The 57,021-nt window shown below is 70.0% G+C and carries 51 protein-coding genes and 1 pseudogene (1 of these 52 only partly in view); 32 read left to right on the top strand and 20 right to left on the bottom strand.

Annotated features, from left to right (window positions below; all coding sequences use genetic code 11):
- Positions 1–96: 96 nt before the first annotated feature.
- Positions 97–1,230, top strand: a complete 1,134-nt coding sequence (locus tag ACFYPS_RS30840; protein WP_387329003.1) for a low temperature requirement protein A — start codon at positions 97–99, stop codon at positions 1,228–1,230.
- Positions 1,231–1,259: 29 nt separating this feature from the next.
- Here ACFYPS_RS30840 and ACFYPS_RS30845 read toward each other — a convergent pair whose 3' ends face one another.
- A complete protein-coding gene (locus ACFYPS_RS30845) occupies positions 1,260–1,919 on the bottom strand; it encodes a TetR family transcriptional regulator (protein WP_354965853.1) in 660 nt (219 codons plus the stop codon).
- Positions 1,920–2,018: 99 nt separating this feature from the next.
- On the opposite strand from ACFYPS_RS30845, the gene ACFYPS_RS30850 reads away from it, so the two are divergent.
- Positions 2,019–3,182: an FAD-dependent monooxygenase gene (locus ACFYPS_RS30850; protein WP_354965852.1), complete on the top strand. Its 1,164-nt coding sequence runs from the start codon at positions 2,019–2,021 to the stop codon at positions 3,180–3,182.
- Positions 3,183–3,349: 167 nt separating this feature from the next.
- Here the strand turns inward: ACFYPS_RS30850 and ACFYPS_RS30855 are convergent, their stop codons facing one another.
- On the bottom strand, positions 3,350–5,587 hold the full coding sequence (locus ACFYPS_RS30855; protein WP_354965851.1) for a hypothetical protein: 2,238 nt from the start codon (positions 5,585–5,587) through the stop codon (positions 3,350–3,352).
- A gap of 168 nt (positions 5,588–5,755) precedes the next feature.
- On the opposite strand from ACFYPS_RS30855, the gene ACFYPS_RS30860 reads away from it, so the two are divergent.
- Positions 5,756–6,244 (top strand): hypothetical protein, encoded by a 489-nt coding sequence (locus ACFYPS_RS30860; RefSeq protein WP_387329008.1) that lies wholly within the window; start codon positions 5,756–5,758, stop codon positions 6,242–6,244.
- Between the two features lie 39 nt (positions 6,245–6,283).
- A complete protein-coding gene (locus ACFYPS_RS30865) occupies positions 6,284–6,475 on the top strand; it encodes a GNAT family N-acetyltransferase (protein WP_354965910.1) in 192 nt (63 codons plus the stop codon).
- Here ACFYPS_RS30865 and ACFYPS_RS30870 read toward each other — a convergent pair.
- Entirely contained in the window at positions 6,472–7,740 is a 1,269-nt protein-coding gene (locus tag ACFYPS_RS30870) for an MFS transporter (protein WP_354965849.1), read from the bottom strand. The genes ACFYPS_RS30865 and ACFYPS_RS30870 overlap by 4 nt on opposite strands.
- 167 nt (positions 7,741–7,907) lie before the next feature.
- Here ACFYPS_RS30870 and ACFYPS_RS30875 point away from each other — a divergent pair, with 167 nt between their 5' ends.
- Both ACFYPS_RS30875 and ACFYPS_RS30880 read left to right on the top strand, forming a co-directional pair.
- Positions 7,908–9,143: a low temperature requirement protein A gene (locus ACFYPS_RS30875; protein WP_354965848.1), complete on the top strand. Its 1,236-nt coding sequence runs from the start codon at positions 7,908–7,910 to the stop codon at positions 9,141–9,143.
- A gap of 103 nt (positions 9,144–9,246) precedes the next feature.
- A complete protein-coding gene (locus ACFYPS_RS30880) occupies positions 9,247–10,425 on the top strand; it encodes an aminotransferase class I/II-fold pyridoxal phosphate-dependent enzyme (RefSeq protein WP_354965847.1) in 1,179 nt (392 codons plus the stop codon).
- A 65-nt stretch (positions 10,426–10,490) separates the two neighbouring features.
- Here the strand turns inward: ACFYPS_RS30880 and ACFYPS_RS30885 are convergent, their stop codons facing one another.
- The gene (locus tag ACFYPS_RS30885; RefSeq protein WP_354965846.1) at positions 10,491–11,153 is read right to left on the bottom strand and encodes a response regulator transcription factor; all 663 of its coding nucleotides are present in this window, start codon (positions 11,151–11,153) and stop codon (positions 10,491–10,493) included.
- Entirely contained in the window at positions 11,141–12,301 is a 1,161-nt protein-coding gene (locus tag ACFYPS_RS30890) for a histidine kinase (protein WP_354965845.1), read from the bottom strand. The genes ACFYPS_RS30885 and ACFYPS_RS30890 overlap by 13 nt, the downstream gene beginning before the upstream one ends.
- A gap of 130 nt (positions 12,302–12,431) precedes the next feature.
- Here ACFYPS_RS30890 and ACFYPS_RS30895 point away from each other — a divergent pair, with 130 nt between their 5' ends.
- Together ACFYPS_RS30895 and ACFYPS_RS30900 are read left to right on the top strand one after the other, a co-directional pair.
- Positions 12,432–12,833, top strand: coding sequence for a DUF6069 family protein (locus ACFYPS_RS30895; RefSeq protein ID WP_387329013.1), 402 nt, complete (start codon positions 12,432–12,434; stop codon positions 12,831–12,833).
- Complete coding sequence (locus ACFYPS_RS30900; RefSeq protein ID WP_354965843.1) at positions 12,830–13,303, top strand: hypothetical protein; 474 nt, start codon at positions 12,830–12,832, stop codon at positions 13,301–13,303. The genes ACFYPS_RS30895 and ACFYPS_RS30900 overlap by 4 nt, the downstream gene beginning before the upstream one ends.
- Before the next feature lie 6 nt (positions 13,304–13,309).
- Here ACFYPS_RS30900 and ACFYPS_RS30905 read toward each other — a convergent pair whose 3' ends face one another.
- Positions 13,310–15,157 (bottom strand): glycoside hydrolase family 15 protein, encoded by a 1,848-nt coding sequence (locus tag ACFYPS_RS30905; RefSeq protein WP_387329016.1) that lies wholly within the window; start codon positions 15,155–15,157, stop codon positions 13,310–13,312.
- Between the two features lie 131 nt (positions 15,158–15,288).
- Here ACFYPS_RS30905 and ACFYPS_RS30910 point away from each other — a divergent pair, with 131 nt between their 5' ends.
- From ACFYPS_RS30910 to ACFYPS_RS30925, 4 genes are all read left to right on the top strand, one after another.
- Entirely contained in the window at positions 15,289–15,723 is a 435-nt protein-coding gene (locus ACFYPS_RS30910) for a glutaredoxin domain-containing protein (RefSeq protein ID WP_387329018.1), read from the top strand.
- Positions 15,724–15,867: 144 nt separating this feature from the next.
- A complete protein-coding gene (locus ACFYPS_RS30915) occupies positions 15,868–17,307 on the top strand; it encodes an APC family permease (protein ID WP_354965840.1) in 1,440 nt (479 codons plus the stop codon).
- Positions 17,304–18,320, top strand: a complete 1,017-nt coding sequence (locus ACFYPS_RS30920) for an acetamidase/formamidase family protein (protein WP_387329021.1) — start codon at positions 17,304–17,306, stop codon at positions 18,318–18,320. Before ACFYPS_RS30915 ends, ACFYPS_RS30920 begins: the two co-directional genes overlap by 4 nt.
- Positions 18,321–18,392: 72 nt before the next feature.
- The gene (locus tag ACFYPS_RS30925) at positions 18,393–19,565 is read left to right on the top strand and encodes a hypothetical protein (protein ID WP_387329024.1); all 1,173 of its coding nucleotides are present in this window, start codon (positions 18,393–18,395) and stop codon (positions 19,563–19,565) included.
- Between the two features lie 28 nt (positions 19,566–19,593).
- On the opposite strand, the gene ACFYPS_RS30930 is transcribed toward ACFYPS_RS30925, so the two are convergent.
- Complete coding sequence (locus tag ACFYPS_RS30930) at positions 19,594–20,259, bottom strand: class I SAM-dependent methyltransferase (protein WP_387329026.1); 666 nt, start codon at positions 20,257–20,259, stop codon at positions 19,594–19,596.
- Between the two features lie 300 nt (positions 20,260–20,559).
- Between ACFYPS_RS30930 and ACFYPS_RS30935 the strand changes: the two genes are divergently transcribed.
- Positions 20,560–21,582, top strand: coding sequence for an LD-carboxypeptidase (locus ACFYPS_RS30935; RefSeq protein ID WP_387329028.1), 1,023 nt, complete (start codon positions 20,560–20,562; stop codon positions 21,580–21,582).
- Positions 21,583–21,670: 88 nt separating this feature from the next.
- Here the strand turns inward: ACFYPS_RS30935 and ACFYPS_RS30940 are convergent, their stop codons facing one another.
- A complete protein-coding gene (locus ACFYPS_RS30940; protein ID WP_387329031.1) occupies positions 21,671–23,509 on the bottom strand; it encodes a hypothetical protein in 1,839 nt (612 codons plus the stop codon).
- A 154-nt stretch (positions 23,510–23,663) separates the two neighbouring features.
- Here ACFYPS_RS30940 and ACFYPS_RS30945 point away from each other — a divergent pair, with 154 nt between their 5' ends.
- Complete coding sequence (locus ACFYPS_RS30945) at positions 23,664–24,092, top strand: hypothetical protein (protein WP_387329034.1); 429 nt, start codon at positions 23,664–23,666, stop codon at positions 24,090–24,092.
- A 2-nt stretch (positions 24,093–24,094) separates the two neighbouring features.
- Entirely contained in the window at positions 24,095–26,599 is a 2,505-nt protein-coding gene (locus tag ACFYPS_RS30950; RefSeq protein ID WP_387329136.1) for a DUF4132 domain-containing protein, read from the top strand.
- Positions 26,600–26,671: 72 nt separating this feature from the next.
- Here ACFYPS_RS30950 and ACFYPS_RS30955 read toward each other — a convergent pair whose 3' ends face one another.
- From ACFYPS_RS30955 to ACFYPS_RS30970, 4 genes are all read right to left on the bottom strand, one after another.
- Complete coding sequence (locus ACFYPS_RS30955; protein WP_387329037.1) at positions 26,672–27,598, bottom strand: peptidase inhibitor family I36 protein; 927 nt, start codon at positions 27,596–27,598, stop codon at positions 26,672–26,674.
- 36 nt (positions 27,599–27,634) lie between these two features.
- Complete coding sequence (locus ACFYPS_RS30960) at positions 27,635–28,414, bottom strand: peptidase inhibitor family I36 protein (RefSeq protein ID WP_387329039.1); 780 nt, start codon at positions 28,412–28,414, stop codon at positions 27,635–27,637.
- A 53-nt stretch (positions 28,415–28,467) separates the two neighbouring features.
- Positions 28,468–29,226, bottom strand: a complete 759-nt coding sequence (locus tag ACFYPS_RS30965) for a peptidoglycan-binding protein (protein WP_387329042.1) — start codon at positions 29,224–29,226, stop codon at positions 28,468–28,470.
- A gap of 325 nt (positions 29,227–29,551) precedes the next feature.
- Positions 29,552–30,595 carry an NBR1-Ig-like domain-containing protein gene (locus tag ACFYPS_RS30970; protein WP_387329045.1) on the bottom strand — a complete coding sequence of 348 codons (1,044 nt, stop codon included), beginning with the start codon at positions 30,593–30,595 and terminating at the stop codon, positions 29,552–29,554.
- Positions 30,596–30,731: 136 nt separating this feature from the next.
- Here ACFYPS_RS30970 and ACFYPS_RS30975 point away from each other — a divergent pair, with 136 nt between their 5' ends.
- Entirely contained in the window at positions 30,732–31,148 is a 417-nt protein-coding gene (locus ACFYPS_RS30975; RefSeq protein WP_387329048.1) for a hypothetical protein, read from the top strand.
- Positions 31,149–31,260: 112 nt separating this feature from the next.
- Here ACFYPS_RS30975 and ACFYPS_RS30980 read toward each other — a convergent pair whose 3' ends face one another.
- Complete coding sequence (locus ACFYPS_RS30980) at positions 31,261–32,562, bottom strand: vanadium-dependent haloperoxidase (protein WP_387329051.1); 1,302 nt, start codon at positions 32,560–32,562, stop codon at positions 31,261–31,263.
- A gap of 161 nt (positions 32,563–32,723) precedes the next feature.
- Between ACFYPS_RS30980 and ACFYPS_RS30985 the strand changes: the two genes are divergently transcribed.
- The 4 genes and pseudogenes from ACFYPS_RS30985 (at position 32,724) to ACFYPS_RS31000 (ending at position 33,624) form a co-directional block, all read left to right on the top strand.
- Complete coding sequence (locus tag ACFYPS_RS30985) at positions 32,724–32,897, top strand: hypothetical protein (RefSeq protein ID WP_387329054.1); 174 nt, start codon at positions 32,724–32,726, stop codon at positions 32,895–32,897.
- Between the two features lie 42 nt (positions 32,898–32,939).
- Positions 32,940–33,167 (top strand): annotated as a pseudogene (locus tag ACFYPS_RS30990) (TetR-like C-terminal domain-containing protein); the annotation flags it as partial.
- A gap of 26 nt (positions 33,168–33,193) precedes the next feature.
- Positions 33,194–33,394, top strand: coding sequence for a hypothetical protein (locus tag ACFYPS_RS30995; RefSeq protein ID WP_387329056.1), 201 nt, complete (start codon positions 33,194–33,196; stop codon positions 33,392–33,394).
- Positions 33,358–33,624 carry a hypothetical protein gene (locus ACFYPS_RS31000; RefSeq protein ID WP_387329059.1) on the top strand — a complete coding sequence of 89 codons (267 nt, stop codon included), beginning with the start codon at positions 33,358–33,360 and terminating at the stop codon, positions 33,622–33,624. Before ACFYPS_RS30995 ends, ACFYPS_RS31000 begins: the two co-directional genes overlap by 37 nt.
- Positions 33,625–33,668: 44 nt before the next feature.
- Here the strand turns inward: ACFYPS_RS31000 and ACFYPS_RS31005 are convergent, their stop codons facing one another.
- The 4 genes from ACFYPS_RS31005 to ACFYPS_RS31020 all read right to left on the bottom strand — a co-directional run bounded on the left by ACFYPS_RS31005 (position 33,669) and on the right by ACFYPS_RS31020 (position 37,383).
- On the bottom strand, positions 33,669–34,448 hold the full coding sequence (locus ACFYPS_RS31005) for an SDR family oxidoreductase (protein ID WP_387329062.1): 780 nt from the start codon (positions 34,446–34,448) through the stop codon (positions 33,669–33,671).
- Positions 34,449–34,536: 88 nt separating this feature from the next.
- Positions 34,537–36,330: a glycoside hydrolase family 15 protein gene (locus ACFYPS_RS31010; protein WP_387329065.1), complete on the bottom strand. Its 1,794-nt coding sequence runs from the start codon at positions 36,328–36,330 to the stop codon at positions 34,537–34,539.
- A 28-nt stretch (positions 36,331–36,358) separates the two neighbouring features.
- Positions 36,359–36,877, bottom strand: a complete 519-nt coding sequence (locus ACFYPS_RS31015) for a hypothetical protein (RefSeq protein WP_387329138.1) — start codon at positions 36,875–36,877, stop codon at positions 36,359–36,361.
- Positions 36,781–37,383: a TetR/AcrR family transcriptional regulator gene (locus ACFYPS_RS31020; protein WP_354965825.1), complete on the bottom strand. Its 603-nt coding sequence runs from the start codon at positions 37,381–37,383 to the stop codon at positions 36,781–36,783. The genes ACFYPS_RS31015 and ACFYPS_RS31020 overlap by 97 nt, the downstream gene beginning before the upstream one ends.
- Positions 37,384–37,727: 344 nt before the next feature.
- Between ACFYPS_RS31020 and ACFYPS_RS31025 the strand changes: the two genes are divergently transcribed.
- The 4 genes from ACFYPS_RS31025 to ACFYPS_RS31040 all read left to right on the top strand — a co-directional run bounded on the left by ACFYPS_RS31025 (position 37,728) and on the right by ACFYPS_RS31040 (position 41,048).
- The gene (locus ACFYPS_RS31025; RefSeq protein ID WP_354965824.1) at positions 37,728–38,288 is read left to right on the top strand and encodes a hypothetical protein; all 561 of its coding nucleotides are present in this window, start codon (positions 37,728–37,730) and stop codon (positions 38,286–38,288) included.
- A 1-nt stretch (position 38,289) separates the two neighbouring features.
- On the top strand, positions 38,290–39,711 hold the full coding sequence (locus ACFYPS_RS31030; RefSeq protein ID WP_354965823.1) for an NAD(P)/FAD-dependent oxidoreductase: 1,422 nt from the start codon (positions 38,290–38,292) through the stop codon (positions 39,709–39,711).
- A gap of 171 nt (positions 39,712–39,882) precedes the next feature.
- Positions 39,883–40,239 (top strand): DNA polymerase ligase N-terminal domain-containing protein, encoded by a 357-nt coding sequence (locus ACFYPS_RS31035; RefSeq protein ID WP_354965822.1) that lies wholly within the window; start codon positions 39,883–39,885, stop codon positions 40,237–40,239.
- A 92-nt stretch (positions 40,240–40,331) separates the two neighbouring features.
- Positions 40,332–41,048 carry an alpha/beta hydrolase gene (locus tag ACFYPS_RS31040; RefSeq protein WP_354965821.1) on the top strand — a complete coding sequence of 239 codons (717 nt, stop codon included), beginning with the start codon at positions 40,332–40,334 and terminating at the stop codon, positions 41,046–41,048.
- Between the two features lie 33 nt (positions 41,049–41,081).
- Here ACFYPS_RS31040 and ACFYPS_RS31045 read toward each other — a convergent pair whose 3' ends face one another.
- Positions 41,082–41,258 (bottom strand): hypothetical protein, encoded by a 177-nt coding sequence (locus ACFYPS_RS31045; protein ID WP_354965820.1) that lies wholly within the window; start codon positions 41,256–41,258, stop codon positions 41,082–41,084.
- 723 nt (positions 41,259–41,981) lie between these two features.
- On the opposite strand from ACFYPS_RS31045, the gene ACFYPS_RS31050 reads away from it, so the two are divergent.
- From ACFYPS_RS31050 to ACFYPS_RS31060, 3 genes are all read left to right on the top strand, one after another.
- Positions 41,982–43,220 (top strand): MFS transporter, encoded by a 1,239-nt coding sequence (locus ACFYPS_RS31050; protein WP_354965819.1) that lies wholly within the window; start codon positions 41,982–41,984, stop codon positions 43,218–43,220.
- Between the two features lie 172 nt (positions 43,221–43,392).
- Positions 43,393–44,931 (top strand): FGGY-family carbohydrate kinase, encoded by a 1,539-nt coding sequence (locus ACFYPS_RS31055; protein ID WP_387329072.1) that lies wholly within the window; start codon positions 43,393–43,395, stop codon positions 44,929–44,931.
- On the top strand, positions 44,928–46,562 hold the full coding sequence (locus ACFYPS_RS31060; RefSeq protein WP_354965817.1) for a fucose isomerase: 1,635 nt from the start codon (positions 44,928–44,930) through the stop codon (positions 46,560–46,562). Before ACFYPS_RS31055 ends, ACFYPS_RS31060 begins: the two co-directional genes overlap by 4 nt.
- A gap of 124 nt (positions 46,563–46,686) precedes the next feature.
- Here ACFYPS_RS31060 and ACFYPS_RS31065 read toward each other — a convergent pair whose 3' ends face one another.
- Entirely contained in the window at positions 46,687–47,685 is a 999-nt protein-coding gene (locus ACFYPS_RS31065; RefSeq protein ID WP_387329075.1) for a LacI family DNA-binding transcriptional regulator, read from the bottom strand.
- 418 nt (positions 47,686–48,103) lie between these two features.
- On the opposite strand from ACFYPS_RS31065, the gene ACFYPS_RS31070 reads away from it, so the two are divergent.
- The 5 genes from ACFYPS_RS31070 to ACFYPS_RS31090 all read left to right on the top strand — a co-directional run bounded on the left by ACFYPS_RS31070 (position 48,104) and on the right by ACFYPS_RS31090 (position 56,876).
- A complete protein-coding gene (locus tag ACFYPS_RS31070) occupies positions 48,104–51,358 on the top strand; it encodes a DUF2961 domain-containing protein (protein WP_387329078.1) in 3,255 nt (1,084 codons plus the stop codon).
- An 80-nt stretch (positions 51,359–51,438) separates the two neighbouring features.
- Positions 51,439–52,977 (top strand): sugar ABC transporter ATP-binding protein, encoded by a 1,539-nt coding sequence (locus tag ACFYPS_RS31075; protein WP_354965814.1) that lies wholly within the window; start codon positions 51,439–51,441, stop codon positions 52,975–52,977.
- A complete protein-coding gene (locus ACFYPS_RS31080; protein WP_387329081.1) occupies positions 52,974–54,038 on the top strand; it encodes an ABC transporter permease in 1,065 nt (354 codons plus the stop codon). The genes ACFYPS_RS31075 and ACFYPS_RS31080 overlap by 4 nt, the downstream gene beginning before the upstream one ends.
- Positions 54,039–54,061: 23 nt before the next feature.
- Entirely contained in the window at positions 54,062–55,066 is a 1,005-nt protein-coding gene (locus ACFYPS_RS31085; RefSeq protein WP_354965812.1) for a substrate-binding domain-containing protein, read from the top strand.
- A gap of 118 nt (positions 55,067–55,184) precedes the next feature.
- Positions 55,185–56,876, top strand: a complete 1,692-nt coding sequence (locus ACFYPS_RS31090; RefSeq protein ID WP_387329086.1) for a glycoside hydrolase — start codon at positions 55,185–55,187, stop codon at positions 56,874–56,876.
- A gap of 52 nt (positions 56,877–56,928) precedes the next feature.
- On the opposite strand, the gene ACFYPS_RS31095 is transcribed toward ACFYPS_RS31090, so the two are convergent.
- Positions 56,929–57,021 carry the end of an OmpA family protein gene (locus ACFYPS_RS31095; RefSeq protein WP_387329089.1) on the bottom strand. It continues 531 nt past the right edge of the window, so only the last 93 of its 624 coding nucleotides appear in the window; its start codon lies off the right edge, out of view; its stop codon occupies positions 56,929–56,931.

Genomic DNA, 57,021 nt, shown 5'->3' on the forward strand with positions numbered 1-57,021 from the left:
CCAGCCCACGGCAGATCGGCGACATCGTCCGCGCTGCTCTCCACCTCATCCACTTCGAATACCGATACCTACCGGATTCTTGTTGAGATCACGTCGGTGTACGTATTCGCGCTCACCCGGATCGTGCACGAGTTGGTGCTGGACTACACCAGGGATCACGTCGCAGAGACGTTGACCACTTCCCTCGCGGAAAACGGCGAGACTCTGCTGCTGCTGTTGGCCGTCTGGTGGATCTGGACCCAGACGTCGTGGACGACCAGCAGATTCGACCCGTTCCAGCCGGCGATCCAGTTCGTTGTCCTCGCGACGATGCTCGGGAGTCTGTTTCTGGCGGTCGCGATATCCGGGGCTCTCGCCGAGACCGGCCTGCTCTTCGCGAGCACGTACGTCGCGATCCAGGTGGGCCGTACCCTCTTCTTCGTCGTCACCCTGCGGGGTGACGCCCTGCGCCGCGTCAACATGCTGGCGCTCGTCTGGTTCGGCGCGTCGGCGGTGCCGTGGATCGCCGGAGCCCTCGCACCGGGGGAGGTGACGCGCAATTCGCTGTGGACGCTGGCCCTGGCGATCGACTACCTGGGGGGCAGACTCGGCTGGCCGGTACCGGGGATGGGTCGCTCGCGGGTGTCCCCGTGGGCCGTCGCGGGCGAGCACCTGGCCGAACGCTACTGGCAGCTCGTCATCGTCGCACTTGGTGAGACGATCCTGACCTCCGGCTCGAGTCTTCTACGCGGTCCGATCGTGGCGGAACGAACATTGGCCCTTACGTTGTCGTTCCTCACGACGGTGTTGCTGTGGCGGATCTACTTCTACCGAGCCGGCCAGATCCTGGGCGAGGCCATCGAAGCGTCCGCCGACCCCGGCCGGCTCGGTCGGTCGGCCGAGTTGTCCCACCTGCTCATGGTGGCCGGCATCCTCGCCACCTCGGCCGGTTCCGAGCTCGTCCTGATGGATCCATTCGACCACACCAGACCCGCCTGGGTCGGCGCCATCCTCGGCGGGCCCGCGCTCTTCCTAGCCGGGCGCTCACTATTCGAGTACGTGGCCTTCGCCCGCGTGTCCCGGCCACGGCCGATCGGGATCCTCGCCCTCGCGGCCATGGCGCCGGTGATGGTCGGCCTGCCGCCACTCTGGGTCGCTGCAGCAGCTGCCTCGGTCCTGCTCGGCATCGCCGTCTCGGACGCGATCCGAGCCCACGGACGCCCACTGGAGCAGGCCTCGCCGCCACGCTGACACCAGAGCGACGTGGTCAACGGCAACGCTTATGCGGAGGCTGTGTTGTTGTGACGTGGCCCGGTCAGCCCGTAGAGCAGCAGATCGGTGAGGGCGTCGATGACCTGTTCGTCATGGGCGTCCTTGCCCGTGGCTGGCATTGCGTAGCCGAGGGTGGCGAGCATCGCGCCGATGGCAGCCCCGATCAGCTGCGGATCACCGGGCAGGGAGTGGCCCCGCTCGCGCAGGTATTCCAGGTGATCGCGCAGGGGGGTGGTCTGGCCGGTCAGGTCGTGCCAGGCCCGGCCCGATGCGGGGTCGGCGGCGACCATGGACTGGAACAGGGCGATGCTGATCGGCCGGTGCTCGCGCATGACGGTCCAGGCGATTTCGAGGTGGTCGCGCAGTTGGGCGCGGTCGGTCAGGTCGTGGTCCTTGGGGTGGTCGTGGTCGGCGAGGTGTGCGTCGGCCGCGGCTTCCAGGTCGGCGAGGAGCGCCTGCAGCAGCTCGTCCTTGTCGGCAAAGTGCTCGTAGAACGAGCCGGTGGCCCGGCCTGCCGCCGCCGTGATGTCCGTGATCTTGGTGTTGAGGTAGCCGCGCTCCGCGAACACCTGCCGGGCCGCGTCCAGTAGCGCCTCACGGGTCTGCGCGGCCTTGATCTTGCGTACGCCGGTGCGGCGCTCGGTGGCGGTCGGCTTGCCTTGGCGCATCGGTGCCCCTTCCGCATGACCGGTTGACCACGTGAAGCATACCGAACATACTTTCACCGAATCTCGGTTCACTGAACGACCATTCAAGGAGTGATGGGTATGCGTGCGATCGTGATCGGCGGTGGCGTTGCCGGGGCTGGGGCCGCTCTCGCCCTGCGCGGCATCGGTGCCGAGGTGACCGTCTATGAGGCGTGGGAGGATCCGGCCGGAGACGTCGGCTCGTTCGTCAGTGTGGCCACCAACGGGCTTCGGGGCCTGGACGCGCTCGGCTGTCTGCCGCCGGTGCAGGCGGCGGGCGTGGACGTACCGCGGCAGCGGATGTGGTCAGCGGGCGGCTGGCTGCTGGGCGACGTGCCGCGGGGCAGGCGCAGCAGCGACACCCTGCACAGCGTCACCCTGCTTCGTGGACGGCTCGTCGGTGCGCTGCGCGACGCGGCCATCACCGCCGGCGCGCAGATCGTGACCGGCGAACGGCTCGTCGGCGTCACCGAAGCCCCTGACTGCGTCGCCGCCGAGTTCGCCAGCGGCAAACGGGACTCTGCCGACCTGCTGGTGGCCGCCGACGGCATCTGGTCGACGGTTCGCGGCCTGCTCGACCCGGAAGCACCGCATCCCGAGTACGCCGGGCTCTACGCCGTGTCTGGAATTTCTACGATGGACAACGTCGATCCCGGGGTGTTCAACATGACCGTCGCTCGCAACGGCGCCTTCATCCACATTGCCGCTGGCGACGGAGAGGTGTGGTGGTCGGCCCAAATCGCCGACGCCGTCGAGCCCGACCGCACCGGCGTGAGCGACGCCGAATGGGTGCACCGAACCGCGCAGCTCTACGAGGCCGAGACGGCGCCGTCGGCGGTCATAGCCGCCACCACCAGGCTGCACCCGACCGTCATCATGCACGCGGTCGACCCGGTCCCGACCTGGCACAGCGACCGCATCGTCCTGGTCGGGGACGCGGCCCACCCAGTCGGCGCCGGGCAGGGCGCGTCGATGGCGATCGAAGACGCCGTCGTCCTCGCCGCGGCATTGCAGGCCGAGCCGACGACCGCAGCCGCGTTGAAGGCGTACGACGCGGAACGCCGCCCCCGCATCGTCAAGCTCCTCGGCGCGGCCGAGGACAACCGCGGTGCCAAGAAGGCCGGACCGGTCAAGCGGCACCTGCAGGCGCTGATCATGCGCGTGTTCGTGCCATTGGTTTATGAGAAGGCCACCGCATGGCTGTACGACTACACACCCGGCACGCCCAAGCCCCAGAGGGCATAGCCGCCTTGACCGAGATTCGGCCAGCATGTGCCGGCCAGTAATCGACGCGGCGCTCAACGACCCGGCAGCCACCGTGCCCTACGACCGAATTCCTGTGCGCCTTCGCGTCCTCGGCGGACACAGCGGCGGCACCGGGAACGATGCCGCCGCTGTGCGAAACACGATCGCTAGCTGACGAAGATGCGCCGCCGCCGACGGGCCCGCCAGGTCAGAGCCGCGCCCGCGATGATCAGGGCGAGCGCGACGGAGACCAGCACGGGCACCGGAACGTTGTCGCCGGTGACCGGCAGGCCGCCGTCGTTGTCGCCGCCACCCGCACCGTCGGACGGCGGCTCGTCGGAGTCGTCGTCCGCCGGAGGCGTGGCAGTGTCGCCGGTCGTCGGCCTGGCCCTGGTGTTGCCGCCGAGCAGCAGCAGGTCGTCGCTCTCGGCGTCGTCGGTCATCGTCTGCACCGACGTCCTCGTGCTCCGCGGCAGGTACTGGTGCTGCGCCGTGAACTGCTGCTTCGACACGTTCTCCTTGGGCGACTTGGAGAAGTCGACGCCGCCCATCGTGTAGACGTAGACCTGCCCGCCGGCCTCCCACTCGAACGTGTAGTCGCCGTCGCGGAACGACTTGAGGTACCGCTGCCAGGTCTCGTTGAAGTCCCACTTCTCGCCGCGGATCGGCCACTTCGACGCGTCGTCGCTGTTGATGATCTTGTGGTAGTCGGTGGCCTTCTTCGCGTCCTGCAGCCGGATCCACTCGGCCGCTACCCGGGACGTGTAGACACGGCGCAGGTCGGCGTACGCGGCATCTTGATTGATCTTCTTCTCGACCGCCGGAACGATCAGCTTTTCGACGACCTTCTGGTTGTGCTCGATCTGCGCCTTGGTGGGCTCGCACGGGTCGCCGGGCAGGTCGAAGTCGACCTCCTGCGGCACCGAGTTGACCTTGAGCGGGGCGTCCAGAATGTAGATGCCGCCGTCCTGCTCACGCACCTGCGCGGGCTCCGGTTCGATCCAGTTGCGGATGCCGTGCAGGCAGGGCAGCCCGTCGGTCAACTGGTTCTCGTTCCAGAACTTCCTGCCCAGGTCGGTCTTCGGGTTCATGGCCGCGGCGAAGTCGTGCTTCATCTGCAGGTCGGCCTCGAGCAGCACCCGCCCGGCGTCGGTCTTGCCGAACTTGGCGTCCATCACGCGCTGCGGCTCGTCCGGGTTGAGGTTCACCCAGAACTTCTCCGGGGTGAGCGCCAGCCAGGTGAAGAACGAGTCGGAGATCAGCTGGGCCTTCTCCTGGCCGCCGAAGCCGGGGTTGGTGTCCGGGTCGGGCATCTTGTCGGCGGTGAACGAGTAGTCCAGGCCCTCGCCCTTGACCGGGGCGCCGACAAAACGCAGCTCGAGGGTGGAGAAGTCGACGCCGCCGGGGCCGCGCAGGCGCTGACCGGTGGTGTCGCCCTGTCGGATGCGCTCCATCTGCTGGCGCATGGTCTCCGGGGTCGGCTTCGACTGGTTGAGCATGTCGTTGAGGCCGCCGCGCGAGCCGGAGTTCGCCTGCGGGTTCGGGTTCAGCGTCGGGTCGAACTTGGTGTGCGGGCCGGGGGTGAACCGCACGACCGGGGTGGAGCGGTGCTGGTAGGTGGTGACCCGGGACTTGCCGTCCGGGTGCTGTCCGGCGTCGGCGCCGAGCTCGCGCAGCTTGGTGGTGCTGCGGGGCTCCGGCTCCTGGCCGTAGACGTAGCGCAGCGAATACTCCTTGAACCGCGGGTCCTTGAGCACCTGGCGGTCGTTGGGCAGCTGCTTGTCGACGATCCCGCCACCCGACTTGATCTCGACGAACTCCTTGGTCCTCTGGTTGACCGCGTCGTACCGGCGGATGACCTTGCCGTCCGCGTCCTTGACCTCGACCTCGCAGAGCCAGTCCGGGCCGACCAGGTTCAGGTCTTGCACAATTTTCTTGTGGAAGGCATCGCCACGCGTGCGGCGGGCGGCGTTGTCGATGTACGCGTCGTTGAGCCAGTCCTGGAACGTGCCCTTGTACGGGTTCGAGCTGAGCTGCCGGTAGTTGTAGCTGGCGTAGACCTTGCGCGGGTCGCCCTCTTTCCACTTCGTCGAGTCGACGCCGGCCTCCGCGAGGTCAACCGCTGTGGGCGCCGCCAGCCCGTCCATCGACTGCCGCTGATTCACGTAGTCGTACGTGTCCCACGCCGACTTGATCCGGCTGGCGTCACCGACCGGCAGCGTCCCCGGTTTCGACGGGTTGCCGGTCAGCTTGAACTTCACGTCGCAGCGCTTGCCGGTCAGCATGGGCGGCGCCGCCGCCGAGGCGACGGGCATGGTGCCGGCGGACAACAGCACGGCGCAGACGGCCGCTACCAGGCCGCGGAACAGCAGGTGCGCACGGAGCCGGACTCTGGGGTAGCTCATGTAGATCCCATCCAGGGAGGGAGACGCCGGTGCCTCCCCGTTCGTAGTCGTCTGGTCCCCGGCGCCGTGTGGCACCATATGGAACGGCGTCGTATTGGCGTGCCCCGATGCAACCAATCGACAACTATGGGTATCTTTTCGTTATCAAATGCTGAGTGGAGACCGCGCATGAGCGACTGGGCCGACAACCCGCGGCTGAACACCTGGTTGGCGGCCCAGCAAACGGCCTTTCCGGTCTGGTCCCGTGAGACTGGGCAGGCGTGGGACTTCACCGTGGACTCCCTGGACCGCCTGGACCAGCTGCTGCGTGAGCGGTTCGCCGGCTGGGACGACCTGCTCGCGGCCGAGGAGGCCGAGCAGCCCGCGGTCATGGTGCCGGGGTGGTACCTGGGCGAGGTGCTCAACCGCAATTACGGCACCGTGTGGCACCGCAACCCGGTCGAGCCCACCCACCCCGACCAGCCGAAAACCCCGTTCGTCCAGTTCTTGAAGGACCCCGGAGCGGAGGAGGAGTACGAGGACGAGGACGACTACGTGGACGAGGACAATCTCCCGCCGATCTGCAACCCGTTCATCGAGATCCGCGGCCTGTTCGTCCGCAGACCCAACGACCACCTGCGGGACGTTGTCATCCGATTCGAGCGGTACGAGCGCTAGGTCAGCTCTTCCAGAACTCGAGCAGGTCCCCGTCGAGCCCTGCCGTTCGTCGCCGAGATGGACGGGCACGTGGTCGGCGCAGCCTGGCTCCTCGTCGCGCAACGGGTGCCCACTAACGAGTCGCTGGACCGGTGGTACGGCGACATCCAGTCAGTCAAGGTCCGCGAGGAGTACCGCAACCGCGGTATCCCGCTCGACATCACCTGCGGCGATGCGACCGAGACAGCCTAGGGCGCACTCTGCCGATCGTGCAGTGGCCTTCCCGTCCGGGTAGGTGTGACCTGCCGCGTAGCTGCGGGGCTGGTGGCGGAACGGGCGGCGGTCGGCGCCGGCCCGGCGGCGCGACACCGCCGCGCGTCCAGGGCGAGCAGTGTGAGGGCGGCCAGCGTCAGCAACCCGCCGACGAGTGCCAGCGGGCGTGCTCCCGAGGTGGGCAGGAGGGCGCCGCCGAGCAGTGATCCGCCGGCGATGCCGGCGTTGAAGGCGGTGCTGACGCCGGCCGACGCGATGTCGGTGCTGCCCGGAGCCAGTTGCAGCATCCGGCTCTGCACGGCGGAGCCGAACGCCGCGTAACCGAGGCCTATCCCGGCGAGGAGTGCGACCGCGCCGGGCCGGAGCGCGCCGAGCGCGTACAGGCCGAACAGCGAGGCGGTGCCGATGCTCAGCGGCGCCAGCAGGGAAGCGATCGGCCGGGTGTCCAGGGTCCGGGCCGCGGCCAGGGTGCCGACGACGCCGGCCGCGCCGGAGACGAACAGCAGCGGCGCCAGCACCGCGTCGGCGAAGCCGCTGACGTCGAGCAGGAACGGTGTGACGTAGGTCTGCAGGGTCATGAAGCCGCCGATGCCGAGGGCGGTCGCGATCAACAGCAGGGCGAAGCGCCGCCCGTCCGGTGCGGTGCCCCGGGCGGCGCCGCCAGCGGCCGGCGGGTAGGAGGGAAGGAGGACGAGCACCGCGGCGGCGATCGCCAGACCGACCCCGGCCAGCACCGCGAACGCCGCGCGCCAACCGGCCTGCTGCCCGAGCCAGGTGCCCAGGGGTACGCCGAGCACCGGGGCGAGCGTCGCCCCGGTGGCGAACAGCGCTACCACCCGGCCGCGCACCGCGACCGGGAAGGGCCCGGTCACGGTCGCCGTGGCGATGGACCAGAACAGCGCCTGGGCCAGGGCGGTCACGAGGCGGGAGCCGGCCAGCACGGCGTACGTCGGCGCGAGCGCGGAGGTGGCGTTCGCGGCGGCGAACAGGAGCATCGTGCCGCCGAGCAGTTGACGCCTGGGTACCCGCTGGGTCAGCCGGGCCAGCGGCACGGACGCCAGCACGACCACGACGGCGTACCCGCTGACCAGCAGACCCACCTGCGTGCGCGACCGGTCGAGGTCGGGTGCGATGTGGGTCAGCAGGCCGACGGGCAGCAGTTCGGTCGTGATGAACGCGAACGCGGCGAGGGAGAGCGCGACGAGCACGGCCCTGGCCCTTCGCGGCGATACCTCCGGCGCCATGGCCCACCCCCTTCATGGTCACCGTAATCGAGGCCCGACCCCCGCTCAGCTCGCGGGCCTCAGCGGACCACACCGTGGATCCACCACAGCGAGGGGGACGCCCAAGGGGTTGACGCAACCCCTCGGGCGGCCGACTCGTTGGTGCGACGAGGGGGCGGAGGCGGACGATGGCGGCGGGACGCGGAGCCGATCTGCTGCGCCCTCCGGCGAGTTCGGGCCGCGCCACGTTTCTGGAGCTCTTCTTCGATCTGGCTTTCGTCGTGGCCCTCGCCCGGGTCTCGCAACGATTCGCCGACCTGAACGATGACACTGGTTGGGCGCTGCTCGAAGGTTTCGGTCGTACCCTGTTGCTCTTCCTGGCGCTCTGGCTGATCTGGTCGCACACCACCTGGATCACCAGTCGCTACGAACCAGAGCGGTCGATCATCCAGGCCGTCGTGGTCGGCACCATGTTCGCCAGCCTGGTGATGGCGGTGGCGCTGCCACGCGCGATGGAGGGGCGAGCGCTGCCGTTCGCGGTCGCGTACCTGATGGTGATGGTGGTGCGGCCGCTGGTGGTCGCCGCCGCGCTGCGTGGCCATCCGCGACGGCTGGTGCCGTTCCGGCTTGCCGGATGGGCGGCGATTTCCGCGCCGCTCTGGCTGGCCGGCGCGTTGGGCCCGGACCGGTTTCGCCTGCCGCTGTGGGCTGCCGCCCTCGCTGTCGACTACCTCGCCTGGGCTCTGGGCTGGCCGCTGCCGCGGCTCGGGGCTGCGGCGGTGAGCCGCTGGCGGATCACCGGGAAGCATCTGGCCGAACGTCACCAACAGATGTTCCTCATCGCACTCGGTGAGTCGATCCTCGTCATCGGCACGGTTTTCAGCGGCAGGGACTACTCCGCGGAGCGGGCCGTCGCGTTCGGGGTCGCGTTCGCCACCAGCGCGCTGCTGTGGCGGATCTACTTCCACCGCGCCGGGCTGCTGTTGACCGAGGCGTTGGATCGGGCGGGTATGCCCGGCCGGCTGGGTACGGCGTCGGAACGGACGCATGCGTTGATCGTGCTCAGCGTGCTGGTCACCTCGGTCGGCTACGAGCTGGTGATCGACCATCCGTTCGGGTCGCCGCGGCTCAGTTGGCTTCTGTTCGTGGTGGGCGGTCCGGTGCTCTTCCTCGTCGCCCGTCTGCGGCTGGAGTACGAGATCTTCGGCCGGGTTTCCGGACCCCGGATGATCGGCTTGGTGGCCCTGCTGCTGTGCACACCGGCGTTGGCCCGCTGGTCGCCGATGGTCGGGCTGAGCGTGGTGGCCGTAGTGCTGGCCCTGGTCGCGCTGCTCGACGCGCTGCGGAGCCGGGGACGGCCGCTGGAGGTTCCCGCGTCGCCGATCGGGCGGGAGACGCCCGGCGATCGCGACTTCGAGGCGTGACCGCGCGGCCGTGCACAGCGACCAGCCCCGACAGCCCGCACCGGGTGCCATCTCCACCCTCGGCCGTGATCGCGACGTGGCCGGAGCGGAATAGGCTTCAGCCATGAGTGCTGTGCTTCGTGGTGCCCGCAACGCGGTGAATCCGCTTCGCCAACTCACCATCGACCAGCTCCGGCAACGGACGAGCCTCAAGTGGCGGGAATACCCGGACGACGTGCTGCCGCTCTGGGTGGCGGAGATGGACGTGCCGCTGGCCGAGCCGGTCGCGAGGGCGATCACCGAGGCCGTCGCGCGCGGCGACACCGGCTACACCGCTGGCACGGCGTACCCGCAGGCGCTGGCGGAGTTCGCCCGGCGTCGGTGGGGTTGGGACGGGCTGGCCGTGGAGCGCACCGCGCTGGTGCCCGACGTGATGCACGGCATCGTCGAGGCGCTGCGGCTGGTCACCGAGCCGGGGGACGCGGTGGTCGTCAACTGCCCGGTCTACCCGCCGTTCTACGAGTTCGTGGCGCACGCCGGCCGCCGGATCGTGGAGGCGCCGCTCGGCGAGGACCTGCGGATCGACCTCGGCGCACTGGAGGACGCGTTCCGGCAGGCTCGGGCTGGTGGGCGGCCAGTTGCGTACCTGCTGTGCAGCCCGCACAACCCGACCGGCGTTCTGCACACCGCGGACGAGTTGGCCGCCGTCGCCAGTCTGGCTGAGCGGCACGGGGTGCGGGTGGTCGCCGACGAGATCCACGCTCCGGTGGTGGCTGGGGGAGAGCGGTTCGTGCCGTACCTCTCGGTGCCCGGCGCGGAGAACGGCCTGTCGCTGATGTCCGCCTCCAAGGGGTGGAACCTGGCCGGCCTGCGCGGTGCGCTCCTCATCGCCGGCCCGGCCGCGGTCGGAGACCTCGCCCGCGTTCCGTTCGAGGCCAGCGTCAGCACCAGCCACCTCGCCGTGATCGCCCACACCGCCGCCTTCCGCGACGGCGGCGAGTGGCTCGACGCCCTGTTGACCGGCCTGGACGACAATCGCCGGCTCCTTGCCGCGCTGCTCGCCGAGCACCTGCCGGCCATCCGTTGCCAGCCCGGTCAGGCCACCTATCTCGCCTGGCTCGACTGCCGTGCCCTGGGCCTCGGTGACGACCCCGCCACCGTGTTCCTCGACCGTGGCCGGGTGGCGCTCAACTCCGGTTCGGCCTTCGGCACCGGCGGCGGCGGCCATGTCCGGCTGAATCTGGCCACCGCACCGGAGTTGATCAGCGAGGCGGTACGCCGGATGGCCACCGCCGTCGCCTGAGAAGCCACTTCGGAGGGCCGCCGAGTCGCTGTCCTGTTCGTCGACAGGGTGGCCGCGCGTCCGGCTCAGGCCAGCCGGCCGTCGTGGGCGAGCAGGGCGATCTGGGTGCGGTTGTCGAGGTCCAGCTTGGTCAGGATGTGCGAGACGTGGGCCTTCACGGTGGTCACGCTCATCAGCAGCTCGGTGGCGATCTCGGCGTTGGAGCGTCCCTGCGCGATGGCCAGCACGACGTCGCGTTCACGGGGCGTGAGCAGGGCCAGCCGGGCACGCGCGTGCTCGTAGGACTCGGCGCCGGAGGCCACCCGCTGCATGAGGCGGCGCGTGACGCCCGGCGACAGCATCGGGTTGCCGGCGGCGACGGCGCGGACGGCCTGGCTGATCCGCTCCGGCGGGGTGTCCTTGAGCAGGAACCCGCTGGCGCCGGCCCGCAGGGCCCGCACCACGTGCTCGTCGGTGTCGAACGTGGTGAGCACGATGATCTCCGGTGGCCGGGGGCGGCGGCGCAGGCGCTCGGTGGCGGTGATGCCGTTGACGCCGGGCATCCGGATGTCCATCAGCACCACGTCGGGCATGTGCCGGTCCACCGCGGTGATCGCCGCACCGCCGTCGGCGGCCTCGCCCACGACGACGATCCCGTCGGCGCCGTCGAGCATCATCGTCAGCATTCCCCGTACCAGAGGGTCGTCGTCGACGATGACGACCCGGACCGGGCCCGTCACCTCGGCCACGGCAGCCACGCGGTGAGGTGGAACCGACCCGAGGCGTCGATGTGGTGGGCGACGCGGCCGCCGGTGAGGGTGGCCCGTTCGGCGAGACCGATCAGGCCCGCGCCGTCGTGCCCGGCGGCACCGCCGTCGGGCGTGGTCGGGTTGCTCACCGCGATGCTCAGGCCGGAGCCGGGAGCCCCGCCGACGGCGAGTCGGACCGGCTGCCCGGCGGCGTGCTTGCGGGCGTTGGTCAATGCCTCCTGCGCGATCCGGTAGGCGGTGCGGCCGACCGCCGGCGGGACCTCGGCCGGCGGGCCGAGCGGGTCGTCGACCTCGATGTGCTGCCCGGCCGCCCGGGCCTCCTCGACCAGGCGCGGCAGGTCGGCGAGGGTCTGCCCGGGTGGCGCGTCCGCCGGAGCCTCGGCGTCGTCGCTGCGCAGCAGCGTGATGACCTCGCGCAGCTCGTCGAGGGCGTGGTGCGCGCTGGCCCGGATCACCCCGGCGGCGGCGCTGAGCCGCTCGGGTGGCGCGTCCGGCCGGTACTCCATCGCGCCGGCGGCCGCCGCCAACAGCGACAGCCGGTGGGCCAGCACGTCGTGCATCTCCCGCGCGATCCGGCTGCGCTCGGCCGCCCGGGCCTCGACGACCCGGCGTTCCTGCTCCTGCTCCGCCCGCCAGGCCCGGTCCCGCAGCGCCGCCAGCAGGGCGTGCCGGGCCTGCGCCCAGGTGCCCCAGCCCAGCAGGGCTGCGTACGCGGCCGTCATCAGCACCAGCCGCCACCCGTACGGCAGGCTGGGCATCGGCCGCCACACCGCCTGCACCGCCTCGCCCGCCACGCCGACCGCCGCCACCACCGCGGCCTGCCGGAACGGCCGGTTGCGGGCGGTGAACAGCACCGCGAAGCTCGCCACCGGAGTGGCCACCGGCGAGAGCGCCACCAGCAGGCCCGCCAGCACGCCCGCGACCTCCGGGCGGCGGACGACCACCGGAACGAGGGCCAGGGCGGCCACCGCCAGCGCGACATCGGCGCGGACCAGGGCGGTCGACCCGGAGCGGGTGGCGGACCACAGCACGGTCGCGATGAGCACGCCCATCGCCACGGTCGTCACGCCCACCGGGGCGGAACGCCACGTCCGCGGCGGGTTTACGTCGCACGTCGCCGCATCCACCAGCGCAGGCTACTGGGCTCGCGGAGGGCCGGACCACCTCCTTTGGTAGTAGGCGGCGCCGCCGACGGATGTACGCGCCGCGGCGTCCGGACCGACGTGTCCGACCCGGGCCGGTCCACAGACTCAGGGCATGACGAACAACCTTCTCCTGCACCGAGCCGCGGTGGCGGCCGGCGCGATCCTGGTGGCGACGGCGGAGTTCGCGATCCTGCACTCGGCGGCCGGCGTCGACCTGGCGGCGGGCACCGGAAACGCGACCCGGCAGATCACGGTGGCCGCGGTCGTGGTGGCCGCCGCGGTCGCGGCACTGGCCGGCTGGGCGCTGCTCGCGCTGCTGGAACGCCTCACCAACCGGGCGCGCGTCTGGTGGACCTCGATCGCGGTCGCAGCCCTGCTGCTGTCACTGCTGGCCGGGCCGCCGAGCGGCGTCGGCGGGGAAGTGAAGGCGGCGCTTGCGCTGCTGCACCTGAGCGTCGGCGTCGTCCTCATCCTCGGCCTGTCCCGGCCGCGCCCGGAAGGGCTGAACCGATGACCGCGCTGACCGTACGCAAGCAGGACGGCGCCTTCGTCCTCGACTCCGGTGCCGGGCCGCGCGCCTCGCTGCGTACCGGCTGGACCTGGCGGTGCGGCGAGATCCGGACCGACGCGGGCCTCTGGACGGTCGAGCCGACCGACCGCCGGCGCATCGGGGTCACCGCCAAGGCCGAGCACGGCGCCGCGGTGCGGCTCGACCCGGGCCGGTCGCACGTGCCGGGGTCGGGTGGGGCGGCGCGCTGGGCGTCCGGTCGCTGCGGCGGTGAGCTGGTACGCGACGGGCACCGGCTCGCGGTGCGCCTTTCCGGCCGGCCGGGTGGGCCGATTCGCGTCGACGTCACCGGTGAGTGGGCCGAGGTGGAGCTGGTGGCGCTCACCGCCTGTTTCGCGCTGATGAGCCGACGGCGGCAGCGCACCCTGATCATGATGGCGGTCATCGGCGCCGCCGGTCGCGGCCCGATGGGTTGACCCGAGCTACCGGCGACGCCGGGCGTCGGCCTCGGCGTCGAGCAGGTCGTTCAGCGCCAGTGCCGAGTTGATCAGGGAGAGGTGACTGAACGCCTGCGGGTAGTTGCCGATCTGCTCACCGGTCGCGGCGATCTCCTCGGCGTACAGGCCGAGGTGGTTGCTGAAGGTGAACATCTTCTCGAAGGTGAGCCGGGCGTCGTCCAGGCGACCGGAGCGGGCCAGCGCCTCGACGTACCAGAACGTGCACATGTTGAAGGTGCCCTCGTGCCCGGGAAGGCCGTCGGGGGAGTGGACCGGGTCGTACCGGTGGACCAGGCTGTCGGAGACCAACTCGCGCTCGATCGCATTCAGGGTGGACTGCCAGAGGGGGTCGCTCGGCGTCATGAAGCCGACCGCCGGCATGGCGAGTAACGCCGCGTCCAGCACGTTCTCGTCGTACGCCTGCACGAAGCTGCCGCGTCCGCGGTGGTATCCGCGGGCCATGACCTGGTTGTAGATCTGGTTGCGCTGCTCCGCCCACCGGGTGGTGTCGCCGGGGCGCCCGGTGCGGGTGGCGAGGCGGATGGCCCGGTCCAGCGCGACCCAGGACATCACCCGGCCGAAGGTGTAGTTGCGGGGGTGGTGGCGGCTCTCCCAGATGCCGGCGTCGGCCTGGTCCCAGTGCTGGCAGAGCCAGTCGACGAGCCGTATGGTGCTCTTCCACACCTGGTGCGAGACACGGATGCCCTGCTCGTCGGCGAGGTGCATGGCGTAGAGGGCCTCGCCGTGGATGTCGAGTTGGATCTGGTCGGCGGCGCCGTTGCCGATCCGCACCGGTCGGGAGCCGCGGTAGCCCTCCAGGTGGTCGAGAATCTCCTCGTGCAGGTCGGAGGAGCCATCCACCCGATACATGATCTTCAGCGGGTCCTGGTGGTCACCGGCCTCGCGAATCCGCTCGTCCAGCCAGTTCATGTACTGGCTGACCTCCTCGGTGAAGCCGAGGCCGAGTAGCGCGTGCACCGAGAACGACGTGTCGCGTACCCAGGTGTAGCGGTAGTCCCAGTTGCGCGTGCCGCCGACCAGTTCGGGCAGCGCGGCGGTGGGCGCGGCGATCATCGCGCCGGTCGGCGCGTACGTCATGAGCTTCAGCGTGATGGCCGAGCGCTCGACCATTTCCCGCCACCGCCCGGTGTAGCGGGAGCGCTCGACCCAGCGCCGCCAGTAGTCCCGGGTCCACTCCAACATCCCCTGGACCTCCACCGGTGGGATGATCCGTGGCTCCGTGCCGGCCGTGTCCAGGACCACCCCGCCGGTGTCACCCTCGTTCAGGGTGCCGTACGCGACCAGGTCGCCGTCTTCCAGGCTGATGTCGCCTCCCTGCGAGATCAGCTGCCGTACGGGGTCGACCGGGTTGAAGGTGAGCGCCGCTGACTGGCTGCGGAAGACGTACCCGTGGCGGTGGCGCTCCAGCTGGTGCGTCTCCCGGGCGTAGTCGAACCGGGGTCGGCACTCCACCCGGAACCGCATGCTGCCCCGGACCATGTTGACCATGCGGACCAGGCGGTGCGTGTCAGTGGCCCGATCGCCGGTGACTGGCATGAAGTCCATCACCTCGGCGACGCCGTCCGCGCTGATGAACCGGGTGATCAGGATCGGAGTGCCAGGCAGGTAGAGCTGCTTGGTGACGTACCGGACGTCGTGCGGGGCGATGCGGAAGTAGCCACCCCGCTCGCGGTCCAGCAGCGCGGCGAAGATGCTCGGCGAGTCGAAGCGCGGTGCGCAGAACCAGTCGATCGTTCCGTCGCACGTCACCAGCGCGGCGGTCTGCAGGTCGCCGATGAGCCCGTGATCTTCGATCGCCGGATAGCTCTCCACGTCGCCTCCCGGTCTCGACAGCCTCCTCCGCAGTAACCTAAGGTACGAATTGTCGAGTTCGTCTCGTATTCGTGGTCAGCCACCCTCTCGCGCGCCCTGACGCGCGCGGGCTCCTTGGTAAGGTCCTCGGCGTGCTGCGGCGGTGGACCCTGACGATCGTGATGGCGGCGTGCGGCGTGCTGGTCCTGGTGGCGCAACTGGCCGCCGGTATGTCCGCCGTCGGCGGCGTCGAGTTCCTGATCTTCTTGGCGCTGGCGCTGCTGCTGTCGCCGTGGGCCTTCCCCCGCTCGGTGGACGCCGCCGAAGCGCAGCGGGCCAGCGCGGCGGACGGCCGGCCGATCGTGTACTGGCGCCCCGGCTGTCGCTACTGCCTCCAGCTCCGGTTCTCCCTTGGCCGGCTCGCCCGGCGGTCGCACTGGGTGGACATCTGGCGCGATCCGGCGGGTGCTGCCGCCGTCCGGGCGGTGGCCGGCGGCAACGAGACCGTGCCCACCGTCGTGCTCGGCGGCCAGGCTGTCGTGAACCCCGACCGGGCCTGGTTCCGCGAGCAGCTCCGCTCGTCCTGAGCACGCACGTCACCCGCCGAGGGTCGATGGACCTGACTTTTTCTGAGTCGCGAATTCGCGATGCTCTCAATCCAGCCACACAGATCTAGCTGTTCGTCGATGGCTGGACTAACGTGCGGCCTGAGCAGATCAAGGAGGTGTGCCATGACTCAACCTCCCGACCCACCCCACACAGTCACCAAGGTCGAACAGTTCGGCTACCGGCAGGAGCTGAGTCGGACCCTCAGCTTCACCGACCTGCTGATCTACGGACTGATCTTCATGGTGCCGATCGCGCCCTTCGGTATCTTCGGCAGCGTGTACGCCGGCTCCGGCGGCATGGTCGCGCTGGCCTACATCATCGGCATGGTGGCGATGATGTTCACCGCCATGTCGTACGCGCAGATGGTCCGCGCGTTCCCCATGGCCGGCTCCGTCTACAGCTACGCCGGTCGCGGCATCGCACCGCCCGTCGGCTTCCTCGCCGGCTGGGTGATCCTGCTCGACTACGTCCTCGTGCCGGGTCTGCTCTACCTGGTGGCCAGCGTGGCCATGCACTCCCTCGTGCCCGGCGTGCCGGTGTGGGCGTGGCTGGTGGCCTTCGTCGTGCTCAACACCGTCGTCAACTATTTCGGCATCCGGATGACCGCCCGGGTCAACCGGGTGATGCTCGCCGCCGAGCTGGTCATCCTCGTGATCTTCCTGGTCGTCGGCGTGGTCGCGCTGGCGCAGGGCAAGGGTGCGGGCTTCTCGCTCCGGCCGCTGTTCGACGCGGACACCTTCTCCTGGCCGCTGGTCTTCGGCGCGGTGTCGATCGCCGTCCTCTCGTTCCTCGGCTTCGACGGGATCTCCATGCTGGCCGAGGAGAGCCGCGAGGAGGCCCGGCAGATCGGCCGGGCGATGGTCGCGGCGCTGCTGCTGGCCGGTGCCCTGTTCGTCGTGCAGACGTGGGTCGCGGCCCTGCTGGTGCCGGACGCGCCCGGCCTGCTCGACAACGGCGACCCCGAGGGAACGGCGTTCTACGACGCGGCCCGGGCGGCCGGCGGGGGCTGGCTGGCCGGGCTGACCGCCCTGGCCACCGCGATCGCCTGGGGCTTCGCCAACTCCCTGGTCGCGCAGGCCGCGACCTCCCGCCTGCTGTACGCGATGGCCCGCGACCGGCAGATGCCGCGCTTCCTCGCCCGGATCAACCCGAAACACAAGGTGCCGGCCAACGCGACCATGCTGGTCGCCGCCATCTCCCTGGCGCTCGGCCTCTACATGGCCAGCCGCGACGACGGCATCTCGCTGCTGTCCACACTGGTCAACTTCGGCGCGATGACCGCCTTCCTGGCACTGCACGTCTCCGTCGTAACCCACTACGTGGTGCGCAACGGCAGCCGGGACTGGTTGCGGCATCTGGTGGTGCCGGTGATCGGGTTCCTGATCCTGCTCTACGTCGTCATCAACGCCAAGGTCGCCGCCCAGGTGCTCGGCTTCGTCTGGTTGGGCGTCGGGCTGCTGGTCCTGCTGGCCTTCTACCTGACGGGCCGGCGTCCCGAACTCGCCGCGCTCGTCGAAGTCACCCACGACAGCACCGACGAGCCGGTGAAGGAGCCGCAGTGAACACGGACGTGGTGAAGTACCGGCCGGAGCCGGACGAACTCTCCTACACCTTCGGCGGGCGCGAGGCGGTGCGCCGGGTGCGCCCCGGCACGATCCTCGAGCTCTACACCGAGGACTGCTTCGGCGGCCGGGTCCGCAGCACCGACGACCTGCCGTCGCAGGTCTGCCAGTTCCCGTACCTCAACCCGGTGACCGGGCCGATCCACGTCGAGGGGGCCGAGCCCGGGGACACCCTCGCCGTGCACTTCATCTCCATCGAGCCGGCCCGGGACTGGGCCGTGTCCACCACCTTTCCGCACTTCGGCGCGCTCACCGGCACCCACACCACGGCGACCCTGCAACCTCCGCTCGACGAGGTGGTCTGGCGGTACGACATCGACGTCGCCGCGGGCACGGCGACGTACCGGGCACGCCGGGGCGACTACACCGTGGCGCTGCCGCTGGATCCGATGCACGGCACCGCTGGGGTGGCGCCGGGTGCCTTCGAGGCGCGGATGACGATCACCCCGGACGCGCACGGCGGCAACATGGACACCCCGGAGCTGCGGGCCGGAGTCACCGCGTACTTCGGTGTGAACGTTTCCGGAGCGCTCTTCGCCCTCGGTGACGGGCACTGCCGGCAGGGTCACGGCGAGGTGTGCGGCACCGGCATCGAGGCGGCCATGAACACCGCGGTCGTGGTGGACGTCGTCAAGGGGGTCGGCACCCCGTGGCCGCGGCTGGAGTCGGACGACGCGCTGATGTCCACCGGCTCGGCCCGTCCGCTGGAGGACGCCTACCGGATCAGCCAGCACGACCTGGTCACCTGGACCGCCGAGCTGGTCGGGCTGGACCAGCTCGACGCGTACCAACTCGTCAGCCAGGCCGGTGAGGCCCCGGTCGGCAACGTGTGCGACTCGAACTACACGATGGTGGCGAAGGTGGACAAGCGCTATCTGGGCGGGGTCGGCGCGTACGAGGGGGTGCACGCCCGGCTGCGTGAGACGGCCCGCCACTATCTGACCCACTGCTGACCGCACTGTCTATCTGTTGAAGGGCGCGCCATGAGATTCGGACGACGAAGGCTGCCACGAACAGTGGCCACAGTGCTGCTCGTTCTCGGAGGGGTCGGCGTGCCCGTCGGTTCCGCCTCGGCGGCACAGGCGGGTGCCGACCTCACCGTCGACCTGGCCGGAGCGACGATTCCGCTGGGCGTCACGAGCAAGATGCTCTACCTGAAGATCGGCAACCAGGGACAGGAGACGCCGACCGAGGTCACCGTCCGGGTCGACGCGTCCGAGCTGGACGGTTACAGACAGAGGGTCACACTCTGGCCCACCGGCGGTGTAGGCGAGTGTGACGGCGATACCGCGGGGTGGTACTGCAGTCTGCTGCCGGACCAGCTTCCCGGGCCCGGCGAGACGGTGGAGCTTCCCGTCACCGCCACCGTCCAGACCAAGGAGCCCCTTGAGGGCAGGATCAAGGTAACGGTCGATGTGAGACCGGATGACACGAATCCGGCCGACAACACCAAGTGGTTCCCCATCGAGGTCGTGGACCATCCCGAGGCCGACCTTTCCGTGGTCGCGCCGGACGTGACGCAGTCGGTGCGGATCGGTGCCGGCGGCAGCATCGAGCCCACCGGGACGTTGAATCCGGGCGAGACGGGTGCGGTCCGTTACACCATCGCCAACCAGGGACTGAAGCCGGTCAGTGGCGTCAAGGTCGAGCTACGTCTGCCTGAGGGCGTGACCTTCACCAAGCCGCTGGATGAGTGCGTTCTTGGTGACGCTCGACGTTCGGCGGTCTGCACCTACGATGAGCTCACACTCATTCCTGCCGACCAGGACACCGACCCGAACGACAAGCGGCACTCCGCCGTCGAGCTGTACAACCTGGTGACGGTCTCGGCCTCCGTGACAGCGCCCGCCACATTGAGAGACGGGAAAGTGCACGTCGAGGGCTTGGGCGATCAGCGGTCAGACGGCTCCGACGCGGCGCGGACCGAACTTCCCGCGAACGCCGTCGCCGTACGCGCCACCGACGTGGACGACAGCGACAACCAGGACGGATTCGCGGTCGTCCTGGCCGCGAACAGCAGCGGTGGAGGCGATGGCGGCGACGGTGGCGATGACGGCGGTAGTGATGGCGGCGGTGGTGGTTTGCCGATCACCGGGCCGCAGACCGGGCTGACCTTCGGAATCGGCCTCGTCATGCTGGCGGGTGGGGCCGTGCTGTTGCTGCTCACCCGGCGGGTCAGGAGGCGGACAGCCGACTGACCGGCCCCGGGCGCGTTCGAGACGGCGTTCATGCGTCTGCCTCGCGTGCGGTCGGTTTGCGGGCGAGGATGCGCTCGATGGTGCCCGCCTTGAGCCGTACGGTCTCGGCGATCTCGAATCCGGCGACTTCCACCAGGGGCAGTTGACGGCGGGTGAAGTGCTCCCCGCCCGCGCGGATCGTCATGCGTTCGAGCAGCCACTGAGCTGCCCGGAGAGGCTGCCAGCTGCTGGCGATGTGGTCCACCAGCAGCAGTGTGCCGCCTGGTACCAGGACCCGGTACATCTCGGCGATCGCGGTACCGGGGTCGGGGATGCTGCACAGCGACAGCGCACACACCACCGTGTCGAACGACGCGTCGTCGAAGGGCAGATGCTCGGCGTCGCCTTCACGTAGCTCGACCGGACGGTCGAGAGCGGCGGCGCGCCGTCGGGCGATGGCCAGCATCGCCGGGCTCAGGTCGATGCCGGTGAGGGTCGTGTCGGACGGGTAATGGGGCATGTTGCGGCCGGTGCCGATCGCGACCTCGAGGACCCGGCCGTGTGCACGTCGGCCAAGCCACTCGCGTCCACCGGCGAACCAGATCTTCTCGAAGAGAGCGATCTGCTTGTCATAGCCGGGTGCCATCGTGTTCCACACCCGCTTCTGCCGAGCGGTCGGGGTTTCGCCCGTCTGGGGTCCTGCCGAACTGGTCATGGCATTCCTTCCACGCGTGCGGGGTGGGGGCCGACTGGGCGGCCCGTCGGCCAGCTGCACCACCGCTTTCTCGGCGAACACCCGAACGTCCGCATCAAGCGCCTCGTCTGATGCCAGCAGTACAGCAGCGAACGTACAGCAGCCGTGCCAAGCGAAGCCGAGCCGAGAAGGGCATCAGCGGCCGTCTGCCTCGTATCAAGCCCGAACCAGCCGCCTCGCCGAGGGTTCACACCGAAGAGGTCACTGTTTCGATCCCAGGTCGCCCACATGGAGCGTTGCGCGTGTTGGGACACTGCGCCGGTGACCGGATCCGTACTGCCTCTACCGCTTCGACCTCGTGCCCTGAGGCCGGGAGATGTCGTCGTTGTCGCATCGCTGTCCGGGCCGCTCCATGCCGCTTACGAGCCCGACCTCGAGCAGGCGGTAGTCGTACTCGAGCGGATGGGATTCCGTGTGCGTCGGGCACCGCTACTCGTGGCAGGGCGGCACCATTGGTGGAGCGCGGCCACGCCGGCGGAGATCGCCAGGGAATTCAACGCTCTTCTGCGTGATCCCGAGGTACGCGCCATCATCGCGCACGACGGAGGCCAGACGGCGCTCGGCTATCTCGACCTGATCGACGTTGAGGCGATCACTGCCGACCCCAAGCCGATCCTCGGCTACAGCGACATCTCACTGCTGCATCTGGTGCTCTACGCACGCACGGGTCTGGTCGGGTTCCACGCCGACTTGGCCACGCCTGGACTCGGCGGGGCGTGGCAGGCCGCGCCCGTAGCGCGCCGGGCGGAACTTGAAAAGCTCTACTCGGCGTTGCTGACCGGTACGGAGGCGATCGGTGCGCTGCCTGCCACCCCGTCGTGGGAGTGCTGGCGTGCCGGTCGTGCCGAAGGCCGGCTGATCGGCGGGGTGCTCAATCGCATCGTGCTGGCGCAGGCGACGCCTTACGCGCTGCCGCTCGAGTGGTTCGACGGTGCGGTGCTGTTCTGGGAGGAGATGGGCGGCCAAGCGTCGTACGTGTGGAGCTATCTGCAGGTGCTGCGGCACTGCGGCATCCTCGATCGGATCTCCGGCATGGTCGTGGGCGTCCCGTACGCGATCGACGGGCTCGGGGCGCCGGACGCGTCCCCCACCCTGCCCGAGATAGTCCTCGACGTCCTCGGCGGTCGTGACATCCCGGTCCTGGGCAATGTCGAGTTCGGACACGCCGGCCCGAATCTGCCGATGCCGGTCGGCATCCGCGTCGGCCTCGATGCGCAGCAGCGGACGCTGTCGCTGCTCGAACCGGCGGTACGACCGCACACGACAACGGGACCGGTCGGCTGAGCAGCGCGAACCCTGCCCAATTCAGCGCGCCGTACGCGGGCGTTGCCAGGTCAGGCCGTTGGTGCAGCGGTGGGCCTGACCGTGGAGGTCAGTCGTTGTGGCGGCGGCCGGTGGAGTGGAGTGACCGGTGATCCGTCTCCTGATCCGGCTCGTGGTCCGCCACCGGCTTGCCCAGCCGGGTCACCCAGTCGACGAACTCCGCGTCCTGCCTCGGCAGCGGCTCGCCGTCCGCCGGTGTGCCCGCGCCGTCCCCGTCGGCCCGGGACCTGTTGCGCCGGAACAGGCCCAGCCGGCCGCTGGCCCGCCCGCTGTCCCGTCCCGACTCGACGACGGGTGCCGGGGCAGCCGGCGCGGGGACCGCGGCGACCGGATCGGTCCCGGTGGGGCTCGCCGACGCGGGGTCGGTCGTGGGCCGGGGCCCAGCGCGCTGGGCGGTCGCGAGGGCGTCCCAGTTCGCGGCCCGGTTCAGGTTGGGCAGGGGCGGCCGGTGCCGAGGGCGGAGCGCCGGTTCGAGCCTCTCCGGCGTGCCGGCCGAGTGGGTCGCCTCGGCGCCCGGCGCGGGCTCGGCCGAGGGCGGCACCCGCCGCGGCGGAACGACCTGCCGGGTCGCCTGAACCGGCGTCCGGTCGGTCTTCGGCGGCTGGTACATCCGGCTGGTTCCCGGGGCGACGCGTGCCCCGTCGGCCTCTGCCTCCGCCGTCCCGGAGTCGTCCCCGCCGGGTCCCGCGGGAAGGTGGGTCGCCGTCGCGGGGGCCGGTTCCGATGTCGCCGGGGTGTCGGCGGGCGCGGCTGGCGCGGCGGTGACAGCCGGTGCGGGGGTCCGCGTCGCGGCGTCGGCCGGTACGGCGTTGGCGTCCCGATCGCCAGCCGGCGCACCGAGACCGAGCGGTTCGGCCGAGGTCGGGAGCTTCGCCGCGATCGCGCCGGCGAGCGGCCTCGTGCCGACCAGGTCGACGGGCTCCGGCTCGTCGGTCGTACCACCGGCGGCCGGCGTGATGGCCTGCGGCGCGGCGGGGCCGGCGGACAGCGGACGAAGGACGTCGGTCGGCTCGACGACCCGCGCTTCGGCGGTGCGCGGCAGGAGCGGCCAGCGGAACGACGCGGCGGCGGCCGAACCGAGCACACCGGCGGCGACGGCGAGCAGCGCGCCGTAGTACGGCGTGATCTGGTACCGGTCGACCGCGTCGCCGGGACCGGCGGTCAGGTAGGCGAACGCGACCAGCACCGTGCCGGCCATGCCGGTCGCGAGGTTGACCAGCGGTGGATGCCCGCGCCGGCGGGCCAGCCCGCCGGTCACCGCGCCGATGAGCAGGGCCACCGCCGGCAGAATCAGGATCGCCTGCCGGCTCGCCGCGTCGGCGTTGAGCCCGGCCGACTCCAGCACACCGAGCCGTACGGCGGGCAACGGTCCGGCGGTTGCGAGCGACGGGACGACCGAGACGAACGCCAGCAGCCAGACCACGCCACCCACCGCCGTCATGCTCCAGCCCAGCGGCGGCTTCGCCAGTGCGGCGATCGCGGCACCCACGCCGACCAGCGCGCCGACGGTCGCGCAGATGCCGACGGCCCAGATCGGGTCCACAGAGAAGCGCTCCGCGGCCTGGGCCGGCCGGACGCAGAGCGGCGCCACGACGGTGGCACCCAGCGCGGCGGCGGCGGCGATGGCCGTCAGTCTGCCCGTGCTCTCCAGCAACCCGTGCCGGCGGGCCAGGCGTGCGGTGACGACGGTGCCGGCCACGGCGGCGTGTGCCGCGAACCAGCCCACCCAGACGAGCTGGGCGGGCCACTGGTTGACGGTGGCGCCGGCGGAGGCGCTGGCGAGCTGGACGATGCCGAAGCTGAATGCGACTCCGAGCTGGCCGGCAGCGGCGAGCACGCCCATCCCGAGCGATGTGAGCAAAAGGTTACGCCAGGTACGAGAAACCATGTCCGGCACGTTACGCATCTATCGCACCGGTTTACCCCGAAATGCCGGATTCCATGTCGGACCGCCGTGCTGAGTTGGCTGAGCGTCGCTATTAGCGCCGCCGAGGGAGTGATCGATACTTTGGTGCTCGGGTTGCGGTCGACAGGATGGACGCGTGTCGGTGTTGCAGGTGAAGGTGCGTGCGGTGGTGTCCGGCGCGGATCGGGACGGCATGCCGGACGTGCTGGTCGAGCTCGCGAGCGAGCGTACGACGGTGGGTGAGCTGATCCGCAGGGCGGTTGAGGAGCAGATCCGGGTGCTGGGCGTCGACGTTCCGCGTTGCCGCACCGTGCTCAGGCGCCAGTATCTTTCCGCAGCGGAGATCCGGGCACAGGCATCCACCGGCATGGTCCGGACGCCGTCGCCGCGGCTCGATCCGCCGGACGTCGCGGAGGAGGTAGCTCGGGCGTATCGAGCGTTCGAGCGAGACGTGTTCGTGTTGTTCGTGGGAGGACGCCAGGTCCACCGGCTCGCCGAGGAGATCGTGCTCCGTCCCGGCGAGCCCGTCGTCTTCCTGCGGCTGACCGCTCTGGTCGGTGGGTGACCATGGTGGATGTGCCGGAGATGTTTGCCGACGAGGTCCGTCACCAGCGAGACGCCCTGTGGCGGATGGTCGACGAGGCCTCGGCCTTGGCGAAAGCCGGTGACCTGCCAGGTCTGCGGGCCTACGCCGACGAGATCCGGCGTGCGTTGGAGGCCGGCAACAGCATCGACCGCACCGGTGGGCATCTGGACTCGAACGTCGGTGACGTCTACGCGGCGTTGAATGACATCTACGATGCGGCGCTTCCCGTGCAGAGGCCCGATGATCCGACAGACGTCCTGGATGCCCCGTGGCCGACCGCCAGCCGGACGGCCCTGCTCGCCTCCATTGTGGGTCATGAGGGTTGGCGTGAACCGCCACTCGAGCCCCTGGCCGCCCGGGCCATCGACGCTGGCGATGTGCACCTGCTGCGGCTGCTGGTCCGCACTCCGCTGGGTCGCGCCCGTCGGGAGACCGTGGCGCGGGTCCTGGACGCCCTGCACGAGGTGGGGGCGCTCGATGTCGAGATCATCGAGCGGGCGTTCACCGACGACATGTACCTGGGAAACGCCATCGTCGGACGCTCCCCGACGGACAGCGCCGCGCGGTTGACGCCCGCTGCCTGTGCGCCCGCAGTGCGCGACTACTTCGACGAGTTGGCCTGGCGCCTGACCTCGCCGTCCGAGCCCGAGTGGGCGGCGCTGCCCGAGGTGCTGGTGCCACGAGGCCTGCGGTTCGTGCTTCGGGCCGTGGAGCGACGAACGGATCGCCGGATGGCCGTGCGCCTCGGCGCCGCCGAGCTGACCGACGGCGAGCGGACGGCTCTGGTGGAACACCTGCGGGACCGCCCGGCCGAGCAGCAGCGATACGCCTTCGACCTGCGACTGCCGGCGGGAGACGCCGAGGTGCTGCTGCCACTGCTCGGGCTGCCCGGGGCGGCGCCGTTGCTGCGGTTGGTGCGGGCGACCTCCACAACGGAAGCCGTACGGCAGGACCGGAGCGCGATCCTCGCCGCCGTGCGGCAGGCCGGCGTCGACGGTGCGCGCTCGCTGCTGCAGCTCTGCCCGAGCGAGATCGTCTCCGCCGCTCTGGGCTGGAACCGCCCAGCCGTCTCCAAGCGAGTCAAGCACAACGCCCTGGCGGCCATCGCCGCTTTCGGCCTGCTGCCGCTGGCCGACGATGAGACGGTGCTCGACCGCTATCTGGCGCTGCGAGAGGTGGCAAAGCGGGGTCTGAAGCTGGGCCCGAACCGCAGGCACAGCCACGCCGCGGCGGTCGCAGTCGCCCTCGACCACCTCGCCCAGGTGGCCGCTTTCCCGGACGCCAGTCGCCTTGAGTGGGACTGCGAGGCGCGCATCGCCGCCGAGGCGCCTGGCGACTGGCACGTCGGCGACTACACGGTCGCGCTGCGGCTGTCCGGCGCCGAGCCGCTCATCACGGTCAGCAAGGCAGGCAAGCAGCTGAAGTCGGTGCCGGCCGCCGTACGCACCGACCCGCGGTACACCGAAGTCCGCGAACACCAGGAACGGCTACGGGCCCAGGCGCGCCGCATGCGTACCGGGTTGATCGAGCGGCTCGTCGCCACTGGTGGCACCGTCGCCCCCGACGAGCTCGCCCGCCTGCGCAGCCTGCCGGCCGGCGCGGTGCTGCTCCCCGCACTGATCTGGGAGGACCAGGCGGGCACGATCGGCCTGCTCGACCAGGTCGACCTCGACGGTCCGGTCACGGTGGTGCATCCGTTGCGGTTGTACGAGCGGGGCCTGCTCGCCCACTGGCAGGCGAAGGTCGTCCGGCACCGGATCCGGCAACCCGTGAAGCACGCGTTCCGGGAGTTGTACCTGTTGACTCCGGCTGAACGCGACGCTGTCGACGTGTCGAGGCGGTTTGCCGGACACACGGTCGACGGCAAGGTGTCGGGCCAGCTGCTGTCCGGGCGCGGCTGGTCGACCCATGACCAATATGACGAGCACCAGGCAACCAAGCTGATTACCACCGACATCACCGCCGCGCTGGTCTGCGACCTGCGTGGCTACTTCGGCGGGGGAGAGGCGGTCGTCGGCGAGTTGCGTTTCCTGACCGCCGGCTCGGTAGTTCCCCTGGCCGACGTGCCGCCGGTGGCGTTCTCCGAAGTCATGCGGGATCTGGACCTCGTCGTGTCGGTGGCCGGGATCGACCCGGCGGGGTACGCCTCGCCGCCACAGGCGGCGAGCCGGGTCCAGTTGCTGGCCAGCCTGATCGACGATCTCGGGCTGGATCGAGTGGCCGTCGACGGCACGTCGGCCGTGGTCCGTGGCTCCCGGGCCACCTATCGCGTGCACCTGAACAGCGGCAGTATCCACGTCGAGCCCGGCGGCTACCTGTGCGTGGTTCCCGCCTCGTTCGGCGGCACCGCCCATCGGAGCCTGTTTCTGCCATTCGCCGACGAGGACCGGATGACCAGCGTCATCCTCAGTAAGGTCCTCCTGCTCAATGAGGACGAGAGGATCACCGACCCGGCGATCCTGGCGCAGCTCGACGCACGGGGCTGACGGGTCGCGCCGTAGCCACGAGCGCGCCGCCCACCGCGGATCTGCGGCGGGCGGCGCGGTTGGTGCGTGACGTCAGGAAACCGTCACGTCTCTGTAGTAGTAGCGCAGAATCGCCTGGTAGTTGTTGCCCGCGTTCGCGAGATCACGCGAGCCGTACTGCGACAGCCAGTCCCCGTCCACCCAGCCACCGCACGCGGTCGTGGTGGCGCAGTAGTGCGCCCGCAGAATGTTGCCGCTGCGGGTCAGCCGGATTGACCAGGTGCGGTCCACCGCGGCGGACGTCGACGCCTGCGCCGACGACGGCCGGTAGACCTGGTCGCCGGTGTCGTCACGGACGTCGTAGCACTGTCCGCCGGAGGTCTTCCGGGTCGAGTGCAGCGCCCAGTACCAGCCGTAACTCTTGACGGCCATGGCACCGGCCTCCAGCGAGGCGGCCGGCCAGCTGGTCACCCACTCGTTCGGAAGGACGTTCTTGACGTACGTCTTGAAGTCGACCCGGTCGACTCGCCCGAGACTGACCCGGTAGACCAGAATGGTGGTCGGCAGCTTGCTGTTGGTGCCGTCGGTGCTACAGCCCGTCGGCCCGCTCACAAGTTCGTGCGAGGCGTTGTTGTTCTTCAGCGTGGCGTTGAGGTTGCCCTTCGCCCCGGCCGCGAAGTCCTGGCTCGCACCGGCGAAGTTGCTGTTGAAGTAGACCCGCACGGTCTTGCCGGTGCGGTTCCACACCGACGCGACGTTGTTCTTCACGCACAGGCCCTTGCCGGCGCCCGCTCCCTTGAAGTCGTAGCAGGTTGGTTGGGTCGTGCCGTAGTCGTCCAGGGAGTCGGTGAAGTCGGAGACCGAGCCGGCCTGGTTGCTGTTGTAGTAGTAGCAGAACTCGCCGCTGTCGCAGCCCCCGTCGCGATCGGCGGCGGACGCCGCACCGGGCGCCACCGCGACGCCGACGAGCGCCGCCACCACGACGGCCAGAAGGCCCGGAACTTTTCTCAGGATGGTCATCCGCGGCCGCCGATCAGAAGTGGAGTGCATACCGGGTCACCAGCTGCTCGGAACGTAGGCCCAGCCCAGGTAGTCGGACCGATCCCGGAACGTGCTGGTCTGGTAGACGGTCGGTCCGGTGCTGATGGCGCTGTTACCGCCGATGGAGAGCATGACGTGCCCCGCCGACGTGGTGGACGTGAAGAACACCGCGGTTCCGGCCGGCGGCACCGAGCCGGTGTGAATGCGCCCGTTGTCCTTCTGCCACTGGTAGTGCGTACGGGCCGTGGCGAACCGGCCGCTGGTGCCGAAGGCCCGCTCGACGAACAGCTCGCACTCGTTGTTCCAGTCGGTGTGCCCGAGGCGGGCCTTGGCGAACGCGACGGCCTCGGCCGCGCGCGGGTCGGCCGGGTTGGTGCCGCTGGTGCCGCCGATGTTGTGCGAGGCGTTGTTGTTCTTCAGCGTCGCGTTGAGGTTGGCCTTCGCCCCGGCCGCGAACGACTGGCTCGCTCCGCCGTAGTTGCTGTTGAAATAGACCACCACGGTCTTGCTGGTGCGGTTCCACACCGACGCGGCGTTGTTCTTCACGCACAGGCCCTGGCCATTGCCCGCGCCCTTGAACTCGTAGCAGGACGGCTGGGTCGTGCCGTAGTCGTCGATCGACCCGGTGAAGTCCGAGATCGAGCCGGCGTAGCCGCTGTTGTAGTAGTAGCAGAACTCGCCGCTGTCGCAGACCCCGTCCCGCGACGCCGCCTGCGCCGGCGAGGCGACGGCCAGGATGGACGTGGTCATGGCGAGCGCGGCGCCCGCGACGGCGAGGCTCTTGCGGATGTTCATGGTGCCCTCTCGTGAACAGTGAGTGATGGTTGATGGATCGGTTCGGGTGCGGGTCACTGCCCGCGCTGGTACTGCTCCCAGGTTTTGATCGGAATCCGGGGACCGTCGTCCGGGCCCTGGTTGGCCAGGCCGTTCATGCCGAGGTAGTAGTCGCCGGTCTGGTGCTGCGCCTGGCTGGACAGGTCCGTGTCGCTGATCGCCGCGGCGTGGATGTGCCACGGCCAGTCACCCTGACTCGGGTTCCGGACCCAGGCGGCGAAGCCGACCTGGCGTAGAGCCCGGACGACGGCGGTACGCCTGGCCGCGGTCATGCCGGTGACCGCGATGTCCACCACACCCCCGCCGTCGTGCGTACCGGCCGAGGTCGGGTCGCCCCCGGGGTTGTACGAGCCCTGCTCGAGCACCAGGGTGTGACCGAGCAGACGCTGCGCCTCGGCCAACATCGCCTGCGTACGGGCGTCGACGACGTACCCGTCCCGCTGGACCTTCGCGCCCGGGCCGATCGTGTTGCCGACGGTGTACCGGGTCCGCCCGAGCTTCGTCAGCGACGTCGTGCCGGGCAGCCCGTTCGCGGCCAGGCCGGTGTAGCCGAGCGAGCGCTGGTACGCCGCGTACGCCGAGATGGTCTCGGTGCCGAAGTAGCCGTCGACCCACTGCCCGTTGAGCAGGTTCTGAGCCTGGAGCGCCTGCTCGACGGCAAGCACGGAACTCTTCGCGCCCGGGGTCAGTGTGTGGTCGGCACGGCGGGGGTCGATCTGGGCGGCCAGGACGGTGGCCTCCATGTCCACGACCGGCAGCGCGGCCGTGGACACCGTTCGCTGCGCTGTGGCACCGGGTGTCGCCGCCCACGCATGGGCCGGGACGCCGACGGCCGCACACAGCGCGGCGAGCCCGACGGCTAACCAGGGACGGCGCATGGTCGATCCTCCTCGTAGGTGGTGAGTCGCGTTCGGAACGGACATCACCCTGCGAGAAGCGGCCTGTTGTTCGGTACCCCGCCGTCCTGTCAGATCTATTGGGTCGTCACCGACCTCGATGGATGCGGTGTTGTCAGATCGGGTGGCGCCCAGGTCTGACATGGAGCGCTCGCGCCTGACACCGGTGGGGCGACCCGGGACCCGTTGCCGCCAGGCCTGCTCAGATGACGGTCACCATGAAGTACACCGGCCGGCGACTGGGAAAGTAGGCCTTCCCGTGCTCGTCGACCATCTTCCAGCTGACCCAGCATTTCCCGGGGCGGTTCGGCGCGGTGACCGCAACACTGATCATCACCTGCCCGCCGGGCGGCGTGTCGCCGACCGCCACGCGATCCGGCACCCGGCAACCGTCATCGTCACCGGTGGGGTTCGTCCGCGCCAGGAAGCGGTTGTGCCAGTCGACCGATCCCGTGTTCTTGAGCGCCCACACCTTCACGAAGTGGGCGTTCACCTTCACCTGCGTACCGTCGGGGATGGTGACGTCGGCGACGAACTGGGTCGAGTCCCCGGGAATCATCGCGTCCGAGAATCCTGCCGATGTCGGCGCCACCGCGACGGCGTCGGCGTCGTCCAGGGACGACCGGTCGCGGACGGTGGCGGCCAGAACGGCGACCATCGCCGCCACCGCCACCACTGCGGCGGTGGCGAGCCACGGCATCCGATGCCGTCGCGCGCCCGTGACCTCGTCCTGCGCAACTGCCTGTGGGTGCTCGGCCGCCCGCAGCGCGCGTTGGCCCTGCGGCACGAGGTCCGAAGATGCGGCGACGCGGGACACCAGGGGCCTACCGGCCGCCGGTGTGGCCACGGCGTCGAACGTCTCGGCGCCCACGGCGCCGGTTGGCACAGTGTCCATGGTGCCGGGCGTGTCGACCCCGGCCGAGGAGTCGGTGCTGACCGGCGCCAGGTCGCCTTCCGGGGCATCGTGGTTCGCCCCCCGGCGCTGAGCGTCCTCCCATCCGCGCCGCCACTGAGCCTCGTCCGCCTCGCACGCCCGGACGAACTCGCGCGTGGTCTCCCACGAGGGAAACCTGGTCCCGGCGGCAGCCTCGTGCAGCGTCGTGTGCGAGATCCGGCCCGACCGCCCAGCCATCTTCCGGAATGACGGGTTGCCTGCGGCGGCACGCAGCGTCCGCAACTGTTCGGCAAATGTCTGGGTGGCCACGCCGTCTTGACTCGACTCGGCGGCAGCAGGCTGGGTTTCCATCTATCCCCAATGTCAGACGTCGTCGTCAGGCGTTGTCAGAGCGTGTAAGAGGGTACCGAACGGACCTCCACGGCGTTCACCGTGATCGATGACGACACCGGGCGCGACGGTCCCGGTGCATTGAAGGAGGTCACCGATGAAGAGCCTTTCCCGACGTGGCGTGCGCATCCTCGCGGCCGCCGGGCTGGCTGTGCCCGCGGCGCTGGCGGTCTCCGGACCCGCCTACGCCGAGACCAACCCGCACTGCGCGGGCTCGGTGCAGATCGGCGCGACGGCGTACGTCACCGTCGGCGGGCAGACCGCCGCATCGGTCAAGCAGTACAAGGGCTGCGGCAAGAACTACGCATACACGTACGTGTGGCAGCAGTACCGGGCGACCCACGGCTCGTACCAGGTCTGCACCTCGATCGTGACCGGGCGCACGCTGCGCGACCTGCAGTGCTCGAGTGGCCCGGACGTCTGGTCCTCGGGTGCCAACACGCTGGCGGAGTGCACCCGGGCCCTCGGCGGAATCTCCGACGTGGCGCAGAAGGAGACCGGCGAGCGCTGCTGACCGGCGACGCGTTCCTGTCCCGCCACCTCCGCCGGGCCTGACCGGTACCGGCGTCCGGCGCGAGTCTGGGCGCCGGTACCGGCGACATGTGCGGATTCGTGGCGGCGACGGGCTACCTCAGGGGGCGGAAGTAGTGCCGGACCGCGTAGCGGTAGACCTTCTCACCGAGTTTCGCCCCCTCGACGTCAGCGGTGCGGAAGTGGACGCCGCCCCAGACGCGCGCGCCGATGAGTTCGTTGAGCGCTTGCGAGAAGCTGTTGAATTCCCTGGTGGTGCCGGAGTCGACGCTGGATCCGCTGAACGTGATGTCGTCTCGGCCGAAGAAGTGCCGGTACAGCGACATCCGCGCACCGGTGCCGCAGGCGTGGCCGGAGGGGTACTCGGGGAAGGGAGGCGTGACGAGCAACGGCTGCCAGCCTGGATCGGCGGTCGTCCTCGGGTTGCCGTCCGTGTCGGCCAGTTGGATCGCCGTGACCGGACGCCAGTAGCTCCAAAAGTCCTTCTGGCTGAAGCACGCCACTCCTGAGTCGGCCACGATGAGGTCGGTCATCGCGAAGAAACGCGCGGTCTGCAGGGGGTCCAGCTGCTGGGTGGTGGCGAGCTGGCGCTTGATCTCCCAGGAGCCTGAACGCCGGTCGTGCCACCAGATCGCGGCCTCCGTCTGGTCCCGGGTGCGCACCGTGCTCGTCCCCGAGCCGACTTCCTTCACCTCGTTGAGGTCGCGGGTGTACGCGCTGCTGGTCAGTCGTGGCGGCTCGGGTGTGCGGAACATCGACGTACGGGGGATGAGGAACGGCCGCATGTGTCCGGTCCATGCGCCCTGGGAAAAGAACAGTGGCGGCGTGGGTCGCCACTGGCCGGGCCCTGTCCCGTTCCTCCACTGCTGGTCCCCGAACGCGCCGTCGTCCTGCCGTGCGGTGACCATCGTGTCCGCGGCTCGTGCCCCGATCGTGATGCCGCGCTGCTTCGACCGTCCGTCGGGAATCACGGCGAGAGCCGTGTCGTACTGTGCCCGAAGCCGCTCCTGCTGATCGGGGAAGAGAGCGGCGAGTACGTCGTGGGCGGCGGCGGCGACGGCAGCGTCCACCGACTCGGTCCCGTTCGACGGCGGTGCGGCAAGGTGCGGCTGGTACGGGGTGCCGGCGATCGCGTTCAGCGCGTCGTAGACGGCTCCGCTCACCATCGCGAAGCTCCGCACCTGCTCGTTCGGTTGCTGAGCCGCGACGTCCCAGATCGCCGTCTGAGCATTGATGTCCCATGTGACAACCGGATTGGCGGGGCCGGTGCTGGAGATCGCGGCCGCGGCGCGGGGCACCGGCCCGGTCATCGTGGACGCGACCAGCGAGCCCAGCGCGAAGGCTGCGGGAATGACGCGTGACCAGATCGTACGGCGTGTTTGGTTGCGGCTCGTCATGATCTCCCCGTCGGTAGGTTGTCGATGCTGGCCGTCGAAAGACACGGCGTGCGAAGCGGAATCGATGACTATCGAAAGTAGCATCGTCAGGCCTCGATGGTTGCCCGTCCGGTCGCCTCCTTTCGGCGCTCGCCCGGTGGTTCGACGTCAAGGTCCCGAGCTTGTACGCGCACCTGAAGAACTCACATGATCTCAAGATCCGCATCGCGCTGTTCGCGCTTGAGGAACTCGCCGACCGCGTCGCCGACGCCGTCGCCGGTCGTGCCGGCAGGGACGCGTTAGCCGCGTTCGCTGACGCCTACCGCGACTACGCCAGGGAGCACCCGGGCCGCTAGGCCGCGGCCCGGCTCCGGCTCGGTCCGGAAACGGCGGCCGCCAGCGCCGGCGTCCGGCACGCGCAGATGGCCCGGGCGATCCTGCGGGGCTACGAATTGGAGGAGCCGGATGCGACGCATGCGGTCCGGATGCTGGGCAGCGTCTTCCACGGGTACGTCAGCCTGGAGCTGGCCGGTGGTTTCGAACACAGCGCCCCCGGTGCTCAGGAATCCTGGGAATGGGTCGTGGATTCGCTCGACGCGCTGTTACGCAACCGCAGCACCCCCTGACCCGACAACGGCCGCACCGCCGCGAGATGTTCGCCGCGCGGCGCGGCGATGAAGCCGAGATTTCGGTCGAGAGGCTTGAGGTAATGACCACTGAACATGCCTGGATCACCCCGGTGACCGCGGACCTCCTGCGCGGCTTCGTCGACGTGGAGACGACCGCGCGGGGGGCGGGACCCTGCGGTTCAAGGCTATGGGCGATCCAGCCGAGCGCACCGCCGGCCGGCTGACGCTCAACGTCATCCGTGCCGAACTCGCCCGGATCGTCGAACAGCGCGCGGCCGACGACCCGAGCCTGCACTACCTCGACGGACGCGACCTGTACGGCGAGGCGGACTATGCCGAAATCCCGCTACCCGACGAGGTCCACCCCGACCCTGCTGGGCATCGCCGCATCGCTGAAAACTTCGCGCGGCTCGCGTTCGGCGACGGTAGCCCCTTCGCCACCAGGACCGGCTGACCGTTTCTTGGCCAGGCCGTTCTTGTGGTGTTCCTTCGAGGGGCCTACGCGCCCTGTCCCTGGTTCTGCATCAGCCCACCATCCATGAAGTACGTCGAGCCGGTGACGTAGTCGGCGTCGTCGCTGGCCAGGAAGACGGCGAGCTTGGCGATCTCCTCCGGCTGCGCGGCCCGCTTCCACGGGATGGACTGCACCTGCTCTTCCAGGAACTTCGGGTCGTCGATCGCCTGCTGGTTGAACGGGGTGAGCACCATGCCGGGTCCGATGTTGTTGACGTTCATGTGCATCGGGGCGACCTCCAGGGCGATGCTCTTGGCCAACTCCAGCATGCCGCCCTTGCTGGCGTCGTAGTCGGAGCCGCCGGCCCGGGCCACCTCCTGATGCACGGAGGTGATGTTGATGATCTTTCCGTGTCCGCCCTGGTCGCGACGGTGCTGGATGAACCGCCGGCAGCAGAAGAACATCCCGTACAGGTTGGTGCGGATGGCCCGGTCCCAGGTCGCGGTGTCCAGGTCGGCCACCGGGATGCCGGAGGCGTCCACGCCCGCGTCGTTCATCAGGATGTCCAGCCTGCTGAATTCCGCGAGGGCCTCGTCGAACATCGCCTCCACCTGGTGCTCGACGCTGATGTCGCCCTGCACCACGACAGCCCGTTGGCCGGTCCTCTCGATCTCGGCCTTCGTGTGGTTCGCGCCCGCGTGGTCGTGCAGGTAGTGCACCACCACGTCGGCGCCCTCGCGGCCGAATTCGATAGCGGTGGCCTGCCCGATCCCCGAGTCGGAGCCGGTGATCAGGGCAGTCCTGCCGGTCAGGCGTCCGGTCATCAGCACGCTCCCTCCGTGGCTGTCACATCGGCGCGCTTACCCGCGTGCCGCGGCCCTAAGCGAACGGGAGGTGGCGCGGCCGTCCGCCTTACGGTTTGCTGCCGGATTGGACTTGATCGATGACCCAGGCGGCGTTGATGAGACCGATGTGGGACAGCGCCTGGGGAAAGTTCCCGATCAGGTTGCCGTCGCGGTGGTCGATCTCCTCCGACAGCAGACCAAGATCGTTTGCCCGGGCGGTGACGCTCTCGAAGATTCGTTTGGCTTCGTCGACCTGCCCGGCCAGGGCCAGAGCCTCCACAAGCACGTACGAGCAGATGATGAAGGCGCCCTCCAACCCCGACCCCGTCCAGCGCTGCAAGAGGCCGTCCCGCCCCACTCCCAGTTCCCGCCTGATGGCGTCCATGGTGGCGAGGACCCGGTCGTCGTCGCCGGGGAGAAACCCGACGGTCGACATGACGAGCACCCCGACGTCGAGGTGGTCGGACCCGAACGCGCCGGTGAACGTCCGGGCCTCGGCGCTCCAGCCTTCGGTGAGGATCGCCGCGCGGAGCTGCTTCATGGCCTGCGACCACCGCGGGACGTGCGCCTCCGCGTCCATGGCCTGCGCCAGCTTGATGGCCCGGTCCAGGGCTACCCAGCACATCACCTTCGACGTCAGGTAGTGCCGCTCGCCCTCGCGCCCTTCCCAGATGCCGGCGTCGCGCTCCCGCCAACTGTCGGCGGCCCGGTCGGCCAGTGATCGCAGCAGGCCCGAGGCGGCGGGCGACAGATCCGCGAGTTCGTTCCGCAGGACCCAGGCGCACTCCAGGATCTCGCCGAGGACGTCGAGTTGCTTCTGCTGCCAGGCGTCGTTGCCGATCCGCACCGGTCGGCTGCCCTGGTAACCCTCCAGGTGCTCCAGGGTGTGTTCGGTCAGGTCCCGCTCGCCACCCGCGCCGAACATGATCGGCACGTGGTCCTCCGCGTCCACTGACCCCATGGAGGCGGCCATCCAGTCGAAGAAGCGGTGTGCCTCGTCGGGACAGGCCGCGACCCACAGCGCCTTGAGGGTGAAGCTGCCGTCGCGGAGCCAGCCGAACCGGTAGTCCCAGTTCGCCGCGCCGCCGACCTCTTCCGGCAGCGAGGTGGTGGCTGCCGCGATCACCGCACCGGTCGGCTGGTAGGTCAACGCCTGAAGGACCAGGGCGCTGCGCCGGACCTGCTCCCGATAGGCTCCCTGGTAGTCCTGGTGGAGGTGGTCCCAGGACTGCCAGGCGGCGACGGTGTCCCGCAGCGCGGCGCGCCCGTCGATCGGCACGGTCAGCGGGTCGGCGGCCCGGCGGTGGTGCAGCGCGAACACGGCGCTGTCGCCCGCTGCGAGAGTGAATCGCCCGGTCACCAGCGAACCATCGACGGCAAGATCACGATCAGTGGCCAGGACCAAGCGGTCGCCACCTCCGGATATCTCTATCCCCACCGGAGTTTCGGCAACCGTGGGACTGACCAGTCCGTACTCGGGTCGGGCCGCGACCTCGATCGCCACCTCCACTGCGCCGGCGACGACCTCGACCTGCCGTAACAGGACGTGCGGGGACGTGTAGCCGATCCGGTGACCGCGTTCCCCGGCACCGAGGCTGAGGGCGTCGGTCAACCGCAGCACGCCGCTCTGAGTGTGGAACTCCGTGCGGAGCACCATCGTCCCATCAAGGTAGTGACGGGAGGTTGTGTACGGCCCGAGCGGTCGGATCGACCAGAAGCCGCCGGCAGAGCCGAGCAGACGCGCGAAGATGCTCGGCGCGTCGAACCGGGGCGGGCACCACCAGTCCACGGACCCGTCCGAGGAGACCAATGCCGCGCCCTGACAGTCGCCGAGAAGTGCGTAGTCACTGATCACAGCCACGCCCGGCTCGTACCCGCGGTGGCGCTCCCTACGCCCGGCGATCCCCGCCAGCGACACACCCGCGGGTACCGGACATCCCTTCTGCCTGCGGCCGGCCTGAGACCTGCCGCTCGCTCATCACCGCCCAATCGTGGTGGCCAACGTGTCGCGTGGTGTGTAGAGCATGATCCCGTGATCTCGTTCGGGATCGTGGAGAACCTCGGTGTCGAAGGTCAGCCACCCGCGGGTCGGGTGGTGCAGGCGCTTGACGGCCGACCGCCACGCACTGATAGACGATGTTGCGCCGATACCGCCCGGAGGCCGAGAGTTGTCCGAGCAAGTCAGCGGCGGCGGCGTTGTAGGCCAGCAGGTCGAGGCGTCCGTCGTGGACGCTGATCGGCATGGTGTCGTCGAGGATGCGGAGCAGCCCTGGAACCTGCCGCCGCGACGTCCGCGCACGCTGTCGTGGTGCTAGCGGGGGGATCCGTGGCGCTCGGCATTGATCCGGAGGAGTCCTTCGACTCCGCGGAGGAAGGTCTCGGACACCAACGCGGGGTCGAACAGGCAGCCGGCTGCCATGGCGCCGTCGCGGAGCATGACGAAGTGGCGCGCGGCAGGGTCCGCCGTTTCCTCGTGGACCTGCGCCATCAGTGTGGTGAGCGTGTCCAGGAACCATTGGCGGTGGGCGATGATCTCCTGGCGCACGGGATGGTCGGTGTCGGGATACTCCGCTGCGGCGTTCAGGAAGGCGCATCCCCGGAACCCGGGGGACTGGATGCCCTGAGTGATGGAGTTGGCGATGGCCAGGAGGGGGTCGACCGGCGACGGGTTGGCGGCGATGGCCGCGTCGACCGCGGCGCGATCCATCTGATGGACTTCCCGCAGGTAGGCGAGAATAAGGTCTTCCTTGCTGGGGAAGTGCCGGTAAAAGGTGGCCCGGGTCACCTTTGCCTCGGCGATGATCCGGTCAACGCCGACGGAGTGGATGCCCTCGGCGTAGAAGATCCGGGTTGCCGTGGTGAGGAGCCGGAGTCGCGCCTCAGAGGGCCTGGTGTCGGGTCCGATGCGGGTCATACCACCACCTTAGCGATAGAACGTTCGGTCTGACATGCGTGAACGGCCTCCGCGGTGCACTCCGCGCGCCGCTGGCTGGGCGGCTGCGTCGACGACCTCGCCGAGCCTGACACCGTCGCCGACTCGCTCGCTCAGCCGCCCCCGAGGTTCAGGCCGTGGACTCGAACCGGCAGGCCTGAGGCCTTCCGCAGCCTGGGGGAGAACGTTCGGTCTTGACATCGCGCGGCGAGGCTGAGATGCTGGGCTAGACAGAACGTTCGGTCTTGACGACGCGCGGTGTGAGTCGCCAATGCTGAACGTGACAGAACGCCCGATATCCCCACGCCTCCACTGGAAGGGTCGCCGTGACCACCATCGCTGCTTCGCCCGCTATCTCCCAGACCGCCTCCGCACTGCGGCGGCTGTACTTCACCCGCTTCGCGTTCGCCATCGTGTGGGCACTCGTGACGATCGCGACCGCCAAGGAGATCAGTCCGCTCACGGTGGTGCTTTTCGTGCTCTACCCGCTGTTCGACGTGGGCGCCGCCATCTACGACCTTCGCTCGTCGCGGGCCACCAGCTCGCCGGCCCTGCTGTACGTGAACATCGCGGTCAGCCTGGTCGCCGCCGTTGGCGTGGGCGTCGCCAGCGCGTCCGGCATTCCGGCGGTGCTGCGGGTGTGGGGTGCCTGGGCGGTCGTGGCCGGGCTGGTTCAGCTGATCGTGGGTGTCACTCGTCGCAAGATGGGCGGGCAGTGGCCGATGATCATCAGCGGAGGCATCTCGGTGCTGGCCGGTGGGTCCTTCATCGCCGGTGCTTCCGTGGACAACCCGTCGCTGACCAACGCGGCTGGTTACGCCATCCCCGGCGCCATCTTCTTCCTCATCGCCGCCTTCCGCCTCGGCCGCAGCGCGAAGGCCAACTGACATGACCACCACGGAGTACGACGTCGTCGTGATTGGCGCCGGCCCGGTCGGGGAGAACGTCGCCGACCGGGTGGTGCAGGGCGGTCTGACCGCCGCGATCGTCGAGCGGGAGTTGGTCGGCGGGGAGTGCTCGTACTGGGCGTGCATGCCGACCAAGGCGTTGCTGCGTAGCGCGTCCGCGTTGCGGGCGGCGCGGCAGGTGCCGGGTGCCCGCGAGGCGGTGACTGGTGACCTCGACGTGGCGGCGGTGCTGAATCGCCGGGACTCCTTCGTGTCGCACTGGAAGGACGACGGGCAGGTGTCGTGGCTGGAGTCGGCCGGGATCGCGTTGTACCGCGGCCAGGGGCGGATCAGCGGCGCCCGGGTCGTCGAGGTGACCGGTGACGACGGTGTCACGACGAGGTTGACCGCGCGGCATGCGGTGGTCGTCGCGACGGGGAGCAGTGCGTTGCTGCCGGATATCCCGGGTCTGCGAGCGGCGGCGCCGTGGACCAGCCGCGATTCCGCCTCGGCCGGGTCGGTTCCCCGCCGCCTCGCCATCATCGGTGGCGGCGTGGTGGCGACCGAGATGGCAACCGCGTACTCCGCGCTGGGATCCGCGGTGACGCTGCTGGCCCGTGACGGTGTGCTGCCGCTGGTGGAGCCGTTCGCCGGTGAGCTGGTGACGAAGTCGTTGCAGGCAACCGGTGTGTCGATACGTCTCGGCGCGGAGGCCGTTTCCGTCAACCGCGACAATAGCGGAACCGTCCACATCGAGACCGCCGACGGCGAGCGGGTCGAGGCCGACGAGGTACTGGTGGCGATCGGCCGTACGCCGAACACCCAGGACATCGGCCTCGACAGCGTCGGACTGGCGCCGGGTGGCTGGCTGCCGGTCGACGACACCCTGCGCGTCGCCGGCGGTGGGGAGTGGCTGTACGCCGCCGGTGACGTGAACCGGCGGGTGCTGCTGACCCATCAGGGCAAGTATCAGGCGCGCGCGGTGGGCGACGTGATCGTGGCCCGGGCGAAGAGTGAGAAGGTCGAGGACGGCCGGTGGGGCCGGCACGCGGCCACGGCCGACGTGCGTGCGGTGCCGCAGGTGGTCTTCACCGACCCGGAGATCGCGTCGGTGGGGCTGACCGCGGCCGCGGCCGCGACGGCCGGACTGCGGATCCGGGTTGTGGACTACGACCTGGGCGCCGTTGCCGGATCTTCCCTCCAGGCCGACGGCTACAAGGGCCACGCCCGCATGGTCGTCGACGAGGACCGGAAGGTGATCGTCGGCTTCACCCTCGTCGGCCCGGACGTCGCGGAACTGATCCACGCCGCGACGATCGCCATCGTCGGCGAGGTCCCGCTGGACCGACTGTGGCACGCGGTCCCCGCGTATCCGACCGTCAGCGAGGTTTGGCTGCGGCTGCTGGAGACATACGGCCGCTGACGGTGAACCGAGCCCTCGTCCCGCCGCGGCGCCGTCGTGGGCGCGACCGCGCTCGCCCTGCTCGGTGCCGAACCGGCCAATCGGTGCGGCGGCGGGCGGAACGGGTCCCCTGATCGTGTCCGTCGTCCGCCGCGGTAGCGAGAGGGTGGGCGGGCGCCGACAATCGGAGGAGTGTCACTCGCCTTCGTGCTGCACCACCACCGCAAGCCACGACCGCACTTCGACCTGCGGCTCGAAGAGGGCGGTGTGCTGCGTTCCTGGGCGGTTCCCCGCGGCCTGCCGGACAATCCCAGCGACAACCGGCTCGCGATCGCGGTGGCCGACCACCACCTCGACCACCTCACCTACGAGGACGCTGACAAGTCGATCGCCGACATCGGTACGTGGGAAGAGCACGACCGCACCGAGCGTCGACTGCTGTTCACGTTGCACGGCCGCGCCGGCCGCCGACGGTACGCGCTAATCCGTACGGGCGAGGGGTGGCTGCTTCACCTGACGAAGGAGCAGCCCTCGGACGAGCAGCGATAGGGGCGGAATGTTTCACCCTCGCGTAACGGGTATTCGGGCGTACCGGCGCGGCCGGCGGGTGAACAGCGTCACGGAGTGAGGGAGTGCGTGTCATGCCCGATCCGCAGACCACCGTCGTCCTCGTGCACGGCGCGTTCGCCGAGTCGGCGAGCTGGAACGGTGTGATCGAGCGGCTGGGCGCCGCGTACGACGTGGTGGCCGCCGCCAATCCGCTGCGGGGCGTCGCAGGCGACGCCGCGTACGTGCGGGACGTGATGCGGGGGATCGGCGGCCCGGTCGTCCTCGTCGGCCATTCGTACGGTGGCATGGTGATCACGCAGGCCGCGGCTGACGAAACGTCGGTGCGGGCCCTCGTGTACGTCAATGCCTTGTGCCCGGACACCGGCGAGTCGGCGCTGTCGCTGTCCGGGAAGTTCCCCGGCAGCACGCTCGCCGACACGCTGGTGCAGTACCCGGTGCCGACCGGTGGCAACGAGGTGGCGATCGGCCAGGACGCCTACCATGCGCAGTTCGCCGCGGACGTGCCGACCGACCTTGCCGCGCTGATGGCCCGGACCCAGCGGCCGATCACCGAACAGGCCTTGAGTGACACGCTCTCCGGCGATCCCGCCTGGCGATCGCTGCCCAGCTGGTTCGTGTTCGGGGACGCCGACATGAACATCCCGGTCGCCGCGCATCGGTTCATGGCCGAACGGGCCGCCCCGCAGGGCCAGCGTGAGGTCGCTGGGGGCTCGCACGCGATGGCGGTGTCCCGGCCGAGCGAGGTCGCCGAGACCATCATCGAGGCGGTCCGGGGGGTGAGCGGCTGACGGTCGCTGGTCCTCAGCTGAGGTCGTGCAGCCTCACAGCCGGGATCTCAGTACCGCGACCTCGGGCCACGGGTCGAAGCCGTGCTCGACCAGCCAACGGACCGCCAGCAGGCTTCGCAACGACCACCACGCGCGGATCACGTCGAGGTCGACGTCGGTGCCGTAGCCAGCGACGACGTCGCCAAGGTGGTCCTCGTGTCCAAGCGTCAAGCTGGCGAGGTCGTACAGGGCATCGCCCCTGGCCCGCCTCGGACCAGTCGACCACGCCGGTGATCTCGTCAACATCGACGAACACATGGGCCACCTGCAGGTAGCCGTGCGTGAACACCGGTGTCCACGGCCGGAGCGCCGCCTCGGCAACCGTCGGTTGCGCGTGACCACGTCGGTGGGAAGGACGTCGTTCCTAACGAGCCACTCGCATTCGCCGTCGAGGTGCGATGCGATCTCGTCGAGGCTCCGGCCGGGCCATGGCGGCAGCGGCGCGTCGTGCAGCATCCGTGCGGCGGCACCCGCCGCGGCCCAGGCCGCCGTCGACGCGATCGACGGCTCGCCGAGGCGGCCGAGTGCCGTGCCTGGGAGGGCGGCGAGCGCGAGCACGGGCGGCTTCCGCCACAGGACCTCCGGAGTCGGGATCGGCGCCATAACCATCGCCTCGACCTCGACATCGGTGCGCATCTGGTCAGCGTCGATCTTCAGGAACACGTCGCCGACGCGCAGGGTCGCGCGCTCGTGATAGGGCGACGACGACCTCGACCTTATTCACCTTGGTCATTATCGCGGGATGACCACCGACGTCACCCGGTTTATCACGTGCGACTGCGCGGCTGACGTCGTGCTGCCCGGCGGCCTCGTGCACGACACCGGCCGTGACGAGTCGAGTCCGCATCGGTGAGGTCGACTCCTTCCCCACCCACCACTATAGTCAGTTCCATTATGAGACTTACTGTCTTCTGGCGTTGGTGGGTCGCCGGCACCACCAGTCACCTCGGCTCGGCAGTCGGCGCGGTGGCCCTGCCGCTGACCGCACTGACCGTGCTGGACGCGTCGGCGCTCGAAATGGGTCTGATCACGGCGGCCGGCTATCTCGCGTACCTGTTGATCAGCCTGCCGGCGGGGGTGATCGTTCAGCGCGTGCCACTGCGCGGCATGCAGGTCTCCCTGGATCTGATCCGGGCCCTCGCGATCGCGTCCGTCCCCCTGGCCTGGTGGTTCGAGGCACTGACGGTCGCCCAGCTGATCGCGGTCGCCCTGGTCGTGAGCTTCGCCAACGTGCTGTTCGACGTGGCGAACCAGACCTTCCTGCCGGAGATCGTGCCCGCCGCGCAGCTGCAGGCGCGCAACAGCCTCAACTCCGGTACGCACGCCGCCACCCAGCTGGGCGGGCCGTCCCTGGGCGGACTCGCGGTGCAACTGCTGGGTGCGGTGCCGACGCTGTTCGTGGACGCCGTCAGCTATCTGGTCTCCGCCGTGCTGCTGCGCACCCTCCCGGCCCGGCGGGTGCAGCGACCGGCCGAGCGGCCACCGATGGTCACGATGATCCGCGAGGGCTGGCACTTCGTACTCCGACACCCGATCATCGGGCCGGCCATGTGGGACGCCACCGCGACGAACTTCGTCTGCGGCGCGATGCTGGCCCTCTTCCCGTACTACCTGGTGCGCGAGCTGCACGCGTCGCCGCTCATGGTCGGGCTGCTGCTCGCCGCCGACGGCCTCGGCACGCTAATCGGCGCCGCGCTCACCACCCGGTTCACCGATCGGGTCGGCACCGCACGCGGCCTGATCGTCGCGGCCTTCGTCGGCGTGGCCGGCGCACTCATCATCCCGCTGGGCACAGGCACCGCCGCCTACCTCGCCTTCGCCGCCGGCAACCTCATCTTCGCCGGTTCCTCGGTGGTGCTCAGCGTGACCACCCGCACCTACCGGATGCTCGCCAGTCCGCCGGAGCTCCTGTCGCGGGTGATCGCCACGGTCAAGTTCGTCTCCTGGGGCGCCATCCCGCTCGGCAGCCTGCTCGCCGGCGCCCTGGCCGGGCCGATCGGTGCCCGCACCACTCTGCTGATCTTCGGTGGGCTCACCGTGCTGTCCCCGATCATCTACCTGTCGACCCCGATCCGCCGGCTGCGTGACCTGCCGCTCGACGCACCTCCGCAACCCGCCGAAGCTCGGGTGTGAACCGCACCGGCACGGCCTGCTGATCGGTTAACGATTTCTCGCTGAGCCTGCTCGAAGCCCGTTCCGTGGACCGGGTGTGGGTCGACGAAGGTTCGGCCTGGCGCCGGTGGCCGGAGAGATACGTGAGCGGCTCGGCCTTGATTCGGAAATCGATTGCTGGAACAGTGGCGCCATGAAGGTCGCGGCTGTCCTCGGCGTGGACATCGGCACATCGAGCAGCAAGGGCGTGCTCGTCGACATCGATGGCCGGGTCCTGCGGTCGTCCATCCGGACGCACGAGGTGAGCCGGCCACGGCCCGGGTGGGTCGAGATGGACGCCGACGTCTGGTGGCAGGAGTTCGTCTCGCTCAGCGGCGACCTGCTGGCACCCGGCGACGCCGAGGTCGTCGCGGTCGGGGTGAGCGGCATGGGCCCGTGCGTACTGCTCACCGACGCCGCGAACGTCCCGCTCCGCCCGGCGATCCTGTACGGCGTCGACACCCGCGCGACCGAGCAGATCGACCGGCTCAACGAGCGGTTCGGCGCGGACGAGATCCTGCGTCGGTGCGGCTCTGCGCTGTCCAGTCAGGCGGCGGGCGCGAAGGTGGCCTGGGTGGCCGACCACGAACCGGACCTCTTCCGCCGCGCCCGTCGGCTGTTCATGCCCAGCTCATGGCTCGCCGTCAAGCTCACCGACGAGTACGTGCTGGACCACCACTCGGCGAGCCAGTGCACGCCGCTGTACGACACCGACGGCCACGACTGGTACCACCCGTGGGCCGCCGAGATCGCCCCCGGGTTGATCCTGCCTCCACTGCGCTGGCCCGGCGATGTGGCAGGCCGGGTGACGGCGGAAGCGGCGGCGATGACCGGACTGCCGCCGGGCGTCCCCGTGATCACCGGAACCATCGACGCCTGGTCGGAGGCGATCAGCGTCGGCGCTCAGGGCGTCGGCGACCTCATGCTGATGTACGGCACGACCATGTTCCTGGTGCACACGGTCGCGGCCCGGGTCACCGACCCGGCGCTGTGGGGGACCGTTGGCGCCCTGCCCGGGACCCGCAATCTCGCCGGTGGCCTGGCGACGTCCGGGGCGATCACGGCGTGGCTGCGCGAGCTGTTCGGCTCGCCGGACTATCCCGACCTGCTCCGCCTCGCCGAGGCCTCGGGTCCGGGCGCCCGAGGGCTGCTCATGCTGCCGTACTTCGCCGGCGAACGTACGCCGATCCTGGATCCGCAGGCCCGGGGCATCCTCGCCGGCCTCACCGTCTCGCACGACCGCGGTGACCTCTACCGAGCCGCGCTGGAGGCGACCGGCCTCGGCGTACGCCACAACATCGAGACCATCGAGGCGAGCGGCGGTGACATCCGGCGCGTCGTCGCGGTCGGCGGGGGCACCCGGGGTGGGCTCTGGACGCAGATCGTCTCCGACGTCATCGGACGCGCCCAGGTGATCCCCGCGCAGACCATCGGAGCCAGTTACGGCGCGGCGTTCCTGGCCGCGCAGACGGGGTGGACCGTCTCGATCGAGGCGTGGAATCCCGTCACGGAGGTTTGCGAGCCACGGGCCGAGTTCGTCGCCGACTACCACGAGCTGTACGGGCTGTATCGCGAGCTTTACACGAGTTCCAAGCGGGTCGCTCACGCGCTCGCCGCACGTCAGGTCCGTTTCCTGGCCGCCGCTCGGACGGACGCCAGCGAAGAGCAACGCACAAGAGGAGTCGCCCCATGACTAGTTACACGCTGCCCGTGCCCGCCAACCCGCCGTCGGCGGCACCCGGCACGGTCTACACGGTTGCCAGCGGCGATCTCCGGCTCAGCGCGAACGTCACCTGCTGGCCCACCCAGCAGAAATTGGAGGCGGACCTCACCGCAGCGGTCAACGCGCTCGGCTGGAAGGTCGAGCGCGGGCACGGCGTCGACGCGGGCAAGGGACACGGCTTCATCGACAGCCAGCGCGCGGGCATCGAGGTCTTCAAGCGGATCCCCGCCGACGCGCCACTGATCGTGGTCGAGGCCGTCTGGCAGTACAGCCACCACGTCCTGGCCGGGCTGCGCAGCCACCGCGGGCCGATCCTCATCGTGGCGAACTGGAGCGGCGAGTTCCCCGGCCTGGTCGGTCTGCTCAACCTCACCGCGAGCCTCACCAAGGCCGGCGTCCGGCACTCCGCGTTGTGGAGCCGGGACTTCACCGACGAGTGGGCGGTCGACGGGCTGCGGACCTGGCTCGAGACCGGCGAGCTGCGCCACGACACCAGCCACGTACGCGACCTGCCCGCCCTGTCCGGCGACCCGGAGGTCGCGCTGGGCCGGTCGCTGGCCGTCCAGCTCGCGACCGAGAAGGCGATCATCGGCGTCTTCGACGAGGGGTGCATGGGGATGTACAACGCCATCTTCGACGACGAGTTGATCAATCCGCTTGGCATCTACAAGGAGCGGCTGTCGCAGAGCGCCCTGGTCGCTGAGATGGCGCGGGTACCCGACGAGGAGGCCCGAGCGGTCCGCCGGTGGCTGGACGACGCCGGGATGACCTTTCACGTGGGCACCGACGAGGCCAGCGAGCTGACCGAGGCGCAGCTGCTCAGCCAGTTCAAGATGTACGTCGCCGCCCTGCGCATCTCCGACGACTACGGCCTGGACGCGGTGGGCATCCAGTACCAGCAGGGCCTGAAGGACACCGTCCCGGCGAGCGACCTCGCCGAGGGCCTGCTGAACAACGTCCAGCGGCCGCCGGTGCTCAGCCGCGACGGGAGCCGCGAACTGTACCCGGGGGCGCCGTTGCCGCACTTCAACGAGGTCGACGAGGGGGTGGCGGTCGACTCGCTCGTCACCAACCGGATCTGGACGGCGATGGGTCTCGACCCGGCGACGACGCTGCACGACATCCGGTGGGGCGAGCGGTACGGCGACGACTTCGTCTGGGTGTTCGAAATCTCCGGCTCGGTGCCGGCGTCACACAACGGTGGCTACGACAGGTCGTACAGCATGCGCCAGCCGCCGATGTTCTTCCCGTTGGGTGGGGGCACCCTGAGCGGGGTGTCGAAGCCGGGGGAGATCGTCTGGTCCCGGGTGTTCATCATGGACGGCGCGCTGCACGTGGACCTGGGCCGCGGCACCGTCGTCGAGCTGCCGGCCGAGGAGACCCAGCGCCGGTTGGACGCCACCACCCCGCAGTGGCCGATCATGCACGCCGTCCTGCACGGGGTCGACCGGGACCAGTTGATGGCGCGGCACAAGGCCAACCACGTCAACGTCGCCTACGCGCCGGATGCGGCGACCGCCGACAAGGCGCTGCGGGTGAAGGCGGCCATGTTCGCCGAACTCGGCGTCCGGGTGCACCTGTGCGGTGAGGTCAACCTCTGACGGCGGGCGCGTCACCTGAGTGACGGCGAGGGAACGGAGCCCGGTGGATGACGGGCGGGGAGCCTGACGGGCCAGTGGGGGCAGGCTCTCCGCCTCCACCGCGGGCGGCTGGCCACCCGCTCCGTCACCTCGGGCGGCTGGAGCTCTCGCGTACCTGGAGGCCTGTGCTGAGGGTGACGGTCGACGGCGGTCGCGCCGGGTTGGCGATCCGTTCGGTGAGCAGCACCCCGGCCGCCCGCCCCAGGTCGTATGTCGGCTGGGAGACGGTGCTCAGCGATGGTCTGACCAGGTGGGCCCAGGGGATGTCGTCGAACCCGACCACCCCGAACTCGGCCGGCACCTTGACCCCGCGGTCGACGAGACACTCGACCGCGCCGACGGTCATCAGGTTGTTCGTCGCGAAGACGCTGTCGGGCGGGTTGTCACTGTCGAGCAGCGAGGCCATGGCCCGATAGCCACCCTCCTCGCGGAAGTCCGCGTACCGCACCAGGTTGTCGGTCGCCTCCCGCTCGTGCGACCGCAACGCCCGCTGGTAGCCGCGGAGTCGCTGCGCGGCGGTGGAGATCCGGCGTGGACCGGTGATACAGGCGACCCGCTGGTAGCCGTTGTCGAGAAGGTGGGTGGTCGCCAGCTCGGCCCCGTGCACGTTGTCGACGAGTACCGTGTCGATGCTGACGCCACGCAGTTGACGGTCGATCGCCACGACCGGGATGCGCGCCTCGACGAGCCGGTTGATGACGGTCGGTCGGCCCGACGTGGAGATGATGACACCCGCCATCCGCTCGGCCAGAGCGGCGGCGATGTACCGGGACTCCTTCTCCGGGTCCTCGTCGCTGTTGCACAGGACCACGGAGTAGCCGGCGCCCTGCGCGACGTCTTCGACCCCTCGCACCATCGAGGTGAAGAAGGGGTTTCCAATGTCGGAGATGATGACCGCCCAGAGGCTGGTCTGGCTCAGGCGCAGGTTGCGGGCGACGGCGTTGGGGCGGTAGTCGAGCTCCCGCATCGCCTGCTGCACCCGCGCCGCCATGACTGGATCGACCGTGGTCCGTCCGTTCAGCACCCGCGATACCGTCGCGGGTGAAACCTGAGCCTGCCGTGCCACGTCATAGATCGTCGCCATGCGCCTCCATCCGCCTCCATTCGCTCGACTGGTCCGCCGCGGTGCTTCGGCGCGTCCGCCGAGCGCGCTCCGGTGCCGGAACCCGGCATCCTACGGGGGTCTGCGACGGTCACGGGTTGACGCTGAGCCGCAGGGTGTCACCGCGATCCACCACCACCTCGACTCACCGCAACGAGAATACGCCCGTGCGCCACGTGGTGCTGTGGCGTGCTCGCACGATCGAAGAAATCGTTTGCTCGTCTGAGCGAGGACGATAAAAGCAGGTTGGGTCGCTGTCAACAGCATCGGCCGTCGACACCGATCGAGGATTGACCGTCGCGTGGAGGCGTGCCTACCCTGATCGCTGTTGCAGTGAGAAATCGATTCCTTGCTCCACTGCACCGCGATCCGCCCCACCCACCGACGTGGAAGGCGATTCATGACACCCACCACCCCCGCACCGCGTACCTCCGCTCGCCGCCTGCTGCGCGCCGCGTTCACCGCGGCGCTGGTCGCCGGAACCGCCCTGGTCGGCCCAGCCGTGCCGGCCTCGGCTGCGGCGCACAGCCCCTCCGACAACGGTCCCACCGGATGGGACGTCTACCGCAGGCTCGACCGCCTCGCCGAACTTCCCGACGGACCACGGGCCTACCAGTTCTCGAGTTTCGACCGCGGTGGCGGCAACGACGACGGCTTCTCCGGCCAGTACTCGTGCCTGCGCACCGGCGCCGAGGGCTGCGTCCTCGCCGAGGCTGCCGGCGCCGGTGAGATCGACTCGATCTGGTTCACCCGCGACGAGGGCAACGTCTCCGCCACCGGCACCATCAAGGTCGTGCTCGACGGTGTGACCGTGCTCGACGCCAAGCTCCAGGACGTCGTGGACGGCAAGCTCGGCGCGCCCTTCGTCTACCCGGTCGTCGGCAACGCGGCGCAGAGCTCCGGCGGTGTCTACATCAAGGCGCCCATGACCTACCGCAGCTCGATGCGGGTGACGACCGAGAAGAACCCGATCTTCTACCACGTCACCTACCGCAGGTTCACCACCGCCGACGGGGTGCGCACCTTCGACCCGTCGGACCGCGCGTTGGACGTCATCGACCAGCTCAAGGCCGCCGGGACCCGCGACCCCAAGCGCCCGGAGCCCGGCGCGACCACCGCCGACCGGCAGTTCAGCGTCCCCGCCAAGGGCGCGGTGACCCTCGCCAGCGGCGTCGGCCCCGGCGCGATCAGCGCGTTGCAGCTGCGGATCCCGCAACTCGTCGGGCCGCCGACGCCGGTCGCCGATGACGGGCGCGCCTACGGCTCCGGCGGCGGCAGCGAATTCCGGGTGGCCGTCGACCCGGCGAACGCCGGAGTACGGCTGACCCGCCGGCTGGACCCGCACATCGGGCACCAGCGGGCGCAGGTCGTCGTGGATGGCGTGCCGGTCGCCGAGTGGCCGGCCAATGACCCGGTGCCCTTCGGCACCTGGCTCGACCAGACCGTCGACCTTCCGGCGAGTGCCACGGCCGGCAAGTCCACGATCACCATCCGGAACCAGTTCATCTCCTCAGACCTGGACGTCAACGAGTTCACCTACTGGGTCGACAGCCTCGTCGCCGGCACCGCCAAGCGGACCGACACCCTCGACCTCGGCCCGTCCCACACCGACGCCGAGGCCGCCCACAGCTACCGGATCACCACCCAGACCTGGCAGGGCAGCAACACCATGAGCTACCCGGCGGACGCCGACCGCAAGGCGGCCGTCGCGGCCTCCGACGCGGTGCTGCGGGACAGCCGGCTGCGCATCACCTTCGACGGCGAGACCACCGTGGACGCGCCACTCGGCGAGTTCTTCGGCACCGGCCTCGGGCTGCACCCGGTGCGATCGCTGATGTTCGGTGTCGATCCGGCGACCGCGACGTTGTCGGCCTGGTGGCCGATGCCCTACCGGTCACGGTTCAGCATCGAGTTGCGCAACGGATCCAGCGTGCCGATCACAACGTCGGCGGCCTCCGTGACCACCGCACGCTCCGCGCACTGGGCGCCGGCACTGCGCCCAACCGGCACGGCGGGACACTTCCGGGCCACCGCGACGAGCGCCGACACCACCCCCGGCGCCGACCACGCCTTCCTCGACGTCGCCGGCCGTGGAAAGTTCGTCGGTGTCACGCACACCATGGAGGGGCACATCCCCGCGGGCAACCAACGCAACTACCTCGAGGGCGATGAGCGGGTCTACGTGGACGGCGCGCAGAGCCCGAGCATCCACGGCACCGGGACCGAGGACTTCTACGAGAGCGGCTGGTACTTCAACCACGGCACGTTCTCGGCGCCCACCAACGGCAACCCGGCCCACGAGGTCAGCGACTACGGCTGCCAGTACGACTGCACCGGCGCGTACCGGCTGATGCTCGCCGAGGCGGTGTCATTCGCGACCGACCTGCGTTTCGGCATCGAGCACGGTCCGGGCGACCAGGATCCAGCCCGGTACGGCTCGACCGCCTACTGGTACGGGCAGGACACCGTCGCTCAGCGCTGGACCGACACCGTCGACGTCGGCGACGCCGGCAGCGAGTCGGCGCACGCGTACTCCTCCGGCGGCGAGCGCCAAGTCCTCACCGCGACCTTCGAGGGCGACGACGGCGCACCCCGGCCGGTCACCGACGACACCCGCGCCTCGGCCACGCCGATCCGGTTCCGGGTGGCCCTGGACCGGGACAACACCGGTGCCGTCCTGCGCCGGGTGGGGGACCAGTCCACCGGGTACCAGTCGGTGGCCGTGCAGGTCGACGGGCGGGACGCCGGCACCTGGTCGCAGCCGCTGGCCAACGGTTCCCACCGCTGGTTGGAGGACGAGTTCCGACTGCCACCCGCGCTCACCCGCGACAGGTCGACGGTGACCGTCACGTTGAGGCCGACCGCCGGCGCCCCGACCTGGTCCGCGGCACGGTACGCGGTGCTGAGCGAGGTCACCCCCTTCGTCGACAGGACCAGGCCCAGCCAGGTCACCGGGCTCACGGCCACCAGCGCCACCACCAACGCGGTGGCGCTGGCCTGGCGGCTGGCCTCCGACGACGTGTACGCGCCGAGCTACCAGGTGTTCGCCTCGCGGAAGGCCGGGTTCACGCCCGGACCGGACAACGAGGTGGGCACCACGACACGGCCGAGCTTCGAGCACAGCGGTCTGGGCCTTCGTGAGACCTGGTACTACCGGGTACGCGCGGTGGACGCCGCGGGCAACCTCGGCGCCTACTCGGCGCCAGCGTCGGCCGCCACCGGCGACACGCTGCGGATCGAAGCCGAATCGCTGCTGCCCGCGGTCTCCGCCGACGCACCGGCGGAGGTGCAGGGCGACTGCTGCGGCATCCAATGGTCGCGGAGCGCACAGCTGTGGTTCCGACCAAACGCGCCGAACCGGAGTGTGACGGTGGCGTTCGAGGTGCCCACGACCGGCACCTACCAGCTGCGGCTGGTGCAGACGCTGGCGGGGGACTACGGCACCAACACGGTGGCGATCGACGGCACCGGGATCGGCGAGGCGTTCGACGCGTACCACTCGCCGGGGGTGATCGTCAGCGACCCGCTGGACTACGGCCAGCGGGAGCTGACCGCGGGCCGGCACACGCTCACCCTCACGGTGACCGGCAAGGCCGCCGCGTCGAGCGGCTACCTGGCCGGCCTCGACTACATCGAGGCTCGCCTAACCTCGTGACCGGTCGGAGTCGGAGGCCCAGAGCACGGGTCTCCGACTCCGTCCAACCCAGATCCCGCAGACGAGCCACGAGGTGCCGCATGACAGATCGGCCGCTGGTCCGGATGACCGGCATCGGCAAGCGGTTCGGCGGCGTGCACGCCTGCCGCGACATCGACCTCACCGTCACCGCCGGTGAGGTGCACGCGCTGCTCGGCGAGAACGGAGCCGGCAAATCCACGCTGATCAACGTTCTCTCCGGTGTGATCACCGAGTACGACGGGACGATCGAGGTGGACGGGGAGCCGGTGAGCTTCGGCGGCCCGGCCGATGCGCAACGCGCTGGTATCGCGACCATCCACCAGGAGCTGGACCTGGTGGCCGGGCTGTCCATCGCGGAGAACATGTTCCTCGGGCGGGAGCCGCGCACCCGCCTGGGTACCGTCGACATCCGGGAGATGCGCCGGCAGGCCGCGGCGCACCTGCGGACACTCGGCGCCGACCTGGACCCGCGCCGGCTCGTGGGGTCACTGCGCGTCGGCGAGCAACAGCTGGTCGAGATCGGCCGGGCCCTGTCGCTGCGCGCGCGAGTCCTGATCATGGACGAACCGACCGCGGCACTGGCCGACGCCGAGGTCGAACGGCTCTTCGCGACGATCGCCGAGCTGCGCCGAGCCGGAGTCGGCATCGTCTACATCTCGCACCGGATGGCGGAGATCGAGGTCATCGCGGACCGGGTCACCGTGCTGCGCAACGGCAGCGTCGCCGGCACCGTCGACCCACGGGTCGCCTCCCGCGACGACATCATCCAGCTCATGGTCGGCCGGTCGGTCGACGCGCTCTTCGGCGAGGGCCGCAACGAACCCGGTGACGTGCTGCTCGACGTACGAGGGTTCGCCGTGACGCCCCGCCGGCCGGTACCCGGGCGGACCGAGCCGGCCGGCGTGGACCTCACGGTGCGCTCCGGAGAGATCGTCGGCCTCGCCGGGTTGATGGGCGCCGGGCGTACCGAACTGCTGGAGACGTTGTTCGGCGCGGGCGGCTCCGGCCGGCACACCGGCCAGGTGCTGATCGGCGACCGACCGTACCGCCCGGGTGGGCCCCGGGCGGCACTGGCGCACGGGGTGGCGTTCGTGCCCGAGGACCGGCGCGGCGCGGGGCTGATGCTGGAGCACTCCGTGGCGGACAACGTCGTGCTCTCCGCGCTGTCGTCGCTGACCACACTCGGGCTGGTACGCCGCCCGCTGCTGCGCCGAACGGTCGCCGCACAGCTCACCACCCTGGCGGTGAAGGCGGCGTCACCGTCGATCGCCGTGGCCACCCTCTCCGGCGGAAACCAGCAGAAGATCGTGTTCGCCAAGCAACTGCTGATGCGTCCGCGACTGCTCCTGCTCGACGAGCCGACCCGAGGGGTGGACATCGGCGCCAAGGCCGAGATCTACCACCTGCTGCACCGGCTCGCCGACTCCGGCATGGCGATCCTGCTCGCCTCGTCGGAGCTGCCGGAGCTGCTGAGCCTCTGTGACCGGGTGGTCGTCCTGCACCGCGGTCGCACGGTTGCCGTGCTGCCCCGCGCCTCCGCCACCCAACAAGCCATCCTCGCCGCGGCCAACGGGGACGACGTCAAGGAGTCTCGATGAATCCGCCCAACCCCACCAGCCTCGCCGAATCGCCGCCGGAGACACCGCCCCGCCGCCGGGCGATCCGACTGCCGAACGACCGGCAGGCGATCGTCGACAACTTCTTCCGATTCCAGAGCCTGTTCGGGCTCGTCGCTGTCTTCCTCATCGCGATCGCCGTGTCGCCGTCCCGCAACGGCGAGAACGTCTTCCTCAGCTCCGGAAACCTCGCCAACATCGTCCGGGCGGTCTCGGAGATCGGCATCATCGCCGTCGGCATGACGTTCGTCATCCTGATCGGCGGCATCGACCTCTCCGTCGGGGCGGTGCTCGGGCTCGCCGCGGTCGGGTCGGCCACCCTGATGGTCGACAGCGGCCTGGGCATCGTGCCGACGGTCCTGATCGTGCTCTTCATCGGCACCGCGTTCGGGGCCACCCAGGGCGCGATCGTCGCCCGCCTCGGGATCCAGTCCTTCATCGTCACCCTGGCCGGCCTGCAAGCGGCCCGGGGCATCGCCCGGATGTGGTCGGGCGGGCTGGGCATCCCGATCGCCTACGGCGACGGGCCGCAGGAGGCGCCCGAGACGTTCTCGCTGCTGAGCGGCTCGATCAACGGGGTACTACCGGTGCCGGCCCTGCTCTTCCTCGCCATCGGCGTCGGCGCGCTCCTCGTGCTGCGCAGCACCGCCTTCGCGCGACACGTCTACGCCATCGGCGGCAACGAAAAGGCCGCCCGGCTCTCCGGCGTGCCCGTACGGCGCGTCCGGGTCACCGTCTTCGCGATCTCCGGCCTGCTCGCCGCGCTGGCCGGGATCATCCACGCCGGTCAGCTCAACCAGGGCAGCCCGAACGACGGTGCCGGCTACGAACTGGACGCGATCGCGGCCGTGGTCATCGGCGGGACGAGTCTCGCCGGTGGCAGTGGATCCATGGGCGGCACGATCGCCGGCGCCCTGCTGCTCGGGATCCTGAACAACATCCTCGCCCTCAACAACATCGACGCGAACGTGCAGCTGGTCGTCAAGGGACTGGTCATCGTCGCTGCCGCCGCGTTGCAGAGGCTTCGTCCCCGCATCGCCTGACCCACCACCACCATGGAGGAAACATGCGCTACGCCCGAAGAGCCATCACGATCCTCACACTGGCCGCGCTCGCGGTCACCACGGGATGCAGCGTCGAGAAGGACGGCGGCGACGGTGGCACCGACGCCTCCTCCCAGTGCGGCAGCGGCAAGGAGTTCCTGATCGGCATGTCGCAGGCCAACAACGCCGAGCCGTACCGGCAGGTCATGAACGACGACGTGACCACCGCGGCGAAGGCCGTGCCCGGGTTCCGTGTCGTCGTCTCGGACGCGGCCCAGGACAACAGCAAGCAGGTCGCCGACGTGGAGAACTTCCTCTCCCAGCAGATCAACCTGCTGATCATCTCGCCGAACGAGGCGAAGCCGCTCACCGGCGTGGTGAAGAAGGCGTACGACCAGGGCATCCCGGTCATCGTGCTCGACCGCAAGGTCGAGGGTGACGCGTACACCGCGTTCATCGGCGGCGACAACGTGGCGATCGGCAAGGCGGCGGGCGAGTACTACGCCAAGACGCTGCTGCCGCAGGGCGGCAAGGTCGTCGAGATCTCCGGCCTGCCCGGCTCCACCCCGGCCGCCGAGCGCGCCCAGGGCTTCCGAGACGGCATCGCGAGCAACCCGAAGATCGAGATCGTTGCCACCCAGACCGCTGAGTGGCTGCGGGAGAAGGGGCAGAGCGTGATGGACGCGATGCTCAAGGCCCAGCCGGACATCGACGCGGTGTACGCGCACAACGACCCGATGGCGGAGGGCGCCTACCTGGCGGCGAAGGCCGCCGGCAAGGAGACCGCGATCAAGTTCACCGGGATCGACGCGTTGCCGGTCCCGTCCGGCGGCATCAAGGCGGTCGAGCAGGGTCGCCTGCAGGCGACGTTCCAGTACGCGACCGGCGGACGCGAAGCGATCGACCTGGCCAAGAAGATCCTGGTCGACTGCACGAAGGACGTGCCGAAGTCGACGACCCTCGGCACGATGCAGATCACCAAGGACAACGCTGTGCAGGCCTACACCGAGCTCGGCGGCAAGCAGTAACAGTTCCGCGGCTGCGGGCCCGCCGCGATGGCTGGGCGGGCCCGCACCACCGAACGACCGGCGAATCAGCCACCGGAAGCCGTCACCGCAAACCCGCATCGAGCCCTGGAGGAAAGCGATGTCCCGCCTACCGTCCCGCGTTGGCCGGCTGTCCGTGCTGCTAGCGGCCGCCCTGAGCCTGATCGCGACACCGGTTCCGGCTTGGGCGGCCGACCCGCCTGCGATCGACAACCAGCCGTACGAGAACCGGTCCACCATGGTCGGCGCCGGTGACTTCGTGCCCGTCTACGACCCCAGCGTCGGCGAGAACGAGCGCTGGTACTACAACGACCACACCATGGTGCGCGACCGCCGTACCGGCGAGTGGCACATCTTCGCGATCACCCACGCTGAGCCCGCCAACCCGCTCGACGAGCGGTTCTTCGGCCACGCCACGGCACCGTCTCCGCGCGGGCCCTGGACGAAGCAGCCGTTCGCGCTGGAGGCCGACCCCGCGGCCGGCGAGAGCCACATCTGGGCGCCGTACGTCCTGTTCCACGGCGGCACGTACTACATGTACTACGCGGGCGGCACCGCGGACCACACGGCCTACCGGATGCAGCTGGCCACGTCGAAGGATCTCAAGACCTGGACCCGCCACCCGGCGAACCCCCTGTTCACCGACGGCTTCGACGGCCGGGACCCGATGGTCACCCGCGTGGGCAGCCAGTGGGTGATGTACTACACCGCCAACAGCACGCCGGCCGGCGGTCACCACATCGTCGCCTACCGCACCAGCAGGGACCTGGTGCACTGGGGCGCCCGGCAGACGGCCTTCGAACACCCGGCCACCGGCACCTTCGGCGGCCCGACCGAATCGCCGTTCGTGGTGCGTCACGGCGGATCGTGGTACCTCTTCGTGTGCTGCGAGAGCGGATACCAGGACACCCGCGTCTACCGCAGCGCCGACCCCTTCCACTTCAGCGTCGACCAGTTGGCGGGGCAGATCAACGCGCACGCCGCCGAGGTGGTCAAGGACGACTCCGGCACGGGCGACTGGTATGTCACCGGTGCCGGCTGGGGCCAGGGCGGACTCTGGCTGGCACCGCTGCACTGGCGTACGCCGGTGGTGACGAAGGGCCGCGTCGTCACCACTCCCTACTACCGCGCCGTCGTGCAGACAGCACCTCAGGCCCGGCTGGTCTCCTATGACGCCGACCCCGCCGGACGTGGCGAGTACCGACCGGTCACGGACTCGTCGTCGCGCTCCACGGCGCCCTACCTCGCGGTCGGAGCCTTCGGGCCGACAGACGTGGCGGGCGCCGCCAGGGACGTGACCGTCTCCGCCGACGGCACCGACCTGAGCCTCAACGGCATCCCCTTCGGAGACGAACCGGTGACCGCCGACTGGCGGTTCCGGTTCGATGCGGCCACCACGGACCTCAGCCTCGTCTGGCACGTGGCCGGCCCGACCACCGCGCCGGTCTGGGAAGCCGCCTGGAACCTGGACTCGGCCCTGCCGCGGCTCGGCGACCCCGGCCAGCAGGACAGGGACGGCGACGCCGCGGGTTTCACCAGTTGGACACTTGCCACCGACGACACGACCACGTTGGTGGCCGCCTACCGTGCCGGCTCGGCCTGGAACGAGGACAACCGGTGGTTCCACCGGCCCAGCGGATCCATCGCATGGCAACCGCTGTGGCAGCCCGGCGGACGGTCGTTGCCCCTCGGTGACCTTCCCGGGGGAACCTGGCGGCTCGGGGTGAGCGGGACCGCCGCGGACACGTCATTCGCCGAGGCGCTGGCGGCAGGCCTCAACGGCTCGAGGTAGCGGCCCGGTCGTCCGGAGACCAGCCGTGCTGGCGGCTGGTCTCCGGGTCCGATCACTTGTCGAACCGGATCTCGACGCGTCGATTGCTGGCCCGGCCCTTCGGGTTGTCCTTGCCGTCCACGGTGTTCGGCGCGACGGGTCGGGT

It is taken from the genome of Micromonospora sp. NPDC005087, from assembly GCF_042872965.1.
Lineage (GTDB): Bacteria > Actinomycetota > Actinomycetes > Mycobacteriales > Micromonosporaceae > Micromonospora.

Coding starts and splice junctions, on each gene's coding strand:
- ACFYPS_RS30980 (WP_387329051.1), bottom strand. CDS start 32,562: ATGACGAGCCGCAACCAAACACGCCGTACGATCTGGTCACGCGTCATT.
- ACFYPS_RS31020 (WP_354965825.1), bottom strand. CDS start 37,383: ATGACCCGCATCGGACCCGACACCAGGCCCTCTGAGGCGCGACTCCGG.
- ACFYPS_RS31040 (WP_354965821.1), top strand. CDS start 40,332: ATGCCCGATCCGCAGACCACCGTCGTCCTCGTGCACGGCGCGTTCGCC.
- ACFYPS_RS30850 (WP_354965852.1), top strand. CDS start 2,019: ATGCGTGCGATCGTGATCGGCGGTGGCGTTGCCGGGGCTGGGGCCGCT.
- ACFYPS_RS30975 (WP_387329048.1), top strand. CDS start 30,732: ATGAAGAGCCTTTCCCGACGTGGCGTGCGCATCCTCGCGGCCGCCGGG.
- ACFYPS_RS31050 (WP_354965819.1), top strand. CDS start 41,982: ATGAGACTTACTGTCTTCTGGCGTTGGTGGGTCGCCGGCACCACCAGT.
- ACFYPS_RS31090 (WP_387329086.1), top strand. CDS start 55,185: ATGTCCCGCCTACCGTCCCGCGTTGGCCGGCTGTCCGTGCTGCTAGCG.
- ACFYPS_RS30855 (WP_354965851.1), bottom strand. CDS start 5,587: ATGAGCTACCCCAGAGTCCGGCTCCGTGCGCACCTGCTGTTCCGCGGC.
- ACFYPS_RS30950 (WP_387329136.1), top strand. CDS start 24,095: ATGGTGGATGTGCCGGAGATGTTTGCCGACGAGGTCCGTCACCAGCGA.
- ACFYPS_RS31075 (WP_354965814.1), top strand. CDS start 51,439: ATGACAGATCGGCCGCTGGTCCGGATGACCGGCATCGGCAAGCGGTTC.
- ACFYPS_RS30900 (WP_354965843.1), top strand. CDS start 12,830: ATGACCGCGCTGACCGTACGCAAGCAGGACGGCGCCTTCGTCCTCGAC.
- ACFYPS_RS30845 (WP_354965853.1), bottom strand. CDS start 1,919: ATGCGCCAAGGCAAGCCGACCGCCACCGAGCGCCGCACCGGCGTACGC.
- ACFYPS_RS30955 (WP_387329037.1), bottom strand. CDS start 27,598: ATGACCATCCTGAGAAAAGTTCCGGGCCTTCTGGCCGTCGTGGTGGCG.
- ACFYPS_RS31000 (WP_387329059.1), top strand. CDS start 33,358: ATGGGCGATCCAGCCGAGCGCACCGCCGGCCGGCTGACGCTCAACGTC.
- ACFYPS_RS31055 (WP_387329072.1), top strand. CDS start 43,393: ATGAAGGTCGCGGCTGTCCTCGGCGTGGACATCGGCACATCGAGCAGC.
- ACFYPS_RS30870 (WP_354965849.1), bottom strand. CDS start 7,740: ATGGCGCCGGAGGTATCGCCGCGAAGGGCCAGGGCCGTGCTCGTCGCG.
- ACFYPS_RS31030 (WP_354965823.1), top strand. CDS start 38,290: ATGACCACCACGGAGTACGACGTCGTCGTGATTGGCGCCGGCCCGGTC.
- ACFYPS_RS30915 (WP_354965840.1), top strand. CDS start 15,868: ATGACTCAACCTCCCGACCCACCCCACACAGTCACCAAGGTCGAACAG.
- ACFYPS_RS31070 (WP_387329078.1), top strand. CDS start 48,104: ATGACACCCACCACCCCCGCACCGCGTACCTCCGCTCGCCGCCTGCTG.
- ACFYPS_RS30880 (WP_354965847.1), top strand. CDS start 9,247: ATGAGTGCTGTGCTTCGTGGTGCCCGCAACGCGGTGAATCCGCTTCGC.
- ACFYPS_RS31060 (WP_354965817.1), top strand. CDS start 44,928: ATGACTAGTTACACGCTGCCCGTGCCCGCCAACCCGCCGTCGGCGGCA.
- ACFYPS_RS30960 (WP_387329039.1), bottom strand. CDS start 28,414: ATGAACATCCGCAAGAGCCTCGCCGTCGCGGGCGCCGCGCTCGCCATG.
- ACFYPS_RS30970 (WP_387329045.1), bottom strand. CDS start 30,595: ATGGAAACCCAGCCTGCTGCCGCCGAGTCGAGTCAAGACGGCGTGGCC.
- ACFYPS_RS30930 (WP_387329026.1), bottom strand. CDS start 20,259: ATGACCAGTTCGGCAGGACCCCAGACGGGCGAAACCCCGACCGCTCGG.
- ACFYPS_RS31065 (WP_387329075.1), bottom strand. CDS start 47,685: ATGGCGACGATCTATGACGTGGCACGGCAGGCTCAGGTTTCACCCGCG.
- ACFYPS_RS30875 (WP_354965848.1), top strand. CDS start 7,908: ATGGCGGCGGGACGCGGAGCCGATCTGCTGCGCCCTCCGGCGAGTTCG.
- ACFYPS_RS30995 (WP_387329056.1), top strand. CDS start 33,194: ATGTTCGCCGCGCGGCGCGGCGATGAAGCCGAGATTTCGGTCGAGAGG.
- ACFYPS_RS31005 (WP_387329062.1), bottom strand. CDS start 34,448: ATGACCGGACGCCTGACCGGCAGGACTGCCCTGATCACCGGCTCCGAC.
- ACFYPS_RS30940 (WP_387329031.1), bottom strand. CDS start 23,509: ATGGTTTCTCGTACCTGGCGTAACCTTTTGCTCACATCGCTCGGGATG.
- ACFYPS_RS31080 (WP_387329081.1), top strand. CDS start 52,974: ATGAATCCGCCCAACCCCACCAGCCTCGCCGAATCGCCGCCGGAGACA.
- ACFYPS_RS30895 (WP_387329013.1), top strand. CDS start 12,432: ATGACGAACAACCTTCTCCTGCACCGAGCCGCGGTGGCGGCCGGCGCG.
- ACFYPS_RS31085 (WP_354965812.1), top strand. CDS start 54,062: ATGCGCTACGCCCGAAGAGCCATCACGATCCTCACACTGGCCGCGCTC.
- ACFYPS_RS30860 (WP_387329008.1), top strand. CDS start 5,756: ATGAGCGACTGGGCCGACAACCCGCGGCTGAACACCTGGTTGGCGGCC.